This is a genomic window from Christensenella tenuis (assembly GCF_014287795.1).
In the GTDB taxonomy this organism is placed as follows: domain Bacteria; phylum Bacillota; class Clostridia; order Christensenellales; family Christensenellaceae; genus Christensenella; species Christensenella tenuis.
Genome location: NZ_JACOON010000004.1, coordinates 57,672 through 115,018, shown reverse-complemented (window position 1 = coordinate 115,018; position 57,347 = coordinate 57,672). Strand labels below are relative to the sequence as shown.

60 protein-coding genes (1 of these 60 only partly in view) are annotated in these 57,347 nt (G+C 51.2%); 46 read left to right on the top strand and 14 right to left on the bottom strand.

Annotated elements, in window-relative coordinates; translation table 11 throughout:
- Together dut and H8S18_RS14665 are read left to right on the top strand one after the other, a co-directional pair.
- A protein-coding gene (dut, locus tag H8S18_RS08190; RefSeq protein ID WP_186857825.1) for a dUTP diphosphatase crosses the window boundary here: on the top strand, positions 1 to 35 show its final stretch. The gene continues 409 nt to the left of window position 1, outside the view; the window shows 35 of its 444 coding nt (coding positions 410-444); its start codon lies off the left edge, out of view; the stop codon is at positions 33 to 35.
- Positions 36 to 342: 307 nt separating this feature from the next.
- Positions 343 to 555 carry a hypothetical protein gene (locus H8S18_RS14665; protein ID WP_243165108.1) on the top strand — a complete coding sequence of 71 codons (213 nt, stop codon included), beginning with the start codon at positions 343 to 345 and terminating at the stop codon, positions 553 to 555.
- Positions 556 to 762: 207 nt separating this feature from the next.
- Here the strand turns inward: H8S18_RS14665 and H8S18_RS08180 are convergent, their stop codons facing one another.
- The gene (locus H8S18_RS08180; protein ID WP_186857824.1) at positions 763 to 1,452 is read right to left on the bottom strand and encodes a Crp/Fnr family transcriptional regulator; all 690 of its coding nucleotides are present in this window, start codon (positions 1,450 to 1,452) and stop codon (positions 763 to 765) included.
- 198 nt (positions 1,453 to 1,650) lie between these two features.
- On the opposite strand from H8S18_RS08180, the gene H8S18_RS08175 reads away from it, so the two are divergent.
- From H8S18_RS08175 to cdd, 8 genes are all read left to right on the top strand, one after another.
- On the top strand, positions 1,651 to 2,718 hold the full coding sequence (locus tag H8S18_RS08175) for a uroporphyrinogen decarboxylase family protein (protein WP_186857823.1): 1,068 nt from the start codon (positions 1,651 to 1,653) through the stop codon (positions 2,716 to 2,718).
- Positions 2,715 to 4,247, top strand: coding sequence for an ABC transporter ATP-binding protein (locus H8S18_RS08170; protein WP_330598752.1), 1,533 nt, complete (start codon positions 2,715 to 2,717; stop codon positions 4,245 to 4,247). Before H8S18_RS08175 ends, H8S18_RS08170 begins: the two co-directional genes overlap by 4 nt.
- Complete coding sequence (locus tag H8S18_RS08165; protein ID WP_186857822.1) at positions 4,234 to 5,382, top strand: ABC transporter permease; 1,149 nt, start codon at positions 4,234 to 4,236, stop codon at positions 5,380 to 5,382. Before H8S18_RS08170 ends, H8S18_RS08165 begins: the two co-directional genes overlap by 14 nt.
- On the top strand, positions 5,375 to 6,271 hold the full coding sequence (locus H8S18_RS08160) for an ABC transporter permease (protein ID WP_186857821.1): 897 nt from the start codon (positions 5,375 to 5,377) through the stop codon (positions 6,269 to 6,271). The genes H8S18_RS08165 and H8S18_RS08160 overlap by 8 nt, the downstream gene beginning before the upstream one ends.
- An 80-nt stretch (positions 6,272 to 6,351) precedes the next feature.
- Complete coding sequence (locus H8S18_RS08155) at positions 6,352 to 7,665, top strand: thymidine phosphorylase (protein ID WP_186857820.1); 1,314 nt, start codon at positions 6,352 to 6,354, stop codon at positions 7,663 to 7,665.
- A gap of 48 nt (positions 7,666 to 7,713) precedes the next feature.
- A complete protein-coding gene (locus H8S18_RS08150; protein WP_186857819.1) occupies positions 7,714 to 8,841 on the top strand; it encodes a BMP family lipoprotein in 1,128 nt (375 codons plus the stop codon).
- A 128-nt stretch (positions 8,842 to 8,969) separates the two neighbouring features.
- Positions 8,970 to 10,022 (top strand): S-methyl-5-thioribose-1-phosphate isomerase, encoded by a 1,053-nt coding sequence (mtnA, locus tag H8S18_RS08145; RefSeq protein WP_407926962.1) that lies wholly within the window; start codon positions 8,970 to 8,972, stop codon positions 10,020 to 10,022.
- A gap of 4 nt (positions 10,023 to 10,026) precedes the next feature.
- Positions 10,027 to 10,425 (top strand): cytidine deaminase, encoded by a 399-nt coding sequence (gene cdd, locus H8S18_RS08140; protein ID WP_186857818.1) that lies wholly within the window; start codon positions 10,027 to 10,029, stop codon positions 10,423 to 10,425.
- A gap of 158 nt (positions 10,426 to 10,583) precedes the next feature.
- Here cdd and H8S18_RS08135 read toward each other — a convergent pair whose 3' ends face one another.
- The 8 genes from H8S18_RS08135 to H8S18_RS08100 all read right to left on the bottom strand — a co-directional run bounded on the left by H8S18_RS08135 (position 10,584) and on the right by H8S18_RS08100 (position 18,396).
- Complete coding sequence (locus H8S18_RS08135) at positions 10,584 to 11,390, bottom strand: sugar phosphate isomerase/epimerase family protein (RefSeq protein WP_186857817.1); 807 nt, start codon at positions 11,388 to 11,390, stop codon at positions 10,584 to 10,586.
- Between the two features lie 59 nt (positions 11,391 to 11,449).
- Positions 11,450 to 12,082 carry a GNAT family N-acetyltransferase gene (locus H8S18_RS08130; RefSeq protein ID WP_186857816.1) on the bottom strand — a complete coding sequence of 211 codons (633 nt, stop codon included), beginning with the start codon at positions 12,080 to 12,082 and terminating at the stop codon, positions 11,450 to 11,452.
- 169 nt (positions 12,083 to 12,251) lie between these two features.
- Positions 12,252 to 14,129, bottom strand: a complete 1,878-nt coding sequence (gene pepF / locus H8S18_RS08125; RefSeq protein ID WP_186857815.1) for an oligoendopeptidase F — start codon at positions 14,127 to 14,129, stop codon at positions 12,252 to 12,254.
- Positions 14,130 to 14,338: 209 nt separating this feature from the next.
- Complete coding sequence (locus H8S18_RS08120; RefSeq protein WP_186857814.1) at positions 14,339 to 15,691, bottom strand: PFL family protein; 1,353 nt, start codon at positions 15,689 to 15,691, stop codon at positions 14,339 to 14,341.
- 92 nt (positions 15,692 to 15,783) lie between these two features.
- On the bottom strand, positions 15,784 to 16,056 hold the full coding sequence (locus H8S18_RS08115; RefSeq protein WP_186857813.1) for an ACT domain-containing protein: 273 nt from the start codon (positions 16,054 to 16,056) through the stop codon (positions 15,784 to 15,786).
- Positions 16,057 to 16,124: 68 nt separating this feature from the next.
- A complete protein-coding gene (locus H8S18_RS08110) occupies positions 16,125 to 17,033 on the bottom strand; it encodes a hypothetical protein (RefSeq protein ID WP_186857812.1) in 909 nt (302 codons plus the stop codon).
- A 222-nt stretch (positions 17,034 to 17,255) separates the two neighbouring features.
- On the bottom strand, positions 17,256 to 17,840 hold the full coding sequence (locus H8S18_RS08105; RefSeq protein ID WP_186857811.1) for an LOG family protein: 585 nt from the start codon (positions 17,838 to 17,840) through the stop codon (positions 17,256 to 17,258).
- A gap of 64 nt (positions 17,841 to 17,904) precedes the next feature.
- The gene (locus H8S18_RS08100; RefSeq protein ID WP_186857810.1) at positions 17,905 to 18,396 is read right to left on the bottom strand and encodes a QueT transporter family protein; all 492 of its coding nucleotides are present in this window, start codon (positions 18,394 to 18,396) and stop codon (positions 17,905 to 17,907) included.
- A gap of 131 nt (positions 18,397 to 18,527) precedes the next feature.
- On the opposite strand from H8S18_RS08100, the gene H8S18_RS08095 reads away from it, so the two are divergent.
- The 8 genes from H8S18_RS08095 (at position 18,528) to H8S18_RS08060 (ending at position 27,057) form a co-directional block, all read left to right on the top strand.
- Positions 18,528 to 19,346: a histidinol-phosphatase HisJ family protein gene (locus H8S18_RS08095; RefSeq protein WP_186857809.1), complete on the top strand. Its 819-nt coding sequence runs from the start codon at positions 18,528 to 18,530 to the stop codon at positions 19,344 to 19,346.
- 261 nt (positions 19,347 to 19,607) lie between these two features.
- Complete coding sequence (locus tag H8S18_RS08090; RefSeq protein ID WP_186857808.1) at positions 19,608 to 20,381, top strand: nucleotide-binding protein; 774 nt, start codon at positions 19,608 to 19,610, stop codon at positions 20,379 to 20,381.
- Positions 20,374 to 21,669, top strand: coding sequence for a nitrogenase component 1 (locus tag H8S18_RS08085; RefSeq protein WP_186857807.1), 1,296 nt, complete (start codon positions 20,374 to 20,376; stop codon positions 21,667 to 21,669). The genes H8S18_RS08090 and H8S18_RS08085 overlap by 8 nt, the downstream gene beginning before the upstream one ends.
- 1 nt (position 21,670) lies before the next feature.
- Positions 21,671 to 22,819, top strand: a complete 1,149-nt coding sequence (locus H8S18_RS08080) for a nitrogenase component 1 (RefSeq protein WP_186857806.1) — start codon at positions 21,671 to 21,673, stop codon at positions 22,817 to 22,819.
- A 45-nt stretch (positions 22,820 to 22,864) separates the two neighbouring features.
- A complete protein-coding gene (locus H8S18_RS08075) occupies positions 22,865 to 24,052 on the top strand; it encodes an ABC transporter substrate-binding protein (protein ID WP_186857805.1) in 1,188 nt (395 codons plus the stop codon).
- Between the two features lie 3 nt (positions 24,053 to 24,055).
- The gene (locus tag H8S18_RS08070; RefSeq protein ID WP_186857804.1) at positions 24,056 to 25,075 is read left to right on the top strand and encodes a FecCD family ABC transporter permease; all 1,020 of its coding nucleotides are present in this window, start codon (positions 24,056 to 24,058) and stop codon (positions 25,073 to 25,075) included.
- Positions 25,072 to 25,860, top strand: coding sequence for an ABC transporter ATP-binding protein (locus H8S18_RS08065; RefSeq protein WP_186857803.1), 789 nt, complete (start codon positions 25,072 to 25,074; stop codon positions 25,858 to 25,860). Before H8S18_RS08070 ends, H8S18_RS08065 begins: the two co-directional genes overlap by 4 nt.
- Positions 25,861 to 26,355: 495 nt before the next feature.
- Entirely contained in the window at positions 26,356 to 27,057 is a 702-nt protein-coding gene (locus H8S18_RS08060) for a zinc metallopeptidase (protein ID WP_186857802.1), read from the top strand.
- 29 nt (positions 27,058 to 27,086) lie between these two features.
- Here the strand turns inward: H8S18_RS08060 and H8S18_RS15075 are convergent, their stop codons facing one another.
- The gene (locus tag H8S18_RS15075; protein ID WP_186857801.1) at positions 27,087 to 27,353 is read right to left on the bottom strand and encodes a DUF1294 domain-containing protein; all 267 of its coding nucleotides are present in this window, start codon (positions 27,351 to 27,353) and stop codon (positions 27,087 to 27,089) included.
- A 35-nt stretch (positions 27,354 to 27,388) separates the two neighbouring features.
- Between H8S18_RS15075 and H8S18_RS08050 the strand changes: the two genes are divergently transcribed.
- Positions 27,389 to 28,108 carry a tyrosine-protein phosphatase gene (locus H8S18_RS08050; protein ID WP_186857800.1) on the top strand — a complete coding sequence of 240 codons (720 nt, stop codon included), beginning with the start codon at positions 27,389 to 27,391 and terminating at the stop codon, positions 28,106 to 28,108.
- Between the two features lie 186 nt (positions 28,109 to 28,294).
- On the opposite strand, the gene H8S18_RS08045 is transcribed toward H8S18_RS08050, so the two are convergent.
- From H8S18_RS08045 to H8S18_RS08030, 4 genes are all read right to left on the bottom strand, one after another.
- Positions 28,295 to 30,787: a trypsin-like peptidase domain-containing protein gene (locus H8S18_RS08045; RefSeq protein WP_186857799.1), complete on the bottom strand. Its 2,493-nt coding sequence runs from the start codon at positions 30,785 to 30,787 to the stop codon at positions 28,295 to 28,297.
- Between the two features lie 85 nt (positions 30,788 to 30,872).
- Positions 30,873 to 31,397, bottom strand: a complete 525-nt coding sequence (locus tag H8S18_RS08040; protein WP_186857798.1) for a Gx transporter family protein — start codon at positions 31,395 to 31,397, stop codon at positions 30,873 to 30,875.
- A complete protein-coding gene (locus tag H8S18_RS08035) occupies positions 31,378 to 31,752 on the bottom strand; it encodes a NusG domain II-containing protein (RefSeq protein WP_186857797.1) in 375 nt (124 codons plus the stop codon). The genes H8S18_RS08040 and H8S18_RS08035 overlap by 20 nt, the downstream gene beginning before the upstream one ends.
- Before the next feature lie 58 nt (positions 31,753 to 31,810).
- The gene (locus H8S18_RS08030) at positions 31,811 to 32,809 is read right to left on the bottom strand and encodes an FAD:protein FMN transferase (protein WP_186857796.1); all 999 of its coding nucleotides are present in this window, start codon (positions 32,807 to 32,809) and stop codon (positions 31,811 to 31,813) included.
- A gap of 196 nt (positions 32,810 to 33,005) precedes the next feature.
- Between H8S18_RS08030 and argS the strand changes: the two genes are divergently transcribed.
- From argS to H8S18_RS07895, 27 genes are all read left to right on the top strand, one after another.
- Complete coding sequence (argS, locus tag H8S18_RS08025) at positions 33,006 to 34,697, top strand: arginine--tRNA ligase (protein WP_186857795.1); 1,692 nt, start codon at positions 33,006 to 33,008, stop codon at positions 34,695 to 34,697.
- A gap of 211 nt (positions 34,698 to 34,908) precedes the next feature.
- A complete protein-coding gene (serS, locus tag H8S18_RS08020) occupies positions 34,909 to 36,183 on the top strand; it encodes a serine--tRNA ligase (RefSeq protein ID WP_186857794.1) in 1,275 nt (424 codons plus the stop codon).
- A gap of 471 nt (positions 36,184 to 36,654) precedes the next feature.
- Positions 36,655 to 38,010 carry a uroporphyrinogen decarboxylase family protein gene (locus H8S18_RS08015; protein ID WP_186857793.1) on the top strand — a complete coding sequence of 452 codons (1,356 nt, stop codon included), beginning with the start codon at positions 36,655 to 36,657 and terminating at the stop codon, positions 38,008 to 38,010.
- Positions 37,988 to 38,281 (top strand): thioredoxin family protein, encoded by a 294-nt coding sequence (locus H8S18_RS08010; protein ID WP_186857792.1) that lies wholly within the window; start codon positions 37,988 to 37,990, stop codon positions 38,279 to 38,281. Before H8S18_RS08015 ends, H8S18_RS08010 begins: the two co-directional genes overlap by 23 nt.
- Complete coding sequence (locus H8S18_RS08005; RefSeq protein ID WP_186857791.1) at positions 38,278 to 39,432, top strand: GTP-binding protein; 1,155 nt, start codon at positions 38,278 to 38,280, stop codon at positions 39,430 to 39,432. The genes H8S18_RS08010 and H8S18_RS08005 overlap by 4 nt, the downstream gene beginning before the upstream one ends.
- Before the next feature lie 112 nt (positions 39,433 to 39,544).
- Positions 39,545 to 40,099, top strand: coding sequence for a hypothetical protein (locus H8S18_RS14660; RefSeq protein WP_243165106.1), 555 nt, complete (start codon positions 39,545 to 39,547; stop codon positions 40,097 to 40,099).
- A 109-nt stretch (positions 40,100 to 40,208) separates the two neighbouring features.
- Positions 40,209 to 41,267 carry a polymorphic toxin type 44 domain-containing protein gene (locus tag H8S18_RS14960; protein ID WP_330598760.1) on the top strand — a complete coding sequence of 353 codons (1,059 nt, stop codon included), beginning with the start codon at positions 40,209 to 40,211 and terminating at the stop codon, positions 41,265 to 41,267.
- The gene (locus H8S18_RS07995) at positions 41,245 to 41,829 is read left to right on the top strand and encodes a hypothetical protein (RefSeq protein WP_186857789.1); all 585 of its coding nucleotides are present in this window, start codon (positions 41,245 to 41,247) and stop codon (positions 41,827 to 41,829) included. Before H8S18_RS14960 ends, H8S18_RS07995 begins: the two co-directional genes overlap by 23 nt.
- A gap of 466 nt (positions 41,830 to 42,295) precedes the next feature.
- A complete protein-coding gene (locus H8S18_RS07990) occupies positions 42,296 to 42,490 on the top strand; it encodes a hypothetical protein (RefSeq protein ID WP_186857788.1) in 195 nt (64 codons plus the stop codon).
- A complete protein-coding gene (locus tag H8S18_RS07985; protein ID WP_186857787.1) occupies positions 42,487 to 42,921 on the top strand; it encodes a hypothetical protein in 435 nt (144 codons plus the stop codon). Before H8S18_RS07990 ends, H8S18_RS07985 begins: the two co-directional genes overlap by 4 nt.
- 34 nt (positions 42,922 to 42,955) lie before the next feature.
- Entirely contained in the window at positions 42,956 to 43,279 is a 324-nt protein-coding gene (locus H8S18_RS07980; protein WP_186857786.1) for a hypothetical protein, read from the top strand.
- Positions 43,280 to 43,281: 2 nt separating this feature from the next.
- Complete coding sequence (locus H8S18_RS07975; RefSeq protein WP_186857785.1) at positions 43,282 to 43,959, top strand: hypothetical protein; 678 nt, start codon at positions 43,282 to 43,284, stop codon at positions 43,957 to 43,959.
- A gap of 19 nt (positions 43,960 to 43,978) precedes the next feature.
- Positions 43,979 to 44,662, top strand: coding sequence for a hypothetical protein (locus H8S18_RS07970; protein ID WP_186857784.1), 684 nt, complete (start codon positions 43,979 to 43,981; stop codon positions 44,660 to 44,662).
- A 4-nt stretch (positions 44,663 to 44,666) separates the two neighbouring features.
- Positions 44,667 to 44,837 (top strand): hypothetical protein, encoded by a 171-nt coding sequence (locus H8S18_RS07965; RefSeq protein ID WP_186857783.1) that lies wholly within the window; start codon positions 44,667 to 44,669, stop codon positions 44,835 to 44,837.
- 2 nt (positions 44,838 to 44,839) lie between these two features.
- Positions 44,840 to 45,214, top strand: a complete 375-nt coding sequence (locus tag H8S18_RS07960) for a terminase small subunit (RefSeq protein ID WP_186857782.1) — start codon at positions 44,840 to 44,842, stop codon at positions 45,212 to 45,214.
- A gap of 53 nt (positions 45,215 to 45,267) precedes the next feature.
- Positions 45,268 to 46,941 (top strand): hypothetical protein, encoded by a 1,674-nt coding sequence (locus tag H8S18_RS07955; protein ID WP_186857781.1) that lies wholly within the window; start codon positions 45,268 to 45,270, stop codon positions 46,939 to 46,941.
- The gene (locus tag H8S18_RS07950; RefSeq protein ID WP_186857780.1) at positions 46,932 to 47,114 is read left to right on the top strand and encodes a hypothetical protein; all 183 of its coding nucleotides are present in this window, start codon (positions 46,932 to 46,934) and stop codon (positions 47,112 to 47,114) included. Before H8S18_RS07955 ends, H8S18_RS07950 begins: the two co-directional genes overlap by 10 nt.
- Before the next feature lie 918 nt (positions 47,115 to 48,032).
- On the top strand, positions 48,033 to 50,270 hold the full coding sequence (locus H8S18_RS07940; protein WP_186857778.1) for a hypothetical protein: 2,238 nt from the start codon (positions 48,033 to 48,035) through the stop codon (positions 50,268 to 50,270).
- A gap of 13 nt (positions 50,271 to 50,283) precedes the next feature.
- Positions 50,284 to 53,052, top strand: coding sequence for a hypothetical protein (locus H8S18_RS07935; protein ID WP_186857777.1), 2,769 nt, complete (start codon positions 50,284 to 50,286; stop codon positions 53,050 to 53,052).
- Entirely contained in the window at positions 53,049 to 53,288 is a 240-nt protein-coding gene (locus tag H8S18_RS07930) for a hypothetical protein (protein WP_186857776.1), read from the top strand. Before H8S18_RS07935 ends, H8S18_RS07930 begins: the two co-directional genes overlap by 4 nt.
- Before the next feature lie 250 nt (positions 53,289 to 53,538).
- Complete coding sequence (locus tag H8S18_RS07925) at positions 53,539 to 53,712, top strand: hypothetical protein (RefSeq protein WP_186857775.1); 174 nt, start codon at positions 53,539 to 53,541, stop codon at positions 53,710 to 53,712.
- Between the two features lie 156 nt (positions 53,713 to 53,868).
- On the top strand, positions 53,869 to 54,054 hold the full coding sequence (locus tag H8S18_RS07920) for a hypothetical protein (protein WP_186857774.1): 186 nt from the start codon (positions 53,869 to 53,871) through the stop codon (positions 54,052 to 54,054).
- A 191-nt stretch (positions 54,055 to 54,245) separates the two neighbouring features.
- Positions 54,246 to 55,025 (top strand): hypothetical protein, encoded by a 780-nt coding sequence (locus H8S18_RS07915; protein ID WP_186857773.1) that lies wholly within the window; start codon positions 54,246 to 54,248, stop codon positions 55,023 to 55,025.
- Positions 55,026 to 55,077: 52 nt separating this feature from the next.
- On the top strand, positions 55,078 to 55,218 hold the full coding sequence (locus H8S18_RS07910) for a hypothetical protein (protein ID WP_186857772.1): 141 nt from the start codon (positions 55,078 to 55,080) through the stop codon (positions 55,216 to 55,218).
- A gap of 1 nt (position 55,219) precedes the next feature.
- On the top strand, positions 55,220 to 55,606 hold the full coding sequence (locus tag H8S18_RS07905; protein WP_186857771.1) for a hypothetical protein: 387 nt from the start codon (positions 55,220 to 55,222) through the stop codon (positions 55,604 to 55,606).
- 26 nt (positions 55,607 to 55,632) lie between these two features.
- A complete protein-coding gene (locus H8S18_RS07900) occupies positions 55,633 to 56,655 on the top strand; it encodes a phage major capsid protein (protein WP_186857770.1) in 1,023 nt (340 codons plus the stop codon).
- A gap of 74 nt (positions 56,656 to 56,729) precedes the next feature.
- On the top strand, positions 56,730 to 57,332 hold the full coding sequence (locus tag H8S18_RS07895) for a hypothetical protein (RefSeq protein WP_186857769.1): 603 nt from the start codon (positions 56,730 to 56,732) through the stop codon (positions 57,330 to 57,332).
- Positions 57,333 to 57,347 lie beyond the last annotated feature (15 nt).

Below are 57,347 nucleotides of genomic sequence, written 5' to 3'. Positions count from 1 at the left end.
GCGGCGCGGGCGGCTTTGGGTCCACGGGGAAATAGGGCATGGCAATGTGGAAGCCGTGGCGCGGCTGCCGCATACAAATTCTGCTGCATTCATAAAGGCGATGGAAAGCGCGGCGTGGATACGGAAAACATTATGCGTGCGAAGCAGCCTGGCGCGCCGCTTGCGCGGAACAAAGCCGGGACTTATAAAATGAAGCCGGGCCGGGGCAAACGGTGTATCTTTATTTTTCTACGGATTCTTGATTGAAAGATGCAGACCAATGGCGCGGAGAATGCTGGGCAATGATGCGGCGGCCCGGCTAAAAATTCTTTTCCTGACAAAGCCGGCCGAACGGCTGATGGAATGCCTTCCTACAGGCTGGGGCGGACTATCCAAACGCAATGGGTAGAAAACCAGAAAAGGGCAGACAGGCGGCTTTCCCTGTTCCGGGGGCTGCCGGGACAGCACAAAAATATCATTTGCCAGCCGCTGCTTGAAAAGATGAACATTGGGCCTTACCTGCACGGCATAGAGATTGTGGCGGCGGGCGGCGAACCGGAATGTGCGGCCCTTTGACTGACTATGCCTGGGTACTTCTACTTCGCTTCCGGGAGCAATGCGCACGGAAGGCCGTACATTTTGGTATTCAGGCAGTGCGGCACGCATTTTTTCAATATACCCTCGCCGCACGCAAGCTATGCAGGCAGGCGCGCAAGGCGAATATCAATTGCTGACTCTGAACAAGAAAAAGGGCGGTTGCCTCAAAAGCAACCGTTTTTTTGTTTATTCCGAAAAAATACTGTCTGATTCGGTCAGGCAGTTATATTGATCGCGCGTAACGGTGATCTTTCCACGCGCAACGGTAATAAGGCCCAGTTCGCTTAAAAATTTAATGCTGCGATTTACCGTACGTTCGCTGATCCGGCAGTTATCCGCAATATCCGCCCGGGTATGCTGAATGACAGCGATAGGTTCGGAAGAAAGTTGGGGCTTTACCGCATCCATAATATATAGGCTTACAATGCCCACCGCGTCATTACGGACGTGCTGACAGATAGCTGTAGCGGCCGTATAAAGCTTTTGTGCGACACTGGTGGTTATCCGGTACATAAATTCAGGATCACTTTTCATCCAAGTAATAAAATCCTGTTTATGGACTTTTAGGATATCGCATACCTCATAAGCCTTCGCTGTGAAAGCCACTTCATTTTTGCCGCATAAAATTTCCATTTCACCGACAATTTCCCCAGGAGCGATATATACGATACGGCTGGTTGCACCATCTGTAGAAATGTTATAAATGCCAATTTTCCCAGAACAAAGAAAATAGACACAGTCGAGTGGACCGCCTTGCTCGAACAGGTAACTGTTCTTTTTCAAATGGATATATTCCGCATGATCCATTACATATTCCGGGGGATCTTTGGCTAAATCCCGAAATAGTTGCCTGATTCTATCCCTGTTTTCTGCCATACTGATGCTCCTCGCAGCTATTATCGCAAAAAAGAATGAAAAAAGCAATGGATTAGGACATATGGCATTGAATTTAAGGATGTTTTCCCGGAAAATGAGGGTAACATCAAATAATAAATTGAATCCGAACAGAGATACAACTGAAAACAGAAAAGTGACGCACAGGTCATTTGCGGCCTTGTGGACGGGAGGGGAACAATGTTACCGAGAGATAGAGTAATGGCTGTTATTGAAAACAGGGAAACGGACAGGACGCCGCTTGATTTTTGGGCGACACCGGAAATGTGGGATAAACTGAAACAATATTTCGGAACGGAACATAAAAGCACAGTGCTTGAGAAACTACACATAGATGTACGCGATTACAGACCGCAGTATATCGGCCCGCAAATGCCCATATTGGAAGATGGCAGTTACTTTGAACCCATGGGGACGCACCGCCGCATTGTGAGCAATGAATACAATTCTTATGATGAATATGCGAGTTTTCCGCTTGCTTATGCAAAAACAACAGAAGACCTGGAACAGCACAGATGGTTTTCCCCGGATGAGTATGATTACAGCGGATTTTCGACGCTTATCGGTGACGCGCACGACATCTATTGCACAAAAATGATGGTGGGCGGATTGTTTGAACTTGCCTGGGCGCTGCGCGGTTACGAGCAATATATGATGGATATGGCACTTGCACCGGAAATTCCCCATTACATCATGCAACGAATCACTGATTTTTACTGCATTTATATTGAGCGGGCGATGGAAGCAGCGGGGGATAAAATCGACATCATTTTCAGCTATGACGACATTGCATGCCAGCGCGGTATGCTGATCTCAGTAGAGATGTGGCGGGAGTTTATCAAACCCTACCACGAACAAATGAACAGTGTCGCCAAAAAATATGGAAAAAAGATACTTTATCATACCTGCGGGAATATTTACCAGCCTAAGGTCCTGCACGGTCTCGTTGAAATGGGAATTGATATCCTGAACCCGATCCAGATGTGCGGAGAAATGACGCTCTCTGACTTGAAACGTGAATACGGCGGAAAACTCTGCTTCCACGGAGGGATGGACATCCAAAAGGTACTTCCTTTCTATACGCCCGATGAGATCCGCGCGGAAACAAGGCGGCTTACAAAGATTCTGGACAATGGATTTATTCTCGCAAGCACGCACTATATCCAGAATGATACGCCTGTGGAAAACGTAATCGCCATGTATGAAGAGGCGACGGGGACCAAAATTGGAAGGGGGGATAAAATGTGAATGCAGAATTCGCGGTGAAGATGCAGGGAATCACGAAATATTTTGGAGATTTCTGCGCCTTGAAAGAGGTAGAGCTTGCCGTGCGCGCGGGAACCATCCATTCCATTTTGGGGGAAAACGGCGCGGGGAAAACAACCCTGATGAACATCCTGTACGGATTTTATACCTGTGACAGCGGTAAGATATTTGTGCATGGAAGCGAACAGGAAATATCCACGCCGAAAGATGCGATCAACCTGGGAATCGGCATGGTGCATCAGCATTTTATGCTTGTAGAACCCTATACGGTTCTCCAGAATATTATTCTGGGAGACGAAACCACAAAGATACCCGGCATAATCGATTATAAAAAGGCCCGCCGAAAAATTGAAGGGCTCGCGCAGGCCTATCATTTCAATATTGACCTCGATGCAAAAATTCAGGATATCACCGTGGGGATGCAGCAGCGTGTAGAAATTATGAAGGCGCTGTACCGCGGCGCGGAAATCCTGATTCTGGATGAACCAACTTCTGTGCTGACACCACAGGAAATTGATGAATTGATCGACATCATGCACAGCATGGTGAAAAATGGGAAAACAATCGTTATTATAACGCACAAGCTCGCGGAAATTATGAAATCATCGGACGAATGCACGGTAATCCGCAAAGGAAAAAATGTAGCCAGCGTAAAAATTGAGGATACCAGTGAAAATGAGCTTGCGGAGCTTATGGTTGGACGTAAAGTGCATTTTACGGTTGAAAAAGAAAACAGGAAAACCGGAGAGGTTATTTTCAGCGTAGACAGACTCACCGTAGAAGACGACCGGGGAATCACAAAAGTTAACGATATTTCGTTTGGAATCCGTGCGGGAGAGATCTTCGGTATTGCGGGCGTCGATGGGAACGGGCAACAGGAACTGTTCGAAGCAATTGCCTCTTTGCGGAAAGCAAAGACAGGCAGCATTCACATGAAGGGTGTCAATATCACCAATACAAGCCCGCGGGAGATGTTTGAGAATGGTATTTGCGTGATTCCGGAGGACCGCCAGAAGAGCGGGCTTGTGCTTGAATTCACGGTAGCGGAAAACATGGTGCTGGAAAAAATTGGGCGTGCTCCCTTCTCGAGGCATGGTCTGCTTGATTTAAAAAAGATACGAAAAAACGCAACGGACCTTATCCGGGAGTATGACGTGCGGCCAGAGCATTGTGAAGATACACGGGCAGGTGCTCTTTCCGGCGGAAACCAGCAAAAAGCGATTATTGCACGCGCAATATCGAACGACCCAGATTTATTGATTGCAGTCCAGCCTACGCGCGGGTTGGATGTCGGAGCCATTGAATTTGTACATAAAGCAATCGTTGGGCAGCGCAACCAGGGCAAAGCAATACTTTTAATTTCCCTTGAGCTGGAAGAAGTACTGAAGCTTTCCGACCGGATTGCGGTGCTCTACAACGGAAAATTCGCGGATATACTAGATGCAAAAGATGCAGATGAAAACAGGATTGGATTACTCATGGCGGGAGGAAAAAACGATGAAAATGCGTGAATTGATTAAAAAACCAGCCACAGGCATCCTGCTTGCAATCCTGATTGGCTTTGTTGCGGGTGCAGTGGTGCTTGCCGTGGCGGGCTTTAATCCGCTTGAAGCTTATGGTGCCCTGTTTCGCGGCGTATTTTCAAAGCCCAAATATATTGCCCAGGTGATTATCAAAAGTACGCCTATTATTTTAACGGGAATTTCGTTTGTCGTGGCGTTTAAATCCGGCCTGTTCAATATCGGTGGGGAAGGGCAGTACATTATGGGGGCGCTTACGGCGGTAATCGTGGGGGGCAAACTCGAGCTTCCACCCGGCCTGCACTTTGTGGTGGTCATCATTATGGCTATGATTATGTCGGGCCTCCTTGGAGCATTTGTGGGAGTGCTGAAAACAAGATTTGGCGTACACGAAGTTATCTCGTGCGTTATGCTCAACTGGATTATGCTGTATCTGTCCAATTTTTTGATTACGACCGAATGGTTGAAAAAACCGGGAACGGAAGCATCCATCGAAGCGAACACTTCAGCATGGTCGGTAGTGTTGAATTCGTGGAAGACCTCGGATGCTGGCATGGAGCAACTGGCAAACAGCAATTCGCCGATGGCGGAAGTACTCCTCAAGACCGATTTTAACTACGGAATTTTGGTTGCGGTGCTGATCGCGGTAGGGGTGTACTTTCTGTACAAAAATACAACCAAAGGATATGAGCTGCGCGCGGTGGGGATCAACCAGCATGCCTCGCAGCTTGCGGGGATCAGCGTAAACAAAAATGTCATTTTATCCATGGCGATCTCAGCAGCAATTGCAGGTCTCGCGGGCGCGCTTACGATTACAGGCGTAATGCCGCACCGGGTCACACAGCTCGCAACACACGAAGGATATGGCTTTGCAGGTATTTCCGTTGCCCTGATCGGTGGATGTTCGCCTATTGGCAGCATTTTCTCCGGACTGTTTTATTCGATGCTTACCTATGGAAGCGCCTCAATTCAATCGGAGGTGGGTGCGGCCAGTGAAATTATGGATATTGTCATTGGAGTCATCATTTACATGATAGCAATCTCCTCCCTGTTCATTATGCTTGCAAACAGGAAAAAAACTGCCGGCTGTGCCGCAGGAAAAAGAAAGGCGGAAAAACATGGATAATATCGGGATTATAATCAGTATTACGCTTATGTATGCCACGCCGCTTATCCTTGCTGCCCTGGGCGGCATCATCTCTGAGCTTTCGGGGATCACGAACATTGGAATTGAGGGTATGATGGTAATCGGCGCCTTTGCCGGAGCAGCCGTCGGATATTTTTCCGGAAATCCGTGGATCGGGCTTTTGTGCGCGGCCGGTGCGGGGGGGCTGCTTGCGCTGATGCATGCCATCGCATGTGTGAAATTTAACGCCAACCAGATCATTTCGGGCGTTGCCCTGAACCTGATTGGTCTTGGCCTTTCGCTCTTCCTGTCACGAATATTCTTTGACGGGGCAACGCAAACGCTACCCGTGCCAAGCAAGCTGCCTAAGATTAGCCTGGGGGGAGGGATAAGCCTCGATTCCACAGTGATTATTGCGTTGTGCCTAGTGGTATTTGTATGGTTTTACCTCTACCGCATGCGTGGAGGGCTGCGACTGCGCGCCATCGGGGAGCATCCTGCTGCGGCAGATACCTTAGGCATTAACGTATACCTTTTCCGCTATCTTGCGGTTATTGTTTCCGGATTGCTGGCGGGGATGGGCGGTGCGGCAATGTCGCTTGCCGTCGTATCGAGCTTCACACCCATCGTGATCTCCGGGCACGGCTACATAGCCCTTGCGGCGGTCATTTTTGGCAGGTGGAACCCCGTTGGCTCTTCGCTCGCCTGCATCCTGTTTGGATTTGCACAGGCGCTGGTGGTCATTCTGGGCGGAGGGGAAATTGCGATTCCTTCCCAGATCCTCGCAATGCTCCCTTATATTCTGACGATTGCAGTGCTGATGCTCTTGAAAGGAAAAACGGCGGCGCCCCGGGCAAGCGGTGTGCCGTATATTAAAGGAAGCCGCTAATACGGAAAATATATTGGATGAAAAAAGGCCGGTAAAAGCTCCGGTGTAATTAAGCGATGAAAAAAGAGGTTTGACAGCATATGAAAATGTATGAAATTTTAAACAAAAAGCGGTATGGGGAAGCCCTGACGCCGGGGGATATTGATTATGTGGTGAAGCGCTTCACAGATGGAGAAATTCCGGATTACCAGATGGCGGCGCTCCTGATGGCGATCGCGATCAATGGAATGGACGACACGGAAACCTTTGCCCTTACAAAAAGCATGGTGGAAACAGGTGAGACCGCGGATTTATCTGCAATCCGTGGGATCAAGGTGGATAAACACAGTTCGGGAGGAGTGGGAGATAAAACAAGCCCGATCGTCGGGGCGATTGTCGCGGCGTGCGGCGTGCCCGTTGCCAAAATGTCCGGCAGGAGCCTGGGGTTTTCCGGCGGCACGGTGGACAAACTGGAAGCCATACCCGGTTACAGCATCGCAATAGAAAAGGAACGCTTTTTCGAGATCGTGAATACGGTGGGCGTGAGTATCATCGGACAGACCGGGAACCTCGCACCGGCAGATAAAAAAATTTACCAGTTGCGCGATGTGACCGCAACAGTGGAAAGTATTCCGCTGATCGCCTCCAGCATCATGAGCAAGAAAATTGCCGGCTCCGCCGATGCGATCCTGCTCGATGTAAAAACTGGGAACGGAGCGTTCATGAAAGATATCGCAAGCGCGACGGCGCTCGCAGAAAAAATGGTGGCGATTGGAAAGCGCTTTGGGAAACATACGGTTGCGCTTGTCACACAGATGAACTGCCCGCTGGGAAACAATATTGGCACATCGCTTGAAGTAATCGAAATGATCCAAGTGCTGCACGGAAACAAGGCGGGACGGCTTAAGGAACTATGCTGTGTGCTTGCGGCGAACATGCTGTACCTCGCACAGAAAGGCAGCCTTGAGGCGTGCGAAGAGATGGCGGCGCAGGCGCTTGAAAGCGGACGAGCGTTCCGGAAGTTCCGCGAAATGGTGGCGGCGCACGGCGGGGATGTGACACTGGTTGACCATCCGGAGCGTTTTCCGGAAGCATCCTGTATAAAAGAGGTGCGCGCCTGGCAGGATGGATTTGTACAGGGCTTCCAGACGGAAAAGTGCGGTATGGCTTCCATGGCGCTTGGCGCCGGACGCGAGAACAAGGATGCGCAGCTCGACTATACAGCGGGCGTGTGTCTTGCAAAAGGGTATGGAGATCCTGTACGGCGTGGAGATATCCTCGCATCGCTGCACACCTCGCGGCCGGAGACGCTTGACCGTGCGGAGCAGCTTCTGCGGGAGGGCATCGTGATTAGCGGGGAGGGCCCGAAAAACCTCCCGCTGGTCTACGCGCGGATCGACAGCGAAACAGTTTGAAATTGCAGATGATGCAATCAAAATAAAACACAAGAGAGGAAAAAAATCATGAAAAAAGTAGTTGTACTGATGCTTACGGTCTTGATTGTTCTGAGCGTTTTAATGACGGGGTGCACTGCACAGGAACCGGCACAGGAAAGCAGCGCCGCGCAGAGTACGGAAAACGAAAGCACCGCGCAGGAAAACGGTGAAGGTGAAAGCGAAGCGGGCAGCAAGCCGGCAGCAGGAAAAACGCTGAACGTTGCGCTGGTGGCGGACCTTGGGGGAATCAACGACCAGTCTTTTAACCAATCGGCATGGGAAGGCATGCAAAAACTGGAGGCAGACCTCGGATATCAGGTAAAATACCTGGAATCTGCACAGGAATCGGATTTTGGATCGAACCTTGATAAACTGACGGATGAGGAACCCGATATGATCTGGGGCGTCGGTTTCCTGATGGCAGACGCCATGCTCAATGCGGCCAAAACAAACCCGGACCAGAAATACGGCATTGTGGATTCCTCTTATGAAGAGACACCGGAGAATCTGACGAGCGTACTCTTCAAGGCGCAGGAATCAAGCTTTCTCGTCGGCTATATTGCGGGACGCATGACTGAAACGGATCATGTTGGACTCGTTGGGCCAATCAAAAACCCAATTATCGACCAGTTTGAATATGGCTTTCGTGCGGGCGTTGCCTATGCGGCCAAGGAACTCGATAAGGATATTGCGGTCGATGTACAGTATGCGGAAAGTTTCAGCGATAACGCAAAGGCAAAAGCTATTGCAACGGTGATGTATAACGATGGAGCGGATATTTTGTTCGCGATGACGGGCGGGGCAAGCATCGGCGTGATCGAGGCAGCCAAGGAAATGGATCAATATGTGATCGGCGTGGACCGGGATCAGAACTATCTTGCGCCCGAAAATGTCCTTACCTCCGCGATCAAAAATGTAGATCAGGTAATTTATAAAATTACCCGGGAAATTGCGGACGGAACCTTCGCAGGCGGGACGGCCACCTCGTACGGCCTTGCGGAAGATGCGGTAGGAATTGCACCTACATCAGACCAGCTTGTGCCTGCAGATATCCTTGCGGCAACCGATAAGGTGAAGGAAGAATTGATCTCCGGCACAATTACAGCGCCTCTCGACGAAGACTCGTTCAATGAATTTATGGCAGGGCTGGCATAAACAGAACAGAACGCAGACGGGATGCGCCGGACCTTACGGGCCGGCGCATTTCATATGAAGGCATTCGACAGATTTGAATAAATCAAAGCATAGTCCGCAAATAATAGTAAGGAGAAAAGAAAATGTCTTTGGATAAAATGATGGAGCTGCAGACAGTACGATATGGAGAAGACGGATTGTTTATTCTCGATACGACGAAACTGCCCCGCAACTTGGAATATATAAAAATGGAAACGGTTGAAGAGTGCTTTGATGCAATCAGGACGCTGAAAGTACGCGGTGCGCCGGCAATCGGTGTAGCGGCGGCCTATGCGCTGGTTCTTGCGGCGGAGGAGGCGCGTCAAACCTCGTATGAAGAGTTTTACGAGGATTTTAAGCGCGCAAAGGATTATTTGGCAAAATCCCGGCCGACGGCGGTTAATTTATTCTGGGCACTCGACCGGATAGACCGAATGGTTCAAAAGCACAGGGGGGAAAGCCCGCATCGCCTGCGGACGGCAATTATTGACGAGGCGGACCGGATCAAGCAGGAAGATGTGGAAATGTGCCGGAAAATTGGAGAGCACGGCCTTACCCTGCTTTCGGACGGTATGGCGATCCTTACGCACTGCAACACAGGCGTACTTGCGGCATCCCGGTATGGAACAGCCATTGCACCCGTTTATCTTGCAAAAGAACGGGGAACGAATATTAAGGTATTTGCCGATGAGACGCGTCCGTTGCTTCAGGGAGCGCGCCTCACCTCCTATGAACTGTTTCATTCAGGCGTGGACGTAACGCTTATTTGCGATAATATGGCGGCAATGGTGATGAAAAACAAATGGGTACAGGCTGTATTCATTGGTTGCGACCGAATTGCGGCGAATGGCGATGTGGCAAATAAGATTGGAACCTACGGCCTTGCCGTCCTTGCTAAGCACCATGGTATTCCGTTTTACAGTGTGGGACCGACCTCCACGATTGATATGGAAATCGCGACCGGAGATGAGATCCCGATCGAGGAACGCGGTGCGGAAGAAATTATCTATGGCCTTGGATATCAGATTGCTCCCGAAGATGTGAAGGTATACAATCCCGCATTTGATGTGACGCCAAATGAACTGATTACCGGAATTATTACGGAAAAAGGAATTGTGCGCCCGCCTTTCCGGGAAAATCTTGCGAAGTTGTTTGCAGAATAGAACGATGAAAATAAACGGGATGAAACTCGTGCAACTGGCCAGGGAAGCGGCAAAGAATGCGTATGCACCTTATTCGTGCTACCGGGTAGGAGCAGTGATTCTTGCGCCGGACGGAAAGATGTTCTGCGGCTGCAACGTGGAAAACGTTGCCTTTTCTGCTTCCATTTGTGCGGAACGTGCGGCTGTGGCGCAGGCGGTTTCAGCAGGATATACGGAGTTTGTGGCGATTGCCATAGCAGGCAGCGGAATGGAGATGGCATATCCCTGCAGAATATGCAGGCAGGTTCTTGCAGAGTTTTTACGGAAAGACACTAAAATATTCTGCGCAAACAGTGTAGGAAAATATGAAGTATTCACGCTGGAAGAACTTCTTCCCTATCGATTTTATACCGGACTGAAATAACACAAAAGGATACCGCGTTTCCGCAGTATCCTTTTGACATTTGTCTTGTACTTCCGCGTGAGACGGAAAATCTTCGAGCCGGTCGAGCCGGGCAAACAAAACAACGGCACAGCGCAAAACGCTGTGCCGTCTCCATATGGCCAATTTATAATCACAGTCTATTTTATTAAAGACTTCATATAGTTTGCATATCCCGCAAAAGCAATCCCCGGTTCTTCGAGGGAAAGATCCCAGCGCTTAAGCCATTCGAGGGAATAAAATCCATCATAGCCGATTTGGCTGAGGCGTTCCACGCATTCGCGCACAGGAAGGTCCCCATAGCCGACCATGGTGTATTTTAGCTTGTCATTATCATATACAGAATCTTTAATATGTACGTGGCGGATAAGGTCGCCGATTGTGTCGATTGTGTATTCCGGCGTTTCGTTAAAATAACGGTATGGGTGGTGGATATCCCATAGTACGCCGATATTTTCTTCGCCAGCGCAGTTTACAAGCTCCACCATGTTGCGGGAATCGGCGAAAAATCCGTTCGTTTCAACAAGCACGTTTACGCCGAGCGGTTTTGCATACTGGGCAACCTCTTTTACGCGGGCCGCAATTTCAGGAATATTGAGTTCGCCGCTTTGCTCCGGGCCGAAATCGCCCAGCACACGAATATTTTGAATACCCATGTCGTGCGCCGTATCCGCATACGCTTTTGCAAGGTAAAGCACGTCGCCAAGATGGTTTGAATCGTTCATATAGCATGCGGAGGTCAGGCATGCGATGGTAAGCCCCTTAGCTGCAAGGAGGGCTTTGGTCTTTGGCGCATTTTCAGGTGAGAACTGCGGAATACGCGTCCCATCGATCACGTTTCCCACGCCGCGGATTTCAATACCGTCATAGCCCATATCGCATGCAGTGGAAATAATATCTGAAAAGCTCCATTCAGGGCAGCCCAATGTGGAAAAACAAAGTTTCATAACAAAAACCTCCGTTTGTTGATACTGTTATTTTAACATAACCAATATTTGTTTGCAATTTACACTTCGTATCCGTAGAGATAAAAATGCAGCGGTTTTCCATCCGCTTCGATACCGAGGAGCCCTTCCACTTCTGCGAGCCGCTCATACCCGAGATGGTCGTAAAAACCGAAATTGCAAAAGCTGTCCGTAAGAAGGAATGCGTGCCGCGCTTCCTGTTTTTTCAGGAAAGCGTTGAACCGCGAAAGAAGCGTTTTCCCGACGCCCAGGCCGCGCGCCTCCGGCGCGGTGGCGAACAGCACAAGCTCCGCGTCGAAACTGCCTTCATAAGGCGCGAGAAGCTGCCGCTCATATTTGGCGGTACGTGTCTGCGCTTTGTAAAACTTCCGCCCCTCCCCGGAGCGTGAAAATTCCCGCAGGAACCGCCGCGCTTCCTTTTCAAAACCCTTGTGTTCCGCGGGAAAGGGAAGGGAACCGCAATGCCCAAGAAGTATACCGAGGATCCTGCCGTCCCGCTCCGCGGCTTCAGCATAATTCTGGCGCGCGAGGTAGGCATACCAAAATGCAAGCCCGGCACGCCGGACGGTGCTTTCATCGTTTAAATATTTGTCAAACTGCCAAATCCCGCAGAGCATTTCGCTGATCTGCGGGTAGTCCTGTTCCGTAATAGTTCTATATAAAATGGATTCCATAGATCATAAGCGGAAATCCGTAAGGATCTCCTGCGGCCCTCCTGCCGCCGCACAACCAGTGACGGGCTAAAAAATCCGGACAAGCCCGGCGCTTCGGGAAAACCCGAAGCCGCCCCAAAGGGAATATTCAAACAAAGCCCTGACAAACAGCCTTCCTGCTGCAGGCCCGTCACAACATTTGTTCAAATTCATCCAGCGCTTTTGCAAACTCCTGCATGCAGACGTCCACAGGCTCGCCGCCCGCTAGGTCTACATGTGCAATCTTTAAAAGCTCAAGCGGATAGTCGCTGCCGCCCGAAGACAGGAAGCGGATATAATCCCCGACCGCGTTTTTCCTGCCGCTGAGGATATCCGACGCGATTTTTACCGCGCAGGAGAAACCCGTCGCATATTTATACACATAGAACGCATTGTAAAAGTGCGGGATGCGCGACCATTCAAAGGAAATCGTATCGTCCCGCGCAATTTCCGGGCCGTAATACAGCGCGTTAAGGTCGCCGTACATCCGGCACAGGCTTTCGTGGGTCAATGCTTCGCCCGCCTCCACGGCCGCGTGCGTCATTTTCTCAAACTCCGCAAACATGGTCTGCCGCACCACCGTCGTACGGAACTGGTCGAGATAGTGGTTCAGGATATACCTGCGCGCGTCCGCATCCTGTTCCGTACCGAGCAGGTAATGCGTGAGCAGGATCTCATTCACTGTGCTTGCGACTTCCGCCACGAAAATTTCGTAACCCGCTTTCGCCTCAGGTTGGTTTTTATTGGAATGGTAAGTGTGCATCGCGTGGCCAAGCTCGTGCGCGATGGTGAACACGCTGTCAAGGTCGCCGCGGTGATTTAAAAGCACATATGGATGTACGCCGAAGACGCCCCACGAATATGCGCCGCTCGTCTTGCCCGGCGTTTCGTATACATCGATCCAGCCGGCATCCTGCGCTTCCTGCAGCAGGTTCCCGTATTCTTCGCCCAAAACGGCAAGCCCCTTTTTCACGAGCTCCATGGACTGCTCGTAGGAATATTCCCCGTGCGTCTCTTTGGCAAGCGGGGTATAGATATCATACATGGCGAGATCCGTAAGCCCGAGCGCCTTTTTGCGCACGTCCACATAACGGTACATGATGGGCAGGTTTTTATGGATCGTTTCGATCAGGTTATCGTACAGCGCAACGGGCACGTTGTCTGAAAAAAGCGATTTTTCCAGCGCGCTGCCAAACTTCTTGGCACGCGCATAGAATACGTCTTTCTTGACGCTTGCCGAATAGGCCGCGCTGATGGTGTTGATCATATCCTTGTAGGACTTGTAATAGGTTTCGTAAGTTTTTTTGCGTACATCGCGGTCAGGGCTTTGCATCATCACGATATATTTGCCGTGGGAAAGCTGGACGCATTTTCCGTCCGCATCCTTTACCGTACCGAACTTCATGTCTGCATTGTCGATCATGGTGAAGATGTCTTTGGGCGCGCCCGCGATGTCTGCAGTCATGGAAAGGAGCCGTTCTTCTTTTTTGGACAGCACGTGCTTTTTGCCGCGCACAAGTTCCTTGAGCATGAAATCATAGGGCGCAAGATTTTTGTTCCCGTGCGTATGGTTGCCGCACTTCGAGCAATGGCCGCCCTTTTTGCATGTTTTAGGATTACGGCCTTTTTTACAGTGAGGGACAGCCGCTTCGATGTAGCCTGTGAGCACGCCCGGTTTCAAAGCGAGAAGCGCGGGACTCACGAACGAAAGCGCGCTGCCGAGGCGCACGTTTATATCCATCGCGCGCGCGGTCTGCGCCTGGTAAGCCGTATCCGCGTTGTTTTCATCGCGGCGCATACGCGCATATACAAACAGGTTGCCCGCGATGTGCTCCATCTGCTCCATGTCATGAAGGGCGCTGGCAAGGCTCTTTTCGTCTTTTGTCAGCGTCTTCTGGATATGGGGGATGCCTTCCATCAGCTTCTCGAGCTTTTTATAATCTTCCTCCCATGCCTCATCCGTGGCATAGATATCTTCCAGTACCCATTTATATTTTTGGTCGATTTGGTCTCTTGTTTTTTCTTCCATCGTATTTACTCCTTTTGCCTGTCCGGCAGGCAGATAAAAAGCCTTTGCTCCTATTATAACGCTGTTTCCATGCATTTAACAAAAAAATAGAAAGAGAAACATATTTTGGGCAAGATACTTCAAAGACGGGGAAACCAGGTCCTGCCGCGTATGGCCGTATGAAATGCGCGGCAGAGCCAACCCGTTATTTTTTCTGTGCGCGCTCCGGCTTAATTCCTCTGTGCGTGCAAGGGAGCCGGGATGCGCCCGCCCCGCGCGATGAATTCTTTCGGGGAATTGTGGTTATAGGGCATGATGGGCGCACGGCCCAGAAGCCCGCCGAAATCCACATAATCGCCCACCTGCTTGCCGGGTACGGGAATGAGGCGCACTGCCGTCGTTTTGGTATTGACCATGCCGATCGCCGCTTCGTCCGCCATGATCGCCGAAAGCACCTCTGCCGGGGTATCGCCGGGGAGCGCGATCATGTCGAGGCCGACCGAGCATACGCACGTCATTGCCTCAAGCTTCTCCAGCGTGAGCGCGCCCGTTTCCGCCGCGTGGATCATGCCCGCATCTTCGCTGACCGGGATGAACGCACCCGAAAGCCCGCCCACATGGGAGGTAGCCATGATGCCGCCTTTTTTCACCGCGTCGTTGAGGAGAGCGAGCGCGGCGGTCGTACCGTGCGCGCCGCACGTCTCAAGGCCCATTTCTTCGAGGATATAGGCCACGCTGTCGCCGATGGCCGGGGTAGGGGCGAGTGAAAGGTCTACGATGCCAAAGGGTACGCCAAGCCTCCTGCTTGCTTCCCGCGCTACAAGCTGGCCCATGCGCGTGATGTGGAATGCGGTCGTTTTGATGGTCTCCGCCACTTCGTCGAACGGCTGGCCTTTTTTGCTTTCCAGCGCGGCTTTGACCACGCCCGGACCGGAGACTCCCACGTTGATGACGCAGTCTCCTTCACCCGTGCCGTGGAACGCGCCCGCCATGAATGGGTTATCCTCCACCGCGTTTGCGAATACCACGAGCTTTGCCGCGCCCATGCCGCCCTGCGCGGCGGTCAGCTCGGCGCTTTCCCGGATGACCTCGCCCATGCGTTTGACCGCATCCATGTTGATGCCCGCACGCGTTGTCGCCACGTTGACGGAAGAGCATACGATTCCCGTTTCGCTGAGCGCCTGCGGAATGGAATCAATAAACTGCGCTTCTGCGGCAGTTGCGGCTTTCTGCACAAATGCGGAATAACCGCCGATGAAGTCCACGCCCATTTCGTGCGCGGCCCTGTCCATCGCGTGGGCGAATTTCACATAATCTCCACAGCCTTGGGAAATAAGGGAAACGGGCGTTACGGAAATGCGCTTGTTGACGATCGGAATACCGAATTCGTTTTCAATTGCCTCGCCCGTCCTGACGAGATCCTTTGCTTTGCGCGTGATTTTATCATATACGCGTCCGGCGCATACGTCCGCATTGCCGGACACGCAGTCAAAGAGGGAAATACCCATGGTAATCGTGCGGATATCAAGGTTCTGCCGCGCGATCATGTCGATCGTTTTCAATATATCTTTCTGGTCTATCATAAAAAACCCCTTTTAAACAATTGATCGGAAGCAGGAAACAGGCATACAAACGCGCCCGTAGCGTGCTGCGGCCCGCACCCGCTTGCCTGCGCCTATACCCGGTGCATACTGTTGAAAATTTCTTCGCGCATCAGGCGCACCTCGATGCCGATTTTCGCGCCCGCCGCGCCGAGCTGTTCCTTTAACTGCTCAAACGATACCTTCATAGCGGCAAGATCGACAAGCATGGTCATGGCAAACACTTCGTCCCGCAGGACGGTTTGCGTAATGTCGAGGATATTCGCGTTTGCCTCATAGAGCGCATGCGAAATGTGGGCGATGATGCCGGGCTTATCCTGCCCGAGTACGCTTACGATTGCTCTCATAGATAAAACTCCTTTTGTAATAGTAGACAGAAAACCCAAGACGGTGCGCCGGGCAATAGAACCGGCCGCTACCTGTTCCCCGCCTTTTTCTCATATTCATATTTCGCATTCTGGTAGGTGTGGTAGGTAAACGCATACCAGAATGGGAAAACAAACGTAACCACGACGATTGCCAGCAGCGCAAACAAAATCACAAAGATCATCAGTGGATTTTGCAGCGCAAGCATGGGATCCACAAGATACAGCTCATACAGTTCCTGAAAGGGGAGCTGGGAGAGCCAATTGATGAGGAGGCCGGCGAGCCCAACGATGACCGCGGCGGTCAGCACACGCGTAAAGTTGCTCCAAAAATTCCCTAAAAACGCATAGCGGTAGGAACTGAAGACCGCCCGGAACCCGGCCTGGCCTTCTACGGCCACCGTATAAGGAATAAACACAATTCCAAAAAACAGCAGCAGGGCCGCAAGGGCCAGGATTACGACGACCACAATTTGCCACACGGTCAGCGCAGCGGCGGGAACACCGCCGGGCATGGCGATAGCCAGAATAACCGCGATAATTCCCGCTACAGGCAGGGCCAGCAGCACAATCGCGGCGAAATATGCTTTAAGCATGCTGCCATACCGGCACTTTGCGTGTTTGCTTGCATCGCGGAACGTCACATGGCGGCCCGCGTAATCGCTGTCAATGACATAGACCACGTTTGAGACCATGAGCGGCGATGCGAAAACGGCAACGCACACGACGATGGCAAGCACGGTAACGACGCTTGAAAGACTGCTTCCTCCCGTCCGCGAGAGCGCGAGCAGCACGGACCGCGCCACCGAAACGGTACCCGGCATAGTGAAGAACATCAGCGGGACGAGCAGCACAAGCTGGAAAAGAAGCAAGGGCAAAAACAACCTGCCAAAATTCCGTTTATAGACGATTCCGGACGTCCGGAACATGGTCTTGAAGCTCATGGGGACCTTATCCATTCAAAATTACCTCTGTTTACCGGGGCCATGCCGAAGCAATGTTCGCCCGGCTCCCACCTTTTTCCCAAAGGCCCGCTTTGCCGCCCTGGGATGCCGCATGCCCTGCGGATTTCCGCCGGATGGCGAAATTTACCTTATGGGTTTGCGTGGAGCCCCGGGCTGTTTGCCCGACGTCCTTTTCCTGCATACCCCCATTTTGCATACAGGCTTACGATCTGTTCCTTACGGCGCTTCCGGCGTAAACCACTTGCCGCCGGTTTCCGTATAATGATATTTTTCGATGGCTTCCACCGCCTGCCGGGGTGTATCTACAACCGTAAATACGCTGGCCGCTTCCTCTTTTGCGAATTTTTGCGCCACGGTTTTTTCAAACATGGCGAGCAGTTCGTCGAAAAAGCCGTTCGTATTCAAAATCACGATGGATTTTTTATGCTGTTTGAGCTGCTTGAGCGTAATGACTTCGCACAGCTCTTCGAACGTCCCGAAGCCGCCCGCTACGGCAATGAACGCATCGGACAGATCTTCCATCTTCTGTTTGCGTTCGCGCATGGTTTCCGTCACGATATAATCGTTGCATTTTTCGTAGGGAATTCCCGGAATGTTCATAAATTCCGGGATTACTCCGATCACATAGCCGCCCTTGCTGTGTACGCCGCGCGCGGCGGCGCCCATCATGCCCATTGTTCCCGCGCCAAACACCATTGCCCATTCCTTTTCCGCAAGAAGCTGGCCGAGCCGGTAGGCGGCGTCGAAATAGCTTTGGTCGATCGCGGCGGAGGAAGAGCCGAATACACATATTTTTTTCATAATACTGCCTTTCAACAAATAAACATGAAAATCCTTGGACGCCCCGGCAAAGACCCGGACAAATTTATATCCTGTGAAAAACGTTTCGCTTATAACGGTTTAAAAGGAACCACAGCGGCATACCGATTCCATAACATGCGATCGCCTGGCCGATCCCTACCGTTGCGACATTGACCCAATAAGGCAGCCCGAGCATGACGCTCAGAGTCCACGACACCAGGAAAGCGTTTGCAAGGACGCTTGGAAGGGGAAGCAGCCATTTGCTTTTGCCGCGGATCTTCCATGTGACGAACGCGGCCAGCAGGCTGGCAAGACTTCCGACAACGATATCCATGAGTCCCAGTGTCCCCGAGCCAAAGATATTGGCGATCAGGCACCCGATAAAGAGGCCGGGCACTGCCGCGGGCGTAAAAAACGGCAGGACGCACAATGCTTCCGAAATACGCACCTGGAATTGAAGGAACCCAAACGGTGCGAACAGGAGCGTGAGCACTGCGTAAACCGCCGCAATGGCAGCCGTTTCGCAAATGAAACGCGTCTTTGACGGATTTTCCATAATACCTTTCCATACCCCAATCAAAAATTAATTTACAGTACAGTATAGCACAACCGGGCTTCAATTGACAACAACGCACCGCCCGGTATAATGGGGATAGGAGCAGTGCGAGAAGAAAGAGGGGGACCACTATGTTTGATTACCACATCCATTCCAACGTTTCCCATGATGCGTACGACAGCCCTGTACGCGCGGCAATGGCGGCGAAGGAAAAAGGACTTACGGAAATTTGTTTTACAGAGCATCAGGAGATCGATTATCCGTACCCGGAAGAGGGGATGGTGATGCTCGATGATACGCTTTATGACCGTGAACTGCGGAAGGCGCGGGAGCGTGTACCCGGAATCGGCATCAAAAAAGGGGTGGAAGTGTCGCTGATGCCCGGTTCCCTTCAAAAGATCGCCGGATATGTCGGCAGCCGGGACTTTGATTTTGTAATTGCCTCCCAGCACACCATCAAGGGAAAAGATCCGTATTTCGGCGACAGCTTTGAGGGAAAGACACTGCGGCAGGCACAGCGCGAATACCTGGAAGAGATGCTTTTTGACCTCGAGCGCTTCGACGATTTCGACGTTGCCGGACATATTGGGTATCTGGATAAATACCTGTCCAATATTGACGGCCTGAAGGAGAAAACGCCGTTTGAATACCGGGATTTTCCGGACCTGTTGGACGCGATCCTAAGCTCCGTGATTTTGCGCGGTAAGGGGATCGAGGTGAACACCAGCAATTATCTTGTGTATGGATGGCCTACGCCTGTTAAAAGCGTACTGAAGCGCTTCAGCGAGCTGGGCGGGGAAGTGCTTACCCTTGGCAGCGACGCGCATATAGCCGACAGGGTCGGCTGGCGGTTTGCGGATGCAGTGGCATACATGAAGGAATGCGGCATAAAATATATATGTAAATTTACGGCACGGGCGCCTGAGTTCGTACCGCTGGAAAAACTCTGAAACAAGAAAAGAGGAGCGCTGCGGACCGTGGGAGGACGGGCGTTCTTTTTGTATATCCGCAGATTTTTGCCAGCTAAAAATTTCACGAAAAGATTAAAAATAAAATAAATCTTGTTGACATGTTCATGAAAAGATGATAAAGTTATCAACGGTTAGCGGAAGCTAACCAAAGGGGGAAAAGGGGCACTTGAATGGGCGCTCCTTATTATTTTCCGATGAGTTAGCGCATGCTAACAATTGGAGCTGGAAGGGAAGACTGGAATGATTAAGATTGCTTTGTATGGAAAAGGCGGGATCGGGAAATCGACGACGGCATCCAACCTATCGGCGGCGTTTGCACAAAAAGGCTGCCGGGTGATGCAGATCGGCTGCGATCCCAAAGCAGACTCCACACAAAATGTGGCAGGGGGAGAGCAGCCGCGCACGGTGCTCGATGCGCTCCGCGAGAAAGGCGGCGCAGTGGCGCTTGACGATATTGTTAAGGAAGGCTACGGCGGTATCCTGTGCGTAGAGGCGGGCGGCCCGACCCCGGGTATTGGCTGCGCCGGGCGCGGAATCATTACCGCATTTGAAAAACTGGAGGAACTCAAAGCGTATGAAACATTCAAACCGGACATTGTTCTATATGACGTTCTCGGCGATGTGGTATGTGGGGGCTTTGCGATGCCCATCCGCGGTGGTTATGCGGACCAGGTTTTTGTCGTAACTTCGGGCGAGAAGATGGCGCTTTACGCGGCGGCAAATATTGCCCTCGCCATTGAAAATTTTAAAAACCGGGGCTATGCCTCTTTTGGCGGCGTGATCCTCAATGCACGCAACGTGGAGCGGGAAAACGAGCTTGTGGAAGAATTCGCGCGGGACGCGGGAACGCAGGTCGTGAAGGTGATTCCACGCAGCAGCTTCGTGCAGCGCGCGGAAGAACAGAAGAAAACGGTGGTGGAAGCATATCCCGAAAGCGATATGGCGCGCGAGTATCTTGATCTTGCGGACCGCGTACTTGGAATTTGCACAAGGGAGGAACAAAAAAATGCATGAGCGGAAAGCCGGGAACTCCCTGGCACGGGCGGATAGGGCAAACGGGTGCGAATTTGTTACTACCCTTCAGTATTCTTCCCCAGCGCGCGGTGGCTGGAGTATCGTGCGTATGGCTATGCAGGTGCCCGAAAGCTACCAGCTTTTCGTAGGTCCGTCGGCTTGTATGCGGCATATTATGCTTTCCTCAATGGAGCTTAAAATAGACGACCGTATTTCGTGGCTCTCTATCCGGGAAGAAGACATTGTTTCGGGCAGTTATGAAAAGCTGATCCTCGAAAATGTGGACGGACTGCTCGAAAAAATGAATCCGCGTCCGCGCGTGTTCATGATCTTCGTGACCTGCATCGACAATCTGCTCGGAACGGACCACGAGGTTTTCCTCGGGCCGCTCAACGAAAAGTACCCGGATACGAAAACGATCGTATGCTTTATGAACCCGATTACGGGGGACGGTCCGGCGCCGCCCGCCGTTACCATTCAGGACACCATTTATTCCCTCACCGGGGATGCGGAGCAAAAGGACCGCGCGGTCAACTTTATCGGCAGCAACCTTGCCATCGGGCGGGACAACGAGCTGATCGGCTGGCTCGGCCAAAACGGAATCGAATCCCGGCACATCAGCCAGTATAAGACGTTTGACGAATTTCAGGAGATGGGGAAAAGCGCGCTTAACATCATCACTTCACCGCTCGCGCTTTATGCGGCGAAACAGATGAAGCTCCGGAAGGGGATCGATTACGGATATTTCCCGGTCAGTTACTCCTTTGGCGAAATTGAACGGAATGCGGCCGAAGTATGCGAAAAGCTTGGCATACCGTCGCCGGATTTTTCAAAAGAAAAGCAAATGGCGGAAGACAAGATACTTGAGACGCTGAAAAGCCTTGCCGGACGGCCCGTTTCTATTGATTATGCGGCAACTTACCGCCCCTTTGGGCTTGCACGCCTTTTGGTGGAATATGGATTCCGGGTAGATACGGTTTTTGCATCGGAATGCCTGCCCGTCGAACGGGAAGACATGAACTGGATCCTGAAAAACCACAGGGAGGTAAAGGTTCTGCAGCCGGAGCATTTTTCGATGCCCGGGCAGATTGCGGGTAGCAAACAGCATTTGTGCATTGGCTTTGAAGCGGCTTATTTCACGGGTTCGCCCCATGTGGTGCCGCTTGCTGCGGACGGCGAACATTACGGCTACGCGGGTATTATTTCCATGATGGAAAAGATGCGCCGGGAATGCGGGCATGAATACGATTTGGAACAGCTTGTGAAAGACAGCGGATTGGTGGTGTGACATGAAACAATTATCCTTGAGCCTTCCCCCCTTTGCGCCGGATTATTCGGGCGTGTGTTCCGCCCTGTTTGAACTGGGCGGAATGATCGTGATCCACGACGCATGCGGATGTACGGGAAATTATACGGGGTTTGACGAGCCGCGGTGGTATGGATCGTCGAGCGAGGTATATTGCTCGGCCCTGCGCCAGATTGACGCCATCATCGGCGATGATGAAAAGCTGATTGGACGCATCATGGAAGCGGCGGAGGAAATGCTGCCAAAATTCATTTGCGTGACGGGAAGCCCCGTGCCCATGGTGATTGGCACGGACTTTGAAGGGATCGCGGGCGAAATCGAACAGCGTACCGGCCTTCCTGCGTTTGGGTTTGCGACGACCGGCCTGCGGCTTTACGACTGCGGCGCCTCAGACGCTTTCCTTGCGCTCGCAAGGCGTTTCGGGAAAAAGAGGGAGACCGTGGAAAAACGGATCAACCTCCTGGGCCTGACCCCGCTTGATTTTTATACCAACGGAAACGCCGGAGATATCCGCGCGGCGTTCCTTGCGGAGGGATATACGGTGGGTGCTTCCATGGCGATGGATACGTCCCTGGAAGAGATCGCGGCCTGCGCGCAGGCGCAGGCGAACGTGGTGGTTTCGCAAAGCGGCCTTGCCGCGGCAAACGACCTGTACAGCAGGCTCGGGATTCCTTATGTGGCCGGCCTGCCCGTGGGGAAAAAACCGACGGAAGAGCTGCTCGAGCTGCTCGGCCGGACCTGTGCGGACGGAAAGAACCGCATTGCGGCCTCCGAAAAGCCGGGTAAAAAAGTCCTGATCCTGGGCGAAAAGGTGATCTCTGATTCCATTCGCCGCTGTCTTGTGCGGGACTATGGCTTTGAGGGTGTGACCGTAGCGGGGCTTTTCACCCCGAATGCCGGGCTCATGCAGCCGGGCGACATGCAGGCGGCGTGTGAAGAAGAAATTGCAGCGGAAGTGAACGGCGGTTACGATATCGTGATCGGCGATCCTATGCTGAAGGTGTTGCTTGAGCCGGGCAGCCGCACGAAGTTTGTGGATTTCCCGAACCCCGCGGTATCGAGCAAACTGCACTGGAACGAATGCATCCCGTTTATCGGTGAACATATAGAGGAACTTGTAAAACGCATCTAAGGATAAACCTATCCTTACAATATTTCAAAGAAAAGAGGTAAAGAAATGAAGAAAAGTATAGCGATCATGCTTGCTGCACTACTGTGCCTGTCCCTACTGCTTACGGCATGTGCTTCGCAGGAGCCTGCAACCTCCGAACAGCCTTCGGAGAGCGCGTCCTCGGAGCCCGCTGAAAGCGCAGAAACGGAAGCGACGGCCTCGGAAGAAGCGGAGGGAACAAGAACCATTACCGACCATGCGGGGCATGAAGTCGTGCTGCCCGAAAAGGTGGAGCGCGTGGCCATCGGCGGCCTTACGCCCCTTACGTCCGTATACTGCATGTTTATGGGCTCGTCGGACGGGCTCGTCGGGATTCACCCGGATTCCAAGAACGCCGCAGTGAATTCCATCCTCGGCGAAGCGTATCCGGGGTTGAAAGAGCTGCCGGACGGCTGGGCGAGCGGAGACGATATCAACATGGAAGAGCTGATTAAGCTCGACCCGGACGTGGTGTTTTACAATGCGGACGTAACGGCAAACTATGACGCGCTTGAAGCCGCAGGTATCCCGGCGGTCGGCTTTTCAACCACACTTTTCGACGATTACAACACAATCGACACTTTCAACGCGTGGATCGAACTTTTGAAAGAAGTCATGGGTCCGTCTGACAGGGCTGACGGCATCATCGCATACGGCGAGGAGGTGCAGCAGACCGTTGCCGACAGGCTCGCGGAAGTGCCGGAGGAGGATTATCCGAATACCCTGATCCTCTCCAACTACAATGAATCCGCGATCACGGCGGGCGGCACCAGTTTTGCAAATTACTGGATCACTTCTACCGGCGGCAAGAACCTCGGCTATGATGTGGGTGCGTTCACAGGCGAAGTCAATATGGAACAGATCTATGAATGGAATCCGGACGTGTTGTTCCTCAACAGCTTCTCGGCCTATACGCCTGAGGACCTCTACAACAACACGGCGGCAGACGGACACGACTGGAGCGGCATCAAAGCAGTACAGGATAAGCGCGTGTACAAGATTCCGCTGGGAATGTATTACTGGTTCCCGCCGTCCTCCGATTCCCCGCTGATGCTTCAGTGGATGGCGAAGCAGATGTATCCTGAATTATTCGAAGACCTTGACATCGAACAGGAGATCAAGGATTATTACAGCGAATTCTACGGCCTTGAGCTCACGGACGAACAGGTGGCCCTGATCCTCGCCCCGACGCCGGAATCTGCAGCGGCATTCTAAACCATGGCCAGCCTGAAACAAAATCATGTTTTCAGAAATATTATACTGGTACTCCTGCCCATTGTGACGGCAATTATCTGTATGGGAATCGGGCGTATGTCCATGGGCCCGGGCGAGATCGTGACAAACCTGTTTGAGATCGCGGCGCACGGGCCGGAGAGCGTCGATCCGCAGATATACAGCGTGCTGATCAGCGTACGGCTCCCGCGGATCATTCTCGCGGTGCTGTGCGGGGCGGGACTGGCGGTATCCGGCGCGGCGTTCCAGAGCATCTTTTCCAATGCGCTGGCAACGCCGGATACTTTGGGCGTAGCGGCAGGCTCCAGCTTTGGAGCCGCCCTCGCCCTTTTGCTGGGTATGGGGCTCATCACGGTGCAGGTCTCCGCGCTTGCGATCGGCTTTGTCGCCGTTCTGATGACCTATATCATCAGCCGCCAGAAGAGCGGGGCGAGCACGGTGATGGTCATCCTCTCGGGTATGGTCATCGCGTCGCTGTTTGAAGCGGGGATATCGATTATCAAATTTATCGCGGATACGGAATCGCAGCTCCCGGCCATCACTTACTGGCTGATGGGAAGCCTCGCAAACACCAACTTCAGCAGCCTTGCGCTGGGCGCGCCGTTCATTGTGGCGGGCATCGTGATTATTTTTGCCCTGCGGTGGAAGCTCAACGTGTTGATGCTCAGTGAGGATGAGGCGAAGACCATGGGCGTAAATATCCGTGTGATGCGGGTGATTGTAGCGCTTGCGGCGACGATGATTACCGCTTCGTGTGTTTCTATGTGCGGGCAGGTTGGCTGGGTAGGGCTTCTGATCCCCCATATTTGCCGGATGCTTTTTGGCAGCAATAACCAGAGCATTGTTCCGGCGAGTATCAGCCTTGGCGCGGTGTTCCTGCTGATTATGGATACCGTAGCGCGCAGCGCGACTGCGGCGGAAATACCGATCTCGATCTTAACGTCGGTGATCGGCGCGCCGTTCTTTATTATCCTGCTCAAAAAGACGGGAGGGTCTAATTTATGATTTTTGAAGTTGTAAACGGATGCTTCGGCTACAGCGGCAGTGGTGAAATACTGCGCAACCTGAATTTCCGGGTGCCGGAGGGAAAGATACTTTCCGTACTTGGTCCGAACGGCGTGGGAAAAACGACACTGCTCCGGTGCATGATGGGGCTGCTTCACTGGAAAAAGGGGGAAAGCCGCATCGATGGGAAGAATATCCACCATATCCCGGTGCGCGAGCTGTGGAAAAAAATTGCTTATGTACCGCAAGCGAAAGGAAACGCGCTGATGTACACTGCCGAGGAGATGGTGGTGCTTGGACGGTGCGCACACCTCGGGATGATGCAGCAGCCGAAAAAAAAGGACCTTGAGCTGGCACGGGAAGCAATTGAACTGGTGGGAGTGACTCGCCTATGCGGGAAGCTCTGCTCCCAGATGAGCGGCGGCGAGCTGCAAATGATTCTCATTGCACGCGCGCTTACGACACAGCCTTCTATGCTTGTGCTCGACGAGCCGGAATCGAACCTCGACTTCAAAAACCAACTGATTATATTGGACATTATCCAAAGATTGGCGGCAGAAAAGGGGATTTCCTGCGTATTCAACACGCACTATCCCGACCATGCGCTCAAGATTTCAGACCAGGCGCTGCTGCTGGATAAGTCCGGGAAATATATATTCGGGGAAAGCGCCGACGTCATCAACTGTGAGAACATGGAACGGTCGTTTGAAGTGGAAGTTTATATCGACCACCTGAGCGTGGGCGGGACGAACATCGCCTCTGTGGTGCCGCTTTCCATTTTATAGGCGCTGCTGCGCGGTTATAGCCAATTCAAAAAGGCTGGCACAGAGCCATATTCCAAACGCCCGGGCAGGGGAGCTTGCCCGAAAAGTGCCGCCGCCAAGCGGCTGGACACTTTTTCGCATTTGCGGCGGTTTTACTGCACGCAGAGCGCGCAGCCGTAAACCGCCATATAAATCTGCGGGCGCACACGGCGCCATTGCCTGCAAATAACAGTTTAGAAAAATGCCGGCCGGTTAGCCGAAACAAAGGTTTACCGGCAGCCTGGGGGAGGACTTCCCCTTTTTTGTTTGCCTTCAAAAAGCCACGGAAGAGGGCGGCGCTAAACGGCATACAGTATGGGAACCGGAATGGACGCGGGTACATTGGCCCAAACGGCACTGTGGATGTTTTGGGATTCCGCACCGGCACAGGGTAGGGTTTCACGGGTTCTGCCAAAGTTTATGAATAATTCATAAATACGTGTTATTATAATAAAAAAAGAATGAAGGGGAGAAGAGATGTTTTTTCCATTGTGGTTTGACTGGACATGGCTTATTTTGATTCCGGCATTTATCATTACGATTTGGGCGCAGGCGCGCGTCAGCAACGCATACAAGAAGTATTCGCAGATCCCGGCGAAAAGCGGCGTGACGGGCCGCGAATTCGCGCAGTCTATGCTGCGGCAAAACGGCGTTCATGGCGTGGCCGTACAGCCTGTCGCGGGGGACATGACAGACCATTTTGATCCGCGTACGGGGACGGTGAACCTTTCGGAGGGCGTTTACGCAAAGCATTCGATCGCCGCTGTTTCGATCGCCGCGCACGAATGCGGGCATGTGCTGCAAAAAGAGAAAAAATATGGCCCTATGCGGGTAAGGAATGCGATCGTCCCAGTGGTGAACTTTGCGACCAAACTTGCGTTTCCGCTGATCCTGATCGGTCTGCTGTTTTCCGCGCGAACGCCCGGTATGGGAGTGTTGGTGGATATTGGGGCGTGGGTCTATTTTGCAGTCGTGATTTTCCAACTCGTTACCCTGCCCGTGGAGTTCAACGCCAGCAAGCGGGCGATGGCCAATATTTCCGCTTCCGGAGTGCTGACCGCACAGGAGCAGACGGAAGCAAAACGCATGCTCTCTGCCGCGGCTATGACGTATGTAGCGGCGATGCTCGCATCTTTCCTGTCTTTCCTACGGTTGTTCCTGCTTTCGCGGAGACGGTAGAACGCGAAGCGCAGGGTGGCGTTGTTTGCTTATGCATAATTTAATAACAGCGCGAACAGCACAGCCCAGAGCACACAGAAAAGCGGTACGAGAATCATAAAAGATGGACGCCGCGTTTTATGACGGCAGCCGAGTATTCCAATGAACATGCCGTACGCTCCGCCGGCGGCGGACAGCAAAAACAGCGTTTTTTCCCGAATGCGGCGCTTAGAACGCCGTGCGGCGCGTTTATCATAACAGCAGACGATGAAGGCAACCAGGTTGATTGCCAGAAAGTAAACGACAAAATAATCCATGTGCAGATTATAGCACGTGGAGGAAGGTTTGAAAAATGAATGTATCGAAGCCGCTGCCGCTTACGGGCGCGCACAATGTGCGCGACCTTGGCGGATATCCTACGGAAGACGGAAAGAGGACAAAATATAAGGCGTTCCTGCGCGGAGACAGCTTAAACGGACTTACCGGGAAAGACCGGGCATTCCTTGCGGAGTATGGTGTAACGCTGGTGATCGACCTGCGGAGCAGCAAGGAAACAAAAATGAACCCGGACCATATCGACAAACGGGAGATGGAATACTTAAACGTCCCGCTTCTGGACCAAATCCAGTCCACACTGCTGAAAGGGAAAATGCCGGACGACATGAGCGAAATGTATATTGGCCTCGTGGAAAACAGCAAGGACGGCCTGAAAGAGGTCTTTACGCGCATGGTAAACGAACGGGGCGTCATCCTTTACCACTGCACGGCGGGAAAGGACCGCACGGGCATTATTACGATGCTTCTTTTGAAGCTCGCGGGAGTGGCGGACGACACCGTCCTCGCGGACTATGCGATTTCGGAAACTTACATGAAGGAGACCTTCGAACGTCAGCGTAAAATGGTGGAGGCGGCGGGGATCAAGGCGCCGGATTATGTGTTCCGCTCGAAGCCCGAATATATGCAAAAGTTGATGGAGCACATTGCCGGGAAATATGGCACGGCAAAAGGCTACCTCGAAAGCCTCGGCCTTTCGGAAGAAGAGATCGGGACGCTGGAGGGGAAGATTGTGTAGAAGGAAAAATGAAATACGACGTTTAGTAGCAGAAGATATAACCTTGGCATAGATGCCCTGCCTCTTAGGTTGCGGGTTTTGCCACAGGGTTTCAGTAGGGGTAAAGATCCCGCACTGAAATCCCGTGGAACAAAGCTCCCTGCGCCGATTGCCTTTTATCGCAGCTTGCTTTGCTTAAATTTTAATTTATTGCCTGTGCATAGAGTAAGTTTTTCTATTTGCATAAGCATATATTTCTAACGTATCTTTATCAATCGCTGTAAAACGGAAGCATTCTGTTACTTTTTCATTTGTAGAAGTAAACAAAATATTGTCCAAAAAATATGCTTTGGCTAAATTTCCAATTGACGGCAGCGAGGTATCAACTTTATTATTATCCGAAAAAACAAATTGTTCTGCTCCACCGGACCAAGTTCCGACTAAAAATCCATATAATATGCTATCCGATTCATTTACTTTGTCAATAGCGACTTGCATGTCCATATATGGAGCAATATCAGCATAACTCACAGCATCGATAATATTAACATAGTTTTGAGAATCTCGATAATCCTGAATAGGAAGAAAACATTTTTTCGCATCATCATATCTTTTTTTTGAAAGATAGTCAATTCCTCTTTGATAGATCGAATTGAGCAATTCCTCTATCCTAGGATCTTCCTGATATTTTTCAATAATATCCAGAGCATCCTGATAATTTTCTTCTTTAATATAATTATCTGCAATATTAAGAGCGCAAGATAAAGCTTTCGTATAAGAATCTTCATAAGATCCAAGTGAAAAGAATATGTCCTCAGCAATCATATATTCTTGACCTTCAAGATAGGCCTCTCCGCGTTGATAAGCAATGTGCAGAGCATCAATATCAGGATGTTCTTCAATATAGCGCGTAATCATTGTTTCACCAGAATGAAACTCTCCCATTTTAATTAAATGCAATCCTTGCAATAAATCAATATCTTCTAATAAATATTTTGAATCTGCACTTTCTTCTACATTATTTAATAAAACGCGTACTTTGTCATATTCACCATTAGCAATGAGAACGCCAGCTTCGGAAAGCTGCTTTAGATCTTTTATTGGTCCAATATTAGGTAATTTTGATAGCATTTCGCTGGCTTGAGCGAAATCGCCTCCCAAAAAATGGGCGCGTGCTTGATTATAGGTAGCTATAAATATTCCTGTTACTGCACAAATAGTAATGACAACACAAGTGATAATAGTAAAAATAATTCGCTTTTTCTTTTTTGGATCGAGTTTTTTGCGCGGACGCCTATTTTTGAGAGAACCCGAAACTGACGCTGCAGCAGAAATAAGCAGATTAGAATCATCAAGATTGTATTCTGAAATTGTTTCAATTCCCAGTGATTCAAGCAGTTCGTTGATATCAACAAAACGTTCGTTCCTGCTCAAAGAAATTGCCCGTAAAAGCACCTCTTTTTTTGTGGGTGCAAGATCCAGCGCGTCAATGTTGCGCGCCGTTTCGCTGTCGTTCTCCGCGCGCGTCATGACGTCCGCAAGCCGGATGCCCGCCAGCATGCGGTAAAGCAAAGCGCCGAGCTGGTAAACATCCGTCCACGGCCCAGTCTGTGGAACTTCCTTATATTGCTCGGGCGCGGAATAACCAGTGGAAAGCGTTTGTTTTTTAGGAGAGAGAAATACCGCACGTCCTGTTTCCGGATAGAAACGAATATTTTCCGGATAAATACTGAGAAGACACCGCCCTGTCTCATGTGCTTTTTGGAGTTGGGAGAACAGAGGAGAGAGCGTGTAAATAACCATATCATATCCTATTTTTCCGCTGTTTTTTGTAAGATAAACATCCAAGGGAACTGCTCTGGCGTCCACCCTTTTTCTCCTGCGCAGGAGAAATATGACAACAAGTGCCACAACGGTTATGGCGGCGATGACCGCAATCATCATCCATGGAATTTCTCCTGTGGAAGAGGGCTCAAGGGAATTAGACACAAGGTAGGGGATCCCTTTGGCGTCAAGTGCAGGGAGAAGTTCGGAAATACTGATCGCGCCGTTGATATTTGTAGCATCGACCGCACCAAAAGTACTGACCCCAAGCACAATACCACTGTCATTGACAACAGGTCCTCCCGAATTCCCATGATTGATTTCAGCATTTACCTGGAGCGCTACAGCTTCCGTTCCAAGGATATCCTGATTGGAATTCCGGGCAGCGCTTACGATACCATCGGTAATCATAACATCATCTGTTGTTGTATTGCCGCGTAAAAACAGAGTGTCTGCTGAACCGGGAAAGCCCAGGGCATAAACGCGTTCACCGGTTAAATCAGCAGGAATACCACTGTAAAGCGTCAAAGGATTCATACCCTTAATAGGCGTATCCAACTTTAAGACGCAAAGGTCTTTATTAGGAAGATCAATTTCAACCGTTGCATTTGTTGGGGAATAATTTCCGGAAAAGACAGTATAAGTGCCATTTTGTCCTTCGATTACATGATGATTGGTTACAATATATTCAACGGTGTTTGTAGAACCGATCGCAAATCCTGATCCGGTAAAATTACCGCTATCATTCTCTACTTCAATATATAAGACGGAGCTGCGTGCGGTGAGGACTTCGTCTGGAATCGCTGATTCGGCAAACGCAACGGAAGACGCCAGTAATAAAATGACTGCAAGAAGTATGCAAAAAAATTTCTTCATGATAGACCCACCCACACCAAAGAATTTAATTTGATGACCTTAGTATACACCAAAAGAGGCGCTTTTGGGGCATATTTCGGAAAAATCAGTTGGATTTCATGGGAAAATTTATAAACGGGAACCGTATCCGCCGGAAAACGAGCGTGCACAGTACGCCCACAAAGAAACCGCACACCGTACCCGTAAGGACAAGAACCGGCAAATAATAGGAGACTTGCGGAGTGGCGGTGATAAGAGCCGCACAGGCAAGCTGCATCAGGTTATGGGAAATGCCGCCGAGAACGCTTGCTTTGATGACGGACAGGCGTTTTAAAGCAACATGCATGACCAGGATGGAAACGAGCCCTCCTGCGAGCGAAAAAAACAGCATGGTCATGTTGCCGGAGAGCATTGCGGCCAGCAGGCTGCGCGCTATGCAGATAAGCAGGGCCCACGGAAGGCCAAGGCAGCAAAGCGCAAACAAAGACACTACGTTTGCGAGGCCGAGTTTGAAGCCGGGAAGGGGCAGCAGGGAAGAAAGCGCGCCGTCGAGCAGGGACAGCGCGAGCGCAATACCGCACAACACTGCCGCAAGCACGAAACGCGAGGTTTTATGATCCTGTAATGCCATCGACATCCGCCTCCCCTCCCGTAATTGTCGCGGTGACACCATTGGGCGCACACACGATGGCCTCGCCCGCGCGGGAGATGCTTCCCGTTTTTTCGCATTGGTGGTTCGGGCAGTCCGTATCCACAATGCGCACGGAGCCTCCTTTGATTTCGAAGACATTATGATAGAGGCCGCTTACCTCGTAGGACGTATCTTCCGTAAGCGGCAGAGCGGCAATGGTCTCCCCATCCCGGCGGATGACCACTGTTTTGCCCTCTGCGCGCGGCAGGGTAAAAAACCATACCAAAAGAACGGCGGCGGCAATGGCCACAGTGAAGAGGATATCGCTTTTGGTAATCAGTTTCTTTTGCATCATTTTTCATCCGCCTGCCGGGAACGCGCGCTGAACGGAGCCGGGCAAACCCGGGAAAGAGTCAGCCCAGGCTGTATTCCCTGTTTGTGATTGTGAGCCCGTACTTTTCCGCGAAGCCGTCCGTAGTGACGACCTGTTTATCCCCGGTGAGAAAAAACGCGTCTACCCCATGTTCCTCAGCAAAGGCAATGCCTTTTTCTGCGCCCATCACAAGCAGGGCCGTGGAGTAGATATCCGAAAGAATACCGCTGTCACAGAGGGCTGTTGCCGCGACGAGGCCGTTATCCACGGGATATCCTGTTTGGGGATCGAGCACATGGTCGTAGTAGGTCCCGTCTTCCGTAAAGCCGCGCTCATACGTGCCGGAGGTCGAAACGAATTTTCCGTCGAGCACGATAGTCGCCATATAATCGTTCTCACTGCCCTGCGGATCGCGGATACCGATTTTGTAACTGTTTCCGTCCGGTTTTTTCCCGATGGCATAAATGCTGCCGCCGAAGGAAATGATGGCGGATTTCACGCCGCCAGCTTTCAGGTTTTCGGCGGCCTTATCGAGCGCATAGCCCTTGACCGCACCGCCAAGGTCGATTTGCGCGCCGCCGGTGTTTGCGGTATTTCCATCGAGCGTTACCGTACGGTAATCTGCGGCTGCGAGCGCGGAAGCAAGCTCCGCTTCTTCCGGGACGCGGGCGTTTTCCGTACCGAAGCCCCACGCGGCAATGACGCTGCCGAGTGCGGGCGAAAACGCCCCGCCGGTATCCGCGGCCGCCTTAAGCGAGATCTTCAGCACTTCCGCCGTTTCATCTGAAATTTCCACATCCTGCCCGGGCGCGGCGTTCAGCCTGCAAACATCGCTTGTTTCGATGGTGCGCGACATTTCGTCCTCGAGCCTGCGGGTGATTTCGTTGGTTTGGCGGAGTATGTCGCCGTTATCCGTATAGACCGTCTGGGTGATGAAGGTATCCATCGCGAAAATCTCACTGGTTTTCTGTACGGGGGCACAGGAGGTAAACGCGAAAAGGCAGCAGACGGCAAGCAGTATGGAAAAAATGCGCTTCATTTTGCGGAAAGCACCAAAAATACAATCGCCGCCGCAAGGAACGGCAATAAAAATAGAAAACGTTTCAGCCCAAGCTTCATAAATGCCCCCTTAGTATTCATAAATCTTTGCTCATTATATCATAACGCGCGCATTGATAAAACCGCGCTTTTATGGTATATTGAATGATACTGTGAAACGTACCGGAGGAATGGGAATGGAACTGAAAAACGCACTGGCGGAAACAATTGCAACAGCGGCGGGGCTTCCCGCAGGCGATGTTCTGGAAATGATAGAAACGCCGCCTGACCCGAAGATGGGCGACGCGGCGCTGCCGTGCTTCAAGCTTGCAAAGGAACTGCGCAAAGCGCCGCCGCTGATTGCGCAGGACCTGGCGGAAAAAATTGAAGCGCCGGATTTTGTGGCGCGCGTGGAAGTGGCGGGCGGATATCTTAATTTCTTTTATGATAGGAAATTCTATGCGGAAAACGTGCTCCGAATGCTCGGAAAAGCCGGGGAAGACTGGGGACGGTCGGAGGTCGGCGCGGGCAAGACGGTGGTGATCGATTATTCTTCCGTCAATATTGCAAAGCCGTTCCATATCGGCCATCTTTCAAGCACAGCCATCGGCAGCGCGCTGTATAAGATTTATCGATACCTTGGCTACAACGTGGTGGGTGTGAACCACCTTGGCGACTGGGGAACACAGTTCGGAAAGCTGATCGCGGCATACAAAATGTGGGGGGATGAGGATGAGATCAACCGGGATTCCGTATCCGCCATGCTGAAGCTGTATGTGCGTTTCCATGAGGAAGCGGAACGGGACGAAAGCCTGAACGAACAAGGGCGCGCGTGGTTCAAAAAGATTGAGGACGGCGACGAAGAAGCACTGCGCATTTTTGAATGGTTTAAGGAACTGACCCTGCGCGAGGCCAAGCGTGTATACGAGCTTTTGGACGTGCAGTTCGACAGCTTCGCGGGGGAAAGTTTTTATAATGACAAGATCCCGGCGGTTTTGGACGAACTGCGGGAAAAAGACCTGCTCGAGCAGAGCGAAGGAGCGTGGGTGGTACGCCTTGACGAGGAGGGCCTGCCCCCGGCGATTATTTTAAAATCAGACGGCACGACGCTGTATGCGACGCGCGACCTCGCGGCGGCGGAATACCGCAAAAAAACATATGATTTTTACAAGAACCTGTATGTGGTGGCATACCAGCAGAATTTGCATTTCAAACAGTTGTTTGCGGTGCTGAAGAAGATGGGCCACGCATGGGCGGACGGCTGCGAGCATGTGGCGTTTGGGATGGTGTCGCTCGAGGATGGGACGATGTCTACCCGCAAGGGGAAGATCGTGCTGCTCGAGGACGTACTGAAAAAGGCAGTAGAAAAGACGCTGGCGGTGATCGAGGAAAAGAACCCCGGGCTCGCCGACAAGGAGAAAGTCGCGTCTGATATTGGCATCGGCGCAGTGATTTTTTCGACGTTATCGCAAAGCCGCATCAAGGACATCACGTTCTCGTTTGACCGGGTGCTGAATTACGATGGGGAAACAGGCCCGTATGTACAGTATACGCATACGCGGTGCGCATCCGTGCTTGCACGGCACGAGGATGCGGGTGTGCAGGCGGACCTCACGGTCTTGGAAAACGACGACGCATTCGCAGTCCTGAAGCTGCTTGCCTCTTTCCCGCAGACGATTGTGGCGGCAAGCGAGAAGAACGAACCGTTTTATGTGACGCGCTACCTTCTGGACCTTGCCCAGGCGTTCAACAAGTATTATTATGAATACAGGATTATTGACGACAACGCGGCGCAGACAAAAGCACGTGTGGCGCTTACGCAGGCGGTGAAGGATACGCTGAAAACGGGCCTTAAGCTGCTGGGAATCAAGGCGCCGAACAAGATGTGACGACGGGGATTGGCTTCCTTCTTCTCTCGCGGGAGGGGGAAACCGCGCGAAAGGGCAACGGGGATAAGGCGAAACGGACAAGAGAGCGGAGCGCGGTGAAGAAGGCTTTTGCAGGGCGTACGCGATACCGCAAAAATAGCCCGGTTCCGCGCATATCGAGGAGAAATACAAAAAAGGGATATCAATTTATTACCAAAAGGGGTAGTTTACTATGCTGGATTTAAGAGTATTGCGCGACAATTTCAGGACGGTTGCAGACGCGCTCAAGAAGCGGGGCAAGCAGATCGAGCTTGACGCGGTCATGAAGCTGGATGAGGAGCGCCGCGCAATGATGACAAAGGTGGAAGAGCTGAAAGCAAAGCGCAACAGGATTTCCAAGGAAATCCCCGTGATGAAGAAAAAGGGAGAGGACGTCTCCGATATCATGATGGAGATGAAGGTGCTTGCTTCGCAGATCAAGGATTACGACGCGGAACTGCAGATTATGTCGGCACATTTGAACCAACTGATGATGACGATTCCGAACCGTCCGGACGCGAGCGTTCCGGCAGGCACGGACGACAGCGACAATAAGGAGATCCGTAAATTCCTCGAGCCGACCAAATTCGATTTCAAGCCAAAGGCACATTGGGACCTTGGGCACGACCTCGGCATTCTTGACCCGGAGATCGGGGCGAAGGTTGCGGGCAGCCGCTTCGTATTTTATAAGGGGCTGGGCGCGCGCCTTGAACGCGCAGTGATGAATTTTATGCTGAATGTGCATACCGAGCAGAACGGATATACCGAAGTGATCCCGCCTTTCGTGGCGAACCAGAAATCCATGGAGGGCACGGGGCAGCTTCCGAAATTTGCGGAAGATATGTATCATATCGAAGACACGGATTTGTACCTTATCCCGACGGCGGAGGTTCCGGTGACGAACATGTACCGCGAATCTGTGATCGACGGGGAGGAGCTTCCCATTTACCGCTGCGCCTACACGCCGTGTTTCCGCGCGGAAGCGGGCAGCGCGGGACGCGATACAAAAGGGCTTATCCGCCTGCACCAGTTCAACAAGGTGGAACTGGTGAAATTTACCCGCCCGGAGGAATCTTACCTCGAGCTTGAAAAGCTGGTGGCAAACGCGGAGAGTATTCTTCAGATTTTACAGATTCCGTACCGCGTGGTGCTGCTGTGCGGCGGCGACCTCGGGTTTTCGTCTGCGAAGACGTATGATATCGAGGTGTGGATGCCGAGTTATGGGCGCTATGTGGAAATTTCGTCCTGCTCGAATTTTGAGGACTTCCAGGCACGGCGCGCGAACATTCGTTTCCGCGACAACGACGGTTCGCTGAAATATGTGCATACCCTCAACGGCAGCGGGCTTGCCGTAGGACGCACGGTTGCGGCGATCATGGAAAACTACCAGCAGGCAGACGGCAGCATTAAGGTGCCGCAGGCTTTGCAGCCGTATATGGGGCGCGAAGTGATCCGCGGGATCAAGTAAAAATGGCCGGATAGACCGTCGGAACAGCACTTGTTCCGGCGGTTTTTTGATGTAATAAAACTACGGACTATATCCCCGGCGGCAGGAAAAAATAAAATTCTCCATTGGGCAGAACGGAGCAGCCTGCCAATTGGAACGCAAATAAAGGATTTGAACATACAGCAAGGCAGAAACCGTCTTGAACACATAAAAAAGGGAATGGGACGGTTTTACGGTTTCGTCCCAAAATGAAAAAAGCAATCCGGGGATGGCGGCAAACGGGAACAGGAACGCTGAAAAGGAACCGCGTTGATGGAAGCAAGCGGGTCCCGCCATGCTGCCCGCAAGGCTTCCGCGCGTGTAGAATACTCCAAAAATCTCTTCAATTTTACAATACCGGGCCGGGAAAGCGGTATATGATGGTACATAAGAAAAGAGTTTAGCCAGTTTTCTGGCGAAAAAAACAGGGTGAAACCGTTGGAGGGATTTTCGATGAATTCAAAAGAGTTAGTAATGAACGCGATTCACAATAAAGAAGTGGAACGCACACCATGGGTACCGTTCGTGGGCTGCCACGCGGCAAAGCTGATCGGGGTAACGGCGACGGAGTTTTTTCGCAGCGCCGACCTTATTTATGACGGCGTTATGAAGGCGTATGAGGAATATAATCCGGACGGCCTGCCGGCGTTGTTCGATCTCCAGATCGAAGCGGAGGCGCTTGGCTGTGAGCTTCAGTATGCGGATACAAATCCGCCGTCCGTACAGACGCACATACTCGAACAGGGAAAAACGCTGGATGACCTCAAGATTCCTACGGAAAAGGACGGACGTTTTCCGGTGGCGCTCGAGTCTTTGCGCCGCATTGTTGCGTCCCTTGGCGACAAGATTGCGATTTATGGCCTTATAACCGGGCCGTTTACGCTTGCGCTGCACCTGAAAGGCACGGATATTTTCTTTGCGATGTACGACAACCCGGAAGAAACACATAAGCTGATGCGTTTCTGCACGGACGTTGCAAAGCACACGGCCAAAATGTATATGGATGCGGGTGCGGATATCATTGCGGTAGTTGACCCGATGACTTCGCAGATTTCGCCGGATACGTTCCACGAATTCGTGACGCCTTACTGCACGGAAATTTTTGAGTATATCCGCGAAAACGGCAAGGCGGGTTCTTTCTTCGTATGCGGAAACGCGAAAAACAACATTGAAGAAATGTGCAGCTGCAAGCCGGAGAATGTTTCTATCGATGAAAATATCCCGCTGGATTATGTGCGCGACGTATGCCGCGAGCATGGTATTTCGTTCGGCGGCAACATTAAGCTGACGCTGACCATTTTGTTTGGTTCGCCGACGGACAACATCCAGGATGCACAGAACTGCATGGCAATCGGCGGAAACAAGGGCTTTATCCTCGCGCCCGGCTGCGATATTCCATTTGACGCCCCGGCAGAAAACCTGAAAGCGGTTACGAGCGTGGTACACGGCAATATTTCGGACATCGTGGAAGACGAAAGCGCGCTTGCGGGCGTGGAATATGAATTGCCGGATTACGCAAATGAAAAGCAGGTTATTATGGATGTGATCACACTGGATTCCGAATCGTGCGCACCCTGCCAGTATATGATGGAGGCAGTCAGGACGGCAGCAGACCCGTACGGCGACAAGGTGAAGTATATCGAGCACAAGATCAAGGACAAGGAATCCGTCGTGTGCATGATGAAGCTTGGAGTGCAGAATATCCCGACGATTTGTATCGACGGCGATGTGAAGTATGTCAGCATCATTCCGGACTATCAGGAACTTTCCGATGTGATCGGCGAATATGTCAGCAGAAAAGAAAAATAACGAAGTTGTACTCGTAACGCTCGAGCAGCCATGCACGGCCTGCCTCATTGCGTGCAGGCTGACGGAAGAGATTATTGAAAAAGTGCGGAAACGGGACGGAGATTTTCCGTTCCGTATTATCCGCCTGAAACATATCCGGGAGATAAAAGACGTTGAGGGCCTCGAGGTGGAAAAATTCCCTGCCGTTATTATTGATGGGGAACAAGTTACCGCAGGCACCTTTCCAAACCCGGAGATGCTGAAATATTATATTTATGGAGAAGAATCATGAGTGAGCGGATTAAACTGGCAGTCATTGGTGGATTCCTGGGTTCCGGGAAGACGACTACAATCTTGGGATTGGCCAAAAAGCTGATTGGCAGCGGAACCAAGGTTGGCATTGTGACGAACGACCAGGGAAGCGACCTTGTAGATACGAATTTCCTGCGCAGTGCCGGTTTTCCTGTGCTCGAGGTGGACGGCGGATGCTTTTGCTGTAATTTCGAGGAATTCGTGGCAAAACTGAATACGCTTGCGCGGGAAGAACTGCCGGATATTATTCTTGCGGAACCTGTCGGCAGCTGTACAGACCTTGTGGCAAGTATTTTTAAACCTATGCAGTTAAAGCATACGGAAGACTTTACGCTTGCCCCTCTTGTGGTGCTTGCGGATCCGCGGCGCGTGAGACGTCTGATGACGGACGGCGAACGCCGTTTCCAGAGCGAGATCAACTATTTGTTCCGCAAACAGCTTGAAGAGGCGGACATCATTCTGCTTAGCAAAGCGGACCTTTATTCACAGGAAGAACTCGACGAACTGAAGAATTACCTGAAAAAAACGTTCAAGGGGACTGAGGTTTCATCCATATCCGCAAAGGAAGGAGACGGGCTGGATTCCATATTGCCTGTGATTCTTGCGGGCGAGGCGGAGGAAAATAAGACGCTGATGGAGCTCGATTACAGCGTATACGGCCTCGCGGAAAGCTTTCTTGGCTGGTTTAACGCCACGGCGGCGGTGGAGGCGGCATCGGCAGACGAAGTAAAAGCGTTTGTGACGGATTTTATGCAGGCCATCCAGACCAAAGTAAGCGATATGGACAAGGAAATCGCCCACCTGAAAACATATGCTATGGCTTCGGGCGGATACCTGAAAGCGAGCATTACCAGCGTGGACGATACGCTTGATTTCTATGAGGATAACTTCAGGAGCAGCGGACGGTTTTCCATCGTGATTAACGCGCGCATGAACGTAGAGGCGGAAACGCTTGGCCCACTGATGAAACAGGCCATCGAGAAGGCGGCCGGAAAACATGGTTTTTCAATTGCGGACTATAAAAGCGATTGTTTTACCCCGGCGGCGCCGTCGGGCGCGGCACGCGGGCTTGCGCCGGAAGGAGAATGCTGCTGCTGTTGTAGTGGAAAAGGGCGGGAAGACGTCATGTAGGCGTCATGTAAAAGGCGTGAAATTTATGGTAATATAATAGTGTGGGAAAAAGGAAGTTCGGGAAGCCGGGCTTCTTTTTTGTTGCCGAAAAATAAAAGTATGGAGGAGAAAGATGAGGAAAAACAGGAGCAGAAAAGAAGAGGAAGCGTATGAACGGCTGATGAAACAGCAGGAGAAATTAAAGAAAAACCAGGCGGTGCAAAAAACAGGAGGATCGCAGAAGTATGTGGCGGCGGGGAACAAAAGCGCATATGAAGCGGGCCAAAACAGCGTGGGTTCCGGGCGGCAGGGATGGATCCGGGAAAAAAACGGAGGGATAAGGCTCCAGCCGCGGAAAACAAAAGAGCGGGACACGGGTGCGGGAAGCAGCGGGAAGCCCGGGAAATTCGAGCGGAGTTTTGCGAAAGGGAAAAGGGAGCGAAGGGAAGTATGTGAGGACGTGGGTGAATACGGCAAGGCCGGGCGGAGGCACGGAAATCTGGAAACAGGTGGCGCTGAATCCGGGAGAGACGGCGGCAGATTATTACGAGAAGAAACGGAAGGAGCGGGAAGCGGACAGGCAGGAGACGGACGCGGCGCTGCGGCGGGCGCTGGAGGAAACGCAGGAAGAACTGCGGGAGCAGCGGCTGGGCGTGGCAGAGGGATTTGGGAGGAAGAAGAAATATAACCGGAATTATGAAGACCTGTTCGGGCTGCCGGAGGAAGGAGACTTCCGAAGCCGGGTAGAGAGAACGCGGGGCTGGGATAAGCTGAACGGGAGCGAGCAGTATGATCGGATGGTGTATATACAGGAGGAGCTTGCGAGGCGGAAAAAAGAGAGGGAAAAGGAAGAAAAAATAGGATATAATGGAGGCAAAGAAAATGAGGCGTCCCTGGACAAACTGTTTGAAGCATGGGACAGACAATACGCGGGAGAAAGAAGCGGCGTGCTGCCCGGCCGGACGGGGAAGCAGTTCACACGAGGGCAGATCGGTGAGAATGCGGAGAAGTACGGCACTGCGGGAGCGCTCTTTGAAGCGAAGGAGAGATTTGGGGAAGGAGCAAGCCCGGAAACAATCCGCGCCACCCTGACGAGCCATCCGGAAGTGACCTTGCCGAAGGGCCAGAACGCGGAAAGGCTGCGGATGTTCCAGACAGCCGGGAAGCGGGATAGGGCGGCAGAAAGGGAACCGCAGGAAGACGGCGGGCAAAAGTTGTTTTTCCCGGGCGGAAGGGAAGAAATGCTGGAATATCTGCGTGAGCACCCGGACGCAGCGCTGCCGAATGGAATGACTATAACACAGCTAGATGAATTCCAGAGTCAATATTTGGATAATGGAGCAACGCAAACCTTAATTAAATCCGATGGAAATTCGCAAGACTTTCCAGATTATACAAACGCTTTGACAGAATATCTGGAGGGCGTTGTAGATGAGTGCAGATCATCTAAACAAAAACAAGGATTAGGTGCGCTTCCAGAGTGGATCAATAAAGTTAGGCCAGAAGGGAAATGGGATCCTAAATCAAATAAAAAAGAAATAGCAAAGATTCTTGGATACGAAGATAGCAGCGGAGTGCCGGATACATTCTATTTTAATGGAAAACTGATGAATTGGGAAGAATTTGGTAATTTAATGTATGGAGTCTCCGGTTCAGCAATCGGCTTTTCGCCCACTGCACTAAACGTGGGAAGTGAAGTAGTGCAGTTTGGTATAGATACAGTACGAAATGTAACTAATCCAACAACAAGGGAAAAATATTGGGAAAGATTGAGAAAACAGAAAGAAAACGAAGCGAAGGATCAGAGCGTTATTCAGAGAGGAATAGACTATTATGACCAACATTTCAAAGAATAAAAAAAGGGAAAAGTTATCAACGGATGTAAAAATATATTATATTCTGCTGATTACTGCTGTAATCATTGTAATCGGTATTGTCGCGTGTGCGAGACTGCAACCGGAAATAGAAGAAAAACGTGCACAGGAGATAGTGGAAAAAGAGGCCCAAATACTTGAAGAAATGAGCGGGAAAATGCAAGCGGGCGGTCTTGCTTATTGTATTGTGGAATCTAGGGAAAGAGATGAATATGCACTGGAAGACGATTTGTTGCAAATACAGTATAATTGGAACTACTATATTTTTTGGAATCGGGCAGGAGAAAAAGGAGAAGATTGTGCAAAGGAACTTCTTCCTGAAGTGGAGCGGTTATACAAAGCTTACGGAATTACACAAATTTCTGCAGGAAAGGAAATACAAAGTTTTACATTAGGAAAAAGTCCGATTTTACGTGCGGAGATATTTTATCTCCCGGGAGAGTTGATTCATTCTACATTGGACAGAAAGGACTTGATATATCATGGACTGGGAGATGCGCAGAAAGTAGCAGATAATTGGTATTGGGTAGAATATCCTGCATAAATATTTTGCAGAAAAACAGAAAATCTATAGATGGCAGAAACTGATTTTTTTCGGAATGATAGCAATTTGTGCTTGCGGTGCGCTTTTATCGTATTATAATAATTCTCCTCTATTTTTCATAATACTTGCAGTGGCACCCGTTATCCTGCCAATAGAATATGTGAAATTGTGGCATGTGCCAAAAATCGAAGCGGTCAAAACGTTGTGTATCATATTGATCGTGGAAGGAATCCCGCTTCTTTGTTATACAGGATATGCTGTTGTTCCTTTAGCGCTCTTATATCTTATTGCCCGCAAAAAAAGGGAACGGCAAAATATCCTATTGTTATTTGTCTTTTGCTCGTGGCGGCAGGGATTTTGGCTGTTCTGATAACGATTTGAGAATAAAAAGGAATACATCCAGAATGTAATAAACGAGGACGGATACGGGATATTATGCTTTACTTTTCAAAACCCGGACAGGAGCGTGGGGGCGCATTATGTAGCGGTAGAAAAGAACCCGGAAAGCGGCGGTATTATTGTGTATGATTATGTAGACAGCACAGGAAAAAGGAATACGGAGCCGCAGCCTTATGATAGCGTACATGACTATATTGCAGAGCAAAATAATGGTATGCTGATAGCGGCTTACGGATTATCTAAAAAGGAGGAGGAAGAATGACTGGAATGAAGAGGATCATAACATTCATAGTTGTTATGTTCCTAATATTTGGAAGCTGTGCATATGTGTTTGCTCCGGAACTAAGTTTGGAGGGACGAGATACTTATAAAGGACTTCCAGTCTACCAATATAATGCGGAAGATAAGACTGTATCAATAGATGGAGTTTTGTATAAAAGTATAGATGAACGTCCAAAACAATACAGATTTGGAGATCTGTTTGGTTACCTTTGGTATTATCCGCATTACCAGATAACCGGAGGTGTTATATACGATTTAAAACGGATGGAGCCTAAAGAGGACTCAGGAGATCCAGAAAAGTATATTTATGCGGTATCCTCTTACTATGATACAGAGAACGGAACAAAGGACGGAGAACGTATAGCGCCTATCTATTTTGCACTTTTTTTAGAACGTGTAGATACCGATTGATGACGAGAGGGAAAGCCAGACAGGGCTTTCCCATTTGTATGTGCTGATGGTGCAGGAGGGCTACGCGAAAAATGAAGAGGAAGCGCGCGCGATTGTGGACAAGCTGAACGCGGGCGACGTCGTGGTGCGCGGGCGCATCATTGGGAATGAAGACACGGACGAGTCTTATTTCCGGGCAATGGAGGATGGGATCCGCGCACAGAACGCGGAGAAAGCCAAGGGAGCGTTCTGGAGCCCGCTCGGTTATATGATGACGGAGGCGGAGCAGATCAAAACATCCGGGCGGGGGCGTACGGATGACGGCAGGCCGTACATCGACATCAGCCTGAATTCACCATGGTACAGAGGAGGAAACTGAAGATGAAAAAGATTTTAGCGGCAGTGACAGCAGGGGCGCTTTGCATGGCGCTCGTGGGGTGCGGAGGAATCTTTCTTACAAAAAGCGATAAGGAAAAATTCTATGTTACGGACCCGAGCCTGCATGTATTGGAGGATATGGACGAGTTTGGGGTATATGAGGATGGCAAAGCCATCCTCACGGCGGAAGAAATAGGAGAAGGAGGATGCGGGTTCGGATTTAATATCCCCTACTCCGATGCTTTGGGGGAGCGATATGCGGGAAAAGAATACGATTTCCGCGGACGGAATATTACGACGAAGCGGGGGATCGGCATTGGAAGCACGATGGAGGAAGTGATAGAAGCCTATCCGGATACTGCATGTATCCTTGCGCCGGATGTAAAAAAATCAACCTCAGATAATGCGCCGTATATTTTTGATGTTTCTCCCGCACAGGTGGAATACAGGATACGCGACTATGAAGATGAAGAACCATATTTTAGAATCGAGCGGTATGAAACAAAGGACGGGGAGTTATTGAGCAGCGCTGGTTATTACGACTATATTTATGATAACGATTTATCACGGTATTATGTTTACGATCATGAGGAGGAGTATTTTGAATCCGAATGGGCTTTAAATTTTCATATAAAAGATGGGGTTGTATCCATGTTGGGAATTTCGGTTGATTTATATTGAAACGGGAAACGAACTGAAGATGAAAAAGATTTTAGCGGCAGTGACAGCAGGGGTGCTTTGCATGGCGTTCGTGGGGTGCGGGGCGATCTCGGGGATCGGAGCGATGCTTGTGGGAAACGGTGAAAGAAGTAATTTTATCGTAGATCCGAGCCTGCATGTATTGGAGGATATGGACGAGTTTGGGGTATATGAGGATGGCAAAGCCATCCTCATGCCGGAAGAAATGGGAGACGGAATGGACAGGGGAATTACTTTTAATGAACCCTATTCAGGTTATTTTGGAGAATATTACACGGGAAAAGAATATGACTTCCGAGGGAGGAATATTACGACGAAGCGGGGGATCGGCATCGGGAGCACGATGGAGGAAGTGATAGAGGCCTATCCGGATGTTGCAATCGGACTCCAACGAGAAAACGGGGAGCTTCCGTATATCTGCGATATTTCCGCAGCGCAGGCGGAATACAGGATACGGGAATATGAAACGGAAGAACAATATTTTAGAATAGAGCGGCATGAGACAAAGGATGGAGAACTATTGAGTACGGCTGGCTTTCTAGCCTATGTCTATGACAATGGATTAAGCGGAAACTATGTGGTGAACCACATGGAGGAATATTTCGATTCTGCTTTGCGGATTAGCTTTATGGTGGAAGATGGAATAATAACGAATATAGGGATATGGGATGATCTGGATGATTAATAGAATGAATTTAGTGAAAAAGATTTTAGCGGCAGTGACAGCAGGGGTGCTTTGCATGGCGCTCGTGGGGTGCGGGGCGATCTCGGTCATCGGGATAATGCATCAAAAGGAAACTGAAGAAAGATTTGAAAAACCCGGATATCCGGGTTTTTTTGATAGAAAAAAGGAGGAATGAGGATGGAAGAAACTATGGGACGAAAGCTAAAATTCAGGAGTGTAAAGGCCTTGCAGGAAAAGGTAGACGCATATTTTGCGGAATGCGAGAAAACGGGAGAACCGCTTACCGTGACGGGGCTTGCACTTGCACTGGATACATCGCGCGAAACGCTGTTGAATTACCAGAAACGAGACGGATATGGAGACGTAGTACGCCGCGCAAAGATGAAAATTGAAAACGCATATGAAAAGCGGCTGATTGCCCGTGGAAACGGCGGGGACGTATTTGCCCTGAAAAACTTTGGATGGAAGGATAAGTCTGAGCGCGCGGTTGAAGTGACGGGCGATCTGTCGCTTGAAGCAAAACTGAAAGAAATGATGGGAGAAAAGTTTTAGCACAGCCAGAACATGATTCACCGTTTAAATAGCAAAGGAGGAACAGAGACAACGTGATCAACACGAAGGCGTTTATTGAACAAAACTTAAAAATACGTGACAAGAAGGCACGGTTAATCGATTTCAAACTGAACGCGGCGCAGATGAAACTATATAACGCAATTGCAGGGCAATACCGAAACGGAAGGCCGATTCGTGCGATTATCCTGAAAGCGCGGCAAATGGGCTTTTCCACACTGACGGAAGGAATGATTTTTAAAGATACAGTGACGCAGGCAAATATTTCGAGCGGCATTGTGACGCATGAAATTGCGGCGACGAACAACCTGTTCCGCATGAGCAAGAGGTATTATGAGCATCTTGACCCGGCGCTCAGGCCACAGATCCTTGCAAGCAATGCGAAGGAACTGGTTTTTGATTTTGCAGATGGGAACAGTTCGATCAAATGCATGACTGCGGGGAATGGAAGCATTGGGAGGTCGGACACATTCCAAAACCTGCATATTTCAGAGTATGCTTTTTGGCCGAAGGACAAGGCGGAAATTCTTACGGGGCTTTTGCAGGCTGTGCCAAATGAAGCGAACACAATGGTGGTAATTGAATCGACAGCGAACGGATATGACGATTTCAAAGATATCTGGGATGCGGCGGTGGCGGGACGGAACGATTTTGTGCCTGTGTTTTGCGCATGGTGGGAGCATGCGGAATATGCGATGCCCGCAGAAGGGCTGCGGCCTACGAAAGAGGAAGCGAGGCTGAAACGGGCGTATGGACTTTCGGATGAACAGATTGCGTGGCGGCGGTGGTGCCTGAAAAACAATTGCCGGGGGAATGAGGACATTTTCCGGCAGGAATATCCGTCCTGCCCGGAGGAGGCGTTCCTGATGAGCGGACGTCCTGTGTTTGACAACAAACGCGCAGCGGAACGGATTGCGGAGCTTACGAAGAGGCAAGCGAAGAGACCGCCTGTACAGGGGAGTTTTCGCATCCGCTGGCACGACGCAGACAGCCGGGACAGAATCGAGGGTTTCAGCCTTGGGAGCGGCACGGATATTCGCTTTTATATTATGCCGAAACCGGGCGTACCGTATGTGATTGGCGCGGACACGAAGGGAGAAGGCAAGGATTTTTACGCGGCAACCGTGATAGATAATTCGAGCGGTGAACGCGTGGCAACCCTGCATATGCAGGTGAACGAGTCGAAGCCGTTTACCCATCAGCTTTACTGTCTCGGGAAATATTATAACGACGCATTGATTGGGGTGGAGATGAATTTCAACACTGCGCCCATCGAGGAATTACAACGGCTTCGTTACCCGAAGCAATATGTACGGAGAAGATATGACGACTACAAAAAGACGATAGAAGAAAAATACGGATGGAAAACGGATGGAAATACACGGCCGCTGATTATTGACCGGGAGGTGGACAGCATAAACAACCATACGGAACTATATAGCGATATTCCAACACTGAGGGAAGCGCTGACGTTTGTGTATGACGATAATGGGAGGCCGGACGCAATTGCGGGAAAACATGACGACCTGCTTTTTTCAGACATGATTGCGAATGAGATCAGAAGCCAGCAGAGAACGACAAAGGACACAAACAGCAGGGGCGAATATGTGCAATGGACGGACGATATGTTTGAGGACTATTACGGCGCGAACGAAGCGCAGAAAAAGAAGCTGCTAAAGCTATGGGGAGAACCAAAGAGATGGAGATAAAGAAGAAGGAAGGGGATTTCATGGGGCCCCCGGCGAAGCCCAGCGGAGCGGGTTCGGTGGGGAAAAGGCGGAGCAAGGAAAGCGGGTGGAGTTTCCGCGAAAAGCGGAAACGGAACAGAGCGGACTTCGCGACGCCGCGGGGGAGAGCCAAAGAGATGGAGGTGACAACCTAAAGGGCATTGTCAAAAATAAATCAGTTTTGCGAGGCGGCAGTATTGCCGAAGCAAAACAACTTTGAGCAATGGGGGCACGCGGGGGAAATGCAATTTCCGCCCGCGAAGCGGCCAAAGGGAGCGTTCAGGGGAGGGGCCCCGGCGAAGCCCAGCGGGGCGGATTCGGTGGGGAAAAGGCGGAGCGAAGAAAGCGGGTGAAGTTTCCGCGAAAAGCGGAAACGGAACAAAGCGGACTTAGCGGCGACGCGGGGGCGAGCCAAAGAGATGGAGGTGACAATCTCAATCTAAAGGGCATTGTCAAAAATAAATCAGTTTTGCGAGGCGGCAGTATTGCCGAAGCAAAACAATTTTGAGCAATGGGGGCACGCGGGGGAAATGCAATTTCCGCCCAAAGGGAGCGTTCAGGGGAGGGGTTCCCGGCGAAGCCCAGCGGGGCGGGTTTTCGGAACGGAAAACGAAGCAATTATGACGATGCGGGACAATTGGAGCAATGGAGACGATGGCTTCATGAGAAAAAGAGAGCCTACGAACCCCGAACGGACGCGGGACGGGAGAAAGCGGCAGGCATACAAAACCGCGCGAACAGGGGCGAAGCGGCGGACACGGGCCGGGAGGGATATTATAAGCCTTTCCGGTAAATCCGGGCCGGAAAACGGAAGGAAGCTTGAAAGAACGTCTGGAAAACAGGGGAAAATGCGGGTGCAAAGGCGCCGGAAGGGCAGAAGGCACGATGGAAGAAAGGCTTTAGAGCCAGCGAACCAAGCGTTTGACGCGGCGGAAGATGTCGGGCAGACGTCATGTAAACGGCGGCATCTTTATGATAAAATGATATCATAAGAAAAATATAGCAAGAAACAAGGGGAGCCCTTACCGGGGCTCTTTTTCGTTGCAAAAAAATCAAAAAAAGGATGGAAACGTATGAAAAAGAATGATGGGACAAGATTAAGGGAATTCAGGCAAAAATACGAGACGGCATATGCGGCTTATGGCAAGGAACGGGAAGCGTTTTTCCGCCGCCGGGCGCAATATGAGGGCGACCACACGATTTGCGGCGGGAAGGACGCGGACGTGGTGTGGAACTTTACGATGGAACTGATCGAGAGCCAAATTGACAGTTATATTCCGCAGCCCAAGGTGACGCCGAAACGCCCGACAGAAAAGAACAAACGCCTTGCGGCGGTGATCGAGGACATGCTTAAAAATGAGCTTGACAGGATGCCGTTTGAGTATTTGAACGACGAAGACGAGCGCACCGTGAAAACGCTTGGGGGAAGCGCCTATCTTGTGGAATGGGATAACGCGCTGCGCACACATGATACGGTGGGCGGCCTGAACGTGCGGCTGCTTGACCCAACAGAATTTGTGCCGCAGGAGGGCGTATGCTTCCTGCCGTATATGGACTATTTATTCCTGATGTTTGAAGATACGAAGGAGCGGCTTTCCGAGCGGTATGGCGTGGACGTTTCCAACGAGGGCGTTGATCCGCAGGTGGGAGAGCAGACGCTTTCGAACGACACGTGCACACAGATTGTCTGTTATTACCGCAACAAAACCGGAGGGCTGGGATGCTTTTCGTGGGCGGGGAACACCGTGCTGATCGACGATGAAGATTACGAAGCGCGCAAGGACAAGATTTGCGCGGAATGCGGACGGACAAAACCGATTGGCGAAGAGGCGTGCGCCTGCGGATGTACAAAATGGGAAACGCGCAGCCGGGAATATGAAGAATTGAAGGAGGATATCGTACGTTCGGATGGGACGGTGATTCCAGCCATATCGCCCGTGATGGAAAACGGGACGTATGTGATGGAGGAATATGAGAAACCGATGACAGACCCGGAAACCGGCCTTCCGATGTTTGAACGGCAATTCGACGAAATGGGCCTCCCCATAGGGGACGTGCCGAAAATGGAACGGAAGCAGCGGGCAAAATATGCACATACAAAAATTCCATATTACTACCCTAAACGGTTTCCGATTGCGATTCGCAAAAATGTTTCTGCGCGCGGGCAAGTGCTCGGGGATTCGGACTGCGACGCGATCCGGGATTTCCAGACCGCGGCGAACAAGCTGCTGACGAAGGTAAATAAAAAGCTTTTGGGGGCGGGTTCCTACCTGACGAAACCGAAGGACATGGATATTACGCTTTCGGATGAGGATGTGAAGCCCATTAACATCACAAGCCCGGACCAGATTAATATGCTGAAGTCCATCACGATGAATTTCGACGTGGAGCAGGATTTGAATTCCGTACAGCAATATTACCAGATGGCGAAAAGCACGCTGGGCATTACGGACACATTCCAGGGCAAGGCCGACCCAACGGCAACCTCGGGCCGGGCGAAGGAGGCGCAGATCGCGCAGGCGGCAGGGAGGCAGAACAGCAAGCAGGTGATGAAGAACGCGGCCTATGCGGAGATGTATGAAATTATGTTCAAATTCATGCTGGCATATGCGGACGAGCCGCGGGCCTATGCATCGAAAAACGAAGAGGGGGAACCGGAGGAACGGGTATTTAACCGTTACGATTTCCTCGAGCAGGATGAGGCGGGGAACTGGTATTACGAAGACGGATTTTTGTTTTCGGTAGATGAAAACGGAACGGCGCAGCGCAACCGCCAGTTTATTCTGGAGGATTTGCGGACAGATTTTGGACTTGGCGCATATGGAAACCCACAGGATCCGCGTTCTATGCTGCGGTATTGGAGAGTGAAGGAGGGACTTAACTACCCGAACGCCAAGCAGATGGTGAAGGAGTGGCAGAAAGAGATTGAACGGATGGCCAAGGAAACGCCTGCCGCTTCGCCCGGCCCTGAAGGACAGGACGGCGGTTTGGGAGCGAACCTTGCCCTTGCCATGCCGGGCGCGGGCGGAGGCGCCAACAATATGGGCGGCACGGACGGCACGGGACAGCAGCTTGCTGCGGCGCCGAGCGAAACCGGGAACCCCGACGGCGAAACCGGATCCGCTGGCGGCGCGGCGGGAGGAATGCCGGAGCAAGAAGGAACGATGACAGAGGAAGAAATGCAGGAGATCATCGGAGAGCTTGGAACGCTTAAGCCAGAAACAGCCATGGAGGTAATCAAGGGCCTGTCTGTGAGCGAAGAAGAAAAAGCAATGCTGGCAGAGATCGTACAGATGGAAATGCAGAGATAGAAGGAGAGAAGAAATGGCAAAAAATACAAGCGCGGGAGCGTATGTGGCGGCGGGAGGATCGACCCGGAACAAGAAGAAACAGAAAGACACAAAAAAGGAGATCGAACAGCGCAAGGCACGCGAACGGTTACTAAAACAGCAGGCGGAACTAAAACGAAAACAGGAAAAGGAAAAAACGGAAGCGTCGCAGAAATATGTGGCGGCGGGAAACGCGGCCAGAAGCACAAGGGCGAAGCAAACAGCGAAAAACAGCGCAAGCGCGCCGCGGCAAGGCTGGATAAAAGATTCATCGGGCAACATAACAACGCAGGCCCAGAAAACCAAGACACGGGACACAAGCGCGGGGGCGTATGTGGCGGCGGGAAGCGGGCCAATTACCACGCCGCGGCTGACGGCGCCGGACGTGACGAAAATTACGCAATATGCGCCGGGGACTGTGGAGAGCATTGCTTCGTTTTCGCGGCTGACGCCCGAGGAAAAACTGGCGGCGGGCTGGGCCGGGGGAGGCGGAAAGACGTGGGAGCCGGAAATGACGCTGCCTTCCGCGCCGGGAAGCTATCTTCCGGGAGCGGCTCCCGACCAGACAAAGGCGCTTGCAGATATGACGGAGCAGGCCGCGGCGGGAAAGAAGGCAAAAGACTGGGCAAATTATACGAACCAGCTGGGGACGAGGCGAAATAGAACGGCAGACAGCGGGACGCAGGCGGCCCGTGACCTGATTAACAGACAATATGACGAGAGCATAAAGGCCGGGCAGGCGGAAGCAGACCGGCAATTTTACGAAGACAACGAGGCGCTTTACAGGGCAGAACAGGAGGCGATGGCATTATATGGGAACCTTCCGGCGGAGGCGCTTGAAAAAGTGGCGGAAGACGCAATCGCCGCGGGGAACGAATACAACGCGCTGGTAAGCGGGAACAAAAGAAAACAGGATGAGGTTGAGAATATCAGGATTGAAAAAACGCAGGTGAACGATTTGTTCAAGCTGGGGGATATTGCGCAGGAGATTTCGCAGGCACAGGAAACCCCGGAGCGGTTCCGTGCAATCGTGGAGGCCGGAAAGCAGGCGGAAGACAATCACTATGAAAAAGCGTATAACGACGACAACCTTTTAAACGGGCTTGCACAGAACGGAACGCCGGAGCAGCGGAAAATAGCGGCAATGATCGGCGGGGGGGACCTTTTAGCGGGAACGTTTATCCGCAAGGAAGCCTTTATGACGGAAGAAGAGCGCGACACGATCAATTATTATTACGGTATTGGCGCGCCGGAGGAGGCCGACGCGTTTTACAGGCTGATTGAGCGGGACCTCGACAAGCGGAAAAGTGATTTTCTGACCGAAAACCGCGCGGCATATATGAAGGAAAATGACAGCGGATGGATGCGCGCCTATGAGACGGGCAGCAATATAAGCAGCGGGATCGCCGGAAATTTCGGGATGCTGGGAGAGACGATCGGCCAGAAAATCCAGAATGAGGTGACGGGAGAACACCGAAATGTGAATATGTATGGGATTTCGGGAACATTGAAGCGCAACGAAGAGATTACGCGGGAGGCGCTTGTGGAAGGACTGCCGCCGGAGATGGCGGCGCTTGTGGATATGGGCCTTGGGATTGGAAAGACCCTGCCGGTGCTGGCGGCAGGGCCAGCGGCGGCCCCGGCGCTGATGGGCGCGCAGACGGCGGGAGACACGATGTATGGCGCCGGAAAACGGGGCGGAAATGTGAACCAGATGTTACAGGCGGGGGCCATCAGCGGGGCAGTGGACGCGGCGATGTCGGCGATTCCGGCACAGGCGTTTTACAAGCTTGCGGGAAGCGCGCCGGAAAGCGCGGAGGCATTTGCGCGGGGCGTGCTGAAGCAGGCAGGGCTTGCGGCGACGGACGCGGGGGTGAGCAGCTATGCGCAGACGCTGGCGGACCTTTATGTGATGGGAGAAAACAGTTATTACGAGCAGTACCGCATGGGGCTTATGGCAAACGGGATGAGCGAGGCGGAGGCGACGCGGGAAGCGAACATGGAGTTTTTTGTGCGGGAGCCGGTGATGGAAATGGCGCTGGGCGCGGGAGGCGGCGCAATTATGGGAAGCGCGGCGCAGGCGCTTGAGATTATGACGCACCGGTTCCGAAACAGCAAGCTGAAAGCGGCGCAGGAGAAAATCTGGGAAGAGTTCGTGCGGGAAACGAACAGGATGACAGCGCAGGAGAGAGGAACGAGCACGCCGCTGCTGGACGAGCTGCTGGGAAAAGAAGTGATGGATGAGATCACGGGACGGACAGGCGGCGTGACCTATGGGCCGGGAATGGAATATGTGACGCCGGAGGGGATGCGGTTCTCTGGAGGAGAAGTGGAGCAGACCACGCCAGGGATGGCGTTCAGCAAAGGAGGGAACGGAGACAGTCAATTTCCACAGGGATATTCTTTGCCGGAACTCATACAAGATAATTCCGAATGGTATGAAGTAGGCGATAACGGTGATATAATGATAAGCGACAGCGCATATATCACGGCAAAAGAGGGCGGAAAACATTATGGAAAATATGCCGACGCTTTAAAATGGAAAGACAATCAGGTAAATAAAGCCTATAATAGTTATGTTTACCAAGTGGAGCTGCACCATGACAAGATAGCGCACCCGGAGAAGTATATAGAAGATTGGAATCAAAAACTTTTGAAAGAACAGTTAGGATATTTAAAAAAGTGGAAGAAAGATGCAATGCGAAATGCACAGGAAGCATCTATTATGCAAGGGATTTTACGAGAGAGGGGAGTTACAAAATGAACGGATTAGCATTGGATTTAATCAGCGAAGTAAAGGAATGGATCGAGGATCTTCTGAAAGAGGAAGAAAGTGAATTTGTAAATGGAGAAATTCTTGCTTATATGGAAGTATTAACAATTATCCATGACTATTTGCGGGAAGATGAAAGGGCAGCCTATGGTCTTGATTTTGATGTAGATCAGTATTATTTTGACCGAATGGCAAAACGAAAGAAATATTTGGACAAAGATAATTGAATTACAAATATCCGGGAAGGGAGCATAGAGATATGCTCCCTTTTTTCATTATAACGGAAAATCCAGAAGGCAAGAGAAAGATATTTTGGAGGAGGGTTGAACGTGAAATACAACCGATACAATAACGGACGAATCGGGAAACTGTTTTATGATATTACACAAATAAAAGACATTACCGACGACATGTCCAGTCTCTACGGGGATTAACCCGTACGCCGAAACCCTCGGTAATGTCTGATAAAATTATACCATGAAAGTGGGATTTGTAAACAGATATTTTCGGGGCGTGCTGAAGCAGGCGGGACTTGCGGCGACGGACACGGGGGTGAGCAGCTATGCGCGGACGCTGGCGGATCTTTATGTGATGGGAGAAAACAGTTATTACGAGCAGTACCGCATATTGCAGGGTGCTGGGCTTAAATAGGAATCGATGCAGGGATAACGTGAGAAAGATGTCGGATGGATGTCATGTGAATGGCTGCGTTTTTCTGTTATAATGCTAGTATGGAAAAAGTGAAAAGAGTTCGGGAAACCGGGCTCTTTTTTGTTACCCCAAAACATAGGAAAGGAGGTGAGAAGGATGGACAGATGCCCGAAATGTGGAAATGATTTGAGGCTTGAAAGCGGCGGCGTTGTCGTAGAAGGCGGCGACGCTTTTTTATTGCAGCGGCAATATTGCGCGAATCCGCAATGCGAGAATTATGCGGGAAAGAAAATATCGGAAGCGAGTCATGTAGTGGATGAAATCCGCCACAAATTGACATGAATGCAAATCACAAATCTTTTTTAATGGCGGTACACGAATTTGCCTGAAAAAAGATTTGATGATGATATCCCGAAGCGATTTGCCGGGAATAAGACTACGCACGCCCCAGCGGAAACGGGGAAGGGGAACAAACGTTCCACAACTAAAATACGCTGCGCCCCAGCGGAAAAAAGGCGAGAAGGAGAAGAAGTATGGATCATGAAGAGATGGATGTAATGGAATGGAACGGCGAAGAAGAACCATATGAGACAGACGCCGCCCAGGAATTTGGCGAGGCAATCTCGGAAGCGTTGGATGCAACGCATGAAGAGATGGAAGCGAAACAGGCTGCGGCCGATGAAGCGGCACAGAGACGTTCGGAAGAACGCAAAAGAAGAAAGAATACGCGCAGTGCAAAGGAAAAGACGCCCAGGAATTATGAGGCGGACAGGATCGCTGCAAGCGCGCGCAGGCGGATGGAACGGCTTCAAAAAGAAAACGACGCATTTGCGCAGAGAATGGGCTATGAAGATTTCAGGCAAATGCAACAGGCGAGCGCTGAGACGAACCTGCGGGGATTCGGAGGCGCCCCGAACCCGATGGAGCGTGAATTTGCCCACAGGGCAAGCCAACAGAGGTTTGAGGAAGAACTGCGGGAGCTGAACGAACATTTTCCGGAAGCGGAAGCATGGTCGGCAGACGATTTTTTTGCACTTGAAAACGCACAGGAAATGGTGAAGCTGGCACAGGCGGGCGTTCCGCTATACCGTGCTTATGCCGCATATGCCGTCGATTCCATTGCGCAGAGGCGCGCGAACGCTGCGAAACGCGCCGCGCTGAATGCGCAAAGCAAAGAACATCTCCGCAAACTTGGAGGCATGGGAAACGCGGCCAGCGGAACCATACCCCAAGATGTTTTGGAACAGTACCGGCTGATTAATCCGGACGCGACGGATGCAGAGATTCTCGCACACTGGAACAGGCGGGACTGAACCGACAGGAACCATAAGACTAAAACGGCACAGAAAAGAAAGGAGAAACACAATGAAAAAAGACACATATGCCGGAAGGATTAACAACAATGGCACACAGAAAGCAGAGGCTCTTTTTACGACAAAGAAAAAGGCGAAGCCTGTTGTAAAAAAAGGAAATGATCTGAGAAACGGAACGAAAGGGGACAAATAAGATGAAATTACACAAGTATGACCTGACGAGCGCGACACCGCTCGAGCTTATTCCGAATGCGGCAAGCGCATTTGAAATCGGGCAGGCATTGAAGCTTGCAAACGGCGTGGCGGCAGCTTGCGGCGCAACAGATAAACCGGTATTTTTGTGCATGGCAAAAAGCGGGACAGACGACCTCAATGACCTGCCGGTGATCCGCGTGAATCCACAGATGGAACTTGCGGCGGAGCTTTCAGCAGCGGGAACGGCATTGAAAATAGGCGATGCGGTTACGCTGGCGGCAGACGGAATGCGCGTGACGGCAACAACGACAAGCGGCGTATTTACGGTGACTGGATTCGCCGGAGGAACGGCAGCCGGGGAAACCGTATATGGCCGGGTACTATAAAAACAAAGTGAAGGGAGACTTATTTTATGGCAGGTATTGTATTTTCTGAAAGTTCAGGTATAAACGACAGCGTATTTGGCAAAAGCCAGCAGCCGATCAGGCTGTTTGTGGAAAACCAGGTCGAGGCGTTTGAGGAAAAATCGGCGCTGGAAGACATCTTTATGATGGCGGAATCTAAAAATTTTTCTGAAAAGCTGACGGGGCTGACTTCGATGAACGGGTTCCAGCCTACAGGCGAAGGCGGGGCGTATCCGCAGGATGAGATGCAGGAGGGCTTTGAGAAGGTCCTCGAGCACGTCACATGGAAAGATTCGTTTACAGTGACGCAGGAGATGGTGGAGGACAGCAAGACCATTGACCTTAGGAGCAAACCATATGCGTTTGTGAGCGGATATCACCGCACGCGCGAACAATTTGGCGCGGCGCTTCTGGCAGGCGGAATCAGCGGAACAAGCATCAAGTTTCGCGGAATGAAGTTTTCCACGGCATGCGCAGACGGCAAAAAATTGTTTGCGCACAACCATGCCGCAAAAGTGAAAGGAGACGTACAATCCAATCTTTTCCAGGATGAATTTTCGGCGGACGCGCTTGCGGCGATGGAGTGCAAAATGCAGGATTTCCGCGACGATAACGGGCAAGTGCTTGCGATTGCACCGGACACGATTATTATCCCGAACGACTGGAAATTGAAGAAGGACCTGTTTGCGGCGCTGGGCGCGGACAAAGATCCGAACACGGCGAACAACGGGTTCAACTATACATTCGGCAGGTTCCATATTGTGACGTGGCAGTACCTTAACCAGTTTATAGACGGCAAAGACAAGCCATGGATTATGCTGGACAGCGACTACAACAAGGAATACGGCGGCGCGGTATGGCTCGACAGAATTAAGCTGGCGGTGAAGTCCTATGTGGACGAAAACACGGACAACAACATCTGGAAAGGACGTTCAAGGTTTATTGCGGGCTTCAACGACTGGCGCGCGTTTGCAGTAGGCGGAATTGCCTCCGACACGAATGCGACGAAGCTGATTGAAACAACGGCATGACAGCGCGGGCAGCGGTGAAAGGAGCGAAAATATTTTCGCTCCTTTCCGCTCCTGTAAAAGAAAGGACGGAAGAAATGACTTGGAAAGAGATCAGGGACGAATGCCTGAAGCTGATGTATTCCTATTCCAAAAAGGGAAGCGTGATTTCGGCGACGGACGGGAACCTGAAGGACTATACCCTGGCAATGCCGGGCGCGGCAAATATTGCATTATATGATATTGCGCGCGCGTTACCGGATATCCGTAAATATACCGTTTTACAGGCGGAGAGCGAAACAGCGTGTGAATATGATTTGCGCGAGCTGACGCGGGAAGACGGAAAGGTGACGTTTATGCGTTTTGCAGATGAGTATGCAAACGGCGGTATACCGTGCACGATTTTGCCGGATGGGCATACCCTTTGGGTAGATGGAACGTTTGAAGGGGAATTCAATGTTTATTACCATGCCGCGCCAAAGGAATTTACGAACAATACACCGGATGATTATATACCGGAGCTGCCGCCGGGGGCTGTGAATTTGATCCCCATATGCATGGCGTCTTCGCTGTTTAAGGATGACGACGCCTCGATTTCATCGATGTTATGGAATGAATATGCGCAGAGATTGGAGGCCCTATGGAGCGACACGACCCGGGCGGGAAACGCACAGTATGTATGCACGACAGGATGGCTTTGAGGGGCGGAAGCAGAA

Coding starts and splice junctions, on each gene's coding strand:
- H8S18_RS14665 (WP_243165108.1), top strand. CDS start 343: ATGCCTTCCTACAGGCTGGGGCGGACTATCCAAACGCAATGGGTAGAA.
- H8S18_RS08180 (WP_186857824.1), bottom strand. CDS start 1,452: ATGGCAGAAAACAGGGATAGAATCAGGCAACTATTTCGGGATTTAGCC.
- H8S18_RS08175 (WP_186857823.1), top strand. CDS start 1,651: ATGTTACCGAGAGATAGAGTAATGGCTGTTATTGAAAACAGGGAAACG.
- H8S18_RS08165 (WP_186857822.1), top strand. CDS start 4,234: ATGAAAATGCGTGAATTGATTAAAAAACCAGCCACAGGCATCCTGCTT.
- H8S18_RS08160 (WP_186857821.1), top strand. CDS start 5,375: ATGGATAATATCGGGATTATAATCAGTATTACGCTTATGTATGCCACG.
- H8S18_RS08155 (WP_186857820.1), top strand. CDS start 6,352: ATGAAAATGTATGAAATTTTAAACAAAAAGCGGTATGGGGAAGCCCTG.
- H8S18_RS08150 (WP_186857819.1), top strand. CDS start 7,714: ATGAAAAAAGTAGTTGTACTGATGCTTACGGTCTTGATTGTTCTGAGC.
- cdd (WP_186857818.1), top strand. CDS start 10,027: ATGAAAATAAACGGGATGAAACTCGTGCAACTGGCCAGGGAAGCGGCA.
- H8S18_RS08135 (WP_186857817.1), bottom strand. CDS start 11,390: ATGAAACTTTGTTTTTCCACATTGGGCTGCCCTGAATGGAGCTTTTCA.
- H8S18_RS08130 (WP_186857816.1), bottom strand. CDS start 12,082: ATGGAATCCATTTTATATAGAACTATTACGGAACAGGACTACCCGCAG.
- pepF (WP_186857815.1), bottom strand. CDS start 14,129: ATGGAAGAAAAAACAAGAGACCAAATCGACCAAAAATATAAATGGGTA.
- H8S18_RS08120 (WP_186857814.1), bottom strand. CDS start 15,691: ATGATAGACCAGAAAGATATATTGAAAACGATCGACATGATCGCGCGG.
- H8S18_RS08115 (WP_186857813.1), bottom strand. CDS start 16,056: ATGAGAGCAATCGTAAGCGTACTCGGGCAGGATAAGCCCGGCATCATC.
- H8S18_RS08110 (WP_186857812.1), bottom strand. CDS start 17,033: ATGGATAAGGTCCCCATGAGCTTCAAGACCATGTTCCGGACGTCCGGA.
- H8S18_RS08105 (WP_186857811.1), bottom strand. CDS start 17,840: ATGAAAAAAATATGTGTATTCGGCTCTTCCTCCGCCGCGATCGACCAA.
- H8S18_RS08100 (WP_186857810.1), bottom strand. CDS start 18,396: ATGGAAAATCCGTCAAAGACGCGTTTCATTTGCGAAACGGCTGCCATT.
- H8S18_RS08095 (WP_186857809.1), top strand. CDS start 18,528: ATGTTTGATTACCACATCCATTCCAACGTTTCCCATGATGCGTACGAC.
- H8S18_RS08090 (WP_186857808.1), top strand. CDS start 19,608: ATGATTAAGATTGCTTTGTATGGAAAAGGCGGGATCGGGAAATCGACG.
- H8S18_RS08085 (WP_186857807.1), top strand. CDS start 20,374: ATGCATGAGCGGAAAGCCGGGAACTCCCTGGCACGGGCGGATAGGGCA.
- H8S18_RS08080 (WP_186857806.1), top strand. CDS start 21,671: ATGAAACAATTATCCTTGAGCCTTCCCCCCTTTGCGCCGGATTATTCG.
- H8S18_RS08075 (WP_186857805.1), top strand. CDS start 22,865: ATGAAGAAAAGTATAGCGATCATGCTTGCTGCACTACTGTGCCTGTCC.
- H8S18_RS08070 (WP_186857804.1), top strand. CDS start 24,056: ATGGCCAGCCTGAAACAAAATCATGTTTTCAGAAATATTATACTGGTA.
- H8S18_RS08065 (WP_186857803.1), top strand. CDS start 25,072: ATGATTTTTGAAGTTGTAAACGGATGCTTCGGCTACAGCGGCAGTGGT.
- H8S18_RS08060 (WP_186857802.1), top strand. CDS start 26,356: ATGTTTTTTCCATTGTGGTTTGACTGGACATGGCTTATTTTGATTCCG.
- H8S18_RS15075 (WP_186857801.1), bottom strand. CDS start 27,353: ATGGATTATTTTGTCGTTTACTTTCTGGCAATCAACCTGGTTGCCTTC.
- H8S18_RS08050 (WP_186857800.1), top strand. CDS start 27,389: ATGAATGTATCGAAGCCGCTGCCGCTTACGGGCGCGCACAATGTGCGC.
- H8S18_RS08045 (WP_186857799.1), bottom strand. CDS start 30,787: ATGAAGAAATTTTTTTGCATACTTCTTGCAGTCATTTTATTACTGGCG.
- H8S18_RS08040 (WP_186857798.1), bottom strand. CDS start 31,397: ATGGCATTACAGGATCATAAAACCTCGCGTTTCGTGCTTGCGGCAGTG.
- H8S18_RS08035 (WP_186857797.1), bottom strand. CDS start 31,752: ATGATGCAAAAGAAACTGATTACCAAAAGCGATATCCTCTTCACTGTG.
- H8S18_RS08030 (WP_186857796.1), bottom strand. CDS start 32,809: ATGAAGCGCATTTTTTCCATACTGCTTGCCGTCTGCTGCCTTTTCGCG.
- argS (WP_186857795.1), top strand. CDS start 33,006: ATGGAACTGAAAAACGCACTGGCGGAAACAATTGCAACAGCGGCGGGG.
- serS (WP_186857794.1), top strand. CDS start 34,909: ATGCTGGATTTAAGAGTATTGCGCGACAATTTCAGGACGGTTGCAGAC.
- H8S18_RS08015 (WP_186857793.1), top strand. CDS start 36,655: ATGAATTCAAAAGAGTTAGTAATGAACGCGATTCACAATAAAGAAGTG.
- H8S18_RS08010 (WP_186857792.1), top strand. CDS start 37,988: ATGTCAGCAGAAAAGAAAAATAACGAAGTTGTACTCGTAACGCTCGAG.
- H8S18_RS08005 (WP_186857791.1), top strand. CDS start 38,278: ATGAGTGAGCGGATTAAACTGGCAGTCATTGGTGGATTCCTGGGTTCC.
- H8S18_RS14660 (WP_243165106.1), top strand. CDS start 39,545: ATGAGGAAAAACAGGAGCAGAAAAGAAGAGGAAGCGTATGAACGGCTG.
- H8S18_RS14960 (WP_330598760.1), top strand. CDS start 40,209: ATGGTGTATATACAGGAGGAGCTTGCGAGGCGGAAAAAAGAGAGGGAA.
- H8S18_RS07995 (WP_186857789.1), top strand. CDS start 41,245: ATGACCAACATTTCAAAGAATAAAAAAAGGGAAAAGTTATCAACGGAT.
- H8S18_RS07985 (WP_186857787.1), top strand. CDS start 42,487: ATGACTGGAATGAAGAGGATCATAACATTCATAGTTGTTATGTTCCTA.
- H8S18_RS07975 (WP_186857785.1), top strand. CDS start 43,282: ATGAAAAAGATTTTAGCGGCAGTGACAGCAGGGGCGCTTTGCATGGCG.
- H8S18_RS07970 (WP_186857784.1), top strand. CDS start 43,979: ATGAAAAAGATTTTAGCGGCAGTGACAGCAGGGGTGCTTTGCATGGCG.
- H8S18_RS07965 (WP_186857783.1), top strand. CDS start 44,667: ATGAATTTAGTGAAAAAGATTTTAGCGGCAGTGACAGCAGGGGTGCTT.
- H8S18_RS07960 (WP_186857782.1), top strand. CDS start 44,840: ATGGAAGAAACTATGGGACGAAAGCTAAAATTCAGGAGTGTAAAGGCC.
- H8S18_RS07950 (WP_186857780.1), top strand. CDS start 46,932: ATGGAGATAAAGAAGAAGGAAGGGGATTTCATGGGGCCCCCGGCGAAG.
- H8S18_RS07940 (WP_186857778.1), top strand. CDS start 48,033: ATGAAAAAGAATGATGGGACAAGATTAAGGGAATTCAGGCAAAAATAC.
- H8S18_RS07935 (WP_186857777.1), top strand. CDS start 50,284: ATGGCAAAAAATACAAGCGCGGGAGCGTATGTGGCGGCGGGAGGATCG.
- H8S18_RS07930 (WP_186857776.1), top strand. CDS start 53,049: ATGAACGGATTAGCATTGGATTTAATCAGCGAAGTAAAGGAATGGATC.
- H8S18_RS07925 (WP_186857775.1), top strand. CDS start 53,539: ATGAAAGTGGGATTTGTAAACAGATATTTTCGGGGCGTGCTGAAGCAG.
- H8S18_RS07920 (WP_186857774.1), top strand. CDS start 53,869: ATGGACAGATGCCCGAAATGTGGAAATGATTTGAGGCTTGAAAGCGGC.
- H8S18_RS07915 (WP_186857773.1), top strand. CDS start 54,246: ATGGATCATGAAGAGATGGATGTAATGGAATGGAACGGCGAAGAAGAA.
- H8S18_RS07910 (WP_186857772.1), top strand. CDS start 55,078: ATGAAAAAAGACACATATGCCGGAAGGATTAACAACAATGGCACACAG.
- H8S18_RS07905 (WP_186857771.1), top strand. CDS start 55,220: ATGAAATTACACAAGTATGACCTGACGAGCGCGACACCGCTCGAGCTT.
- H8S18_RS07900 (WP_186857770.1), top strand. CDS start 55,633: ATGGCAGGTATTGTATTTTCTGAAAGTTCAGGTATAAACGACAGCGTA.
- H8S18_RS07895 (WP_186857769.1), top strand. CDS start 56,730: ATGACTTGGAAAGAGATCAGGGACGAATGCCTGAAGCTGATGTATTCC.